Annotated in this window: 43 protein-coding genes (2 of these 43 only partly in view); 27 read left to right on the top strand and 16 right to left on the bottom strand. The window is 63.4% G+C overall.

Annotation, left to right across the window (positions count from 1 at the left end):
* The 4 genes in view from QRM95_RS17890 to QRM95_RS17905 are tightly spaced (each overlapping or abutting the next) and all read right to left on the bottom strand, a layout consistent with a single transcriptional unit that may run on beyond the window.
* A protein-coding gene (locus QRM95_RS17890; protein WP_285248803.1) for an AAA family ATPase crosses the window boundary here: on the bottom strand, positions 1-373 show its 5' portion. It extends 641 nt beyond the left edge of the window; the window shows 373 of its 1014 coding nt (coding positions 1-373); the start codon lies at positions 371-373; the stop codon falls past the left edge of the window.
* Complete coding sequence (locus QRM95_RS17895; RefSeq protein ID WP_285248804.1) at positions 370-1581, bottom strand: DUF4350 domain-containing protein; 1212 nt, start codon at positions 1579-1581, stop codon at positions 370-372. Before QRM95_RS17895 ends, QRM95_RS17890 begins: the two co-directional genes overlap by 4 nt.
* Entirely contained in the window at positions 1578-2222 is a 645-nt protein-coding gene (locus QRM95_RS17900) for a DUF4129 domain-containing protein (protein WP_285248805.1), read from the bottom strand. The genes QRM95_RS17895 and QRM95_RS17900 overlap by 4 nt, the downstream gene beginning before the upstream one ends.
* Positions 2212-3291: a DUF7847 domain-containing protein gene (locus QRM95_RS17905; protein WP_285248806.1), complete on the bottom strand. Its 1080-nt coding sequence runs from the start codon at positions 3289-3291 to the stop codon at positions 2212-2214. Before QRM95_RS17905 ends, QRM95_RS17900 begins: the two co-directional genes overlap by 11 nt.
* Before the next feature lie 537 nt (positions 3292-3828).
* Between QRM95_RS17905 and mtrA the strand changes: the two genes are divergently transcribed.
* From mtrA to secA, 7 genes are all read left to right on the top strand, one after another.
* On the top strand, positions 3829-4503 hold the full coding sequence (gene mtrA, locus QRM95_RS17910) for an MtrAB system response regulator MtrA (RefSeq protein ID WP_018760230.1): 675 nt from the start codon (positions 3829-3831) through the stop codon (positions 4501-4503).
* 139 nt (positions 4504-4642) lie between these two features.
* On the top strand, positions 4643-6415 hold the full coding sequence (gene mtrB / locus QRM95_RS17915; RefSeq protein WP_285248883.1) for an MtrAB system histidine kinase MtrB: 1773 nt from the start codon (positions 4643-4645) through the stop codon (positions 6413-6415).
* Positions 6412-8127, top strand: coding sequence for an LpqB family beta-propeller domain-containing protein (locus QRM95_RS17920; RefSeq protein ID WP_285248807.1), 1716 nt, complete (start codon positions 6412-6414; stop codon positions 8125-8127). Before mtrB ends, QRM95_RS17920 begins: the two co-directional genes overlap by 4 nt.
* A 384-nt stretch (positions 8128-8511) precedes the next feature.
* Entirely contained in the window at positions 8512-9129 is a 618-nt protein-coding gene (locus tag QRM95_RS17925; protein ID WP_285248808.1) for a ComF family protein, read from the top strand.
* Between the two features lie 178 nt (positions 9130-9307).
* Positions 9308-10033 carry a ribosome hibernation-promoting factor, HPF/YfiA family gene (gene hpf / locus QRM95_RS17930; protein WP_285248809.1) on the top strand — a complete coding sequence of 242 codons (726 nt, stop codon included), beginning with the start codon at positions 9308-9310 and terminating at the stop codon, positions 10031-10033.
* A gap of 31 nt (positions 10034-10064) precedes the next feature.
* Positions 10065-11306 carry a winged helix-turn-helix domain-containing protein gene (locus tag QRM95_RS17935; RefSeq protein WP_285248810.1) on the top strand — a complete coding sequence of 414 codons (1242 nt, stop codon included), beginning with the start codon at positions 10065-10067 and terminating at the stop codon, positions 11304-11306.
* A 69-nt stretch (positions 11307-11375) separates the two neighbouring features.
* Positions 11376-14114: a preprotein translocase subunit SecA gene (gene secA / locus QRM95_RS17940; RefSeq protein ID WP_285248811.1), complete on the top strand. Its 2739-nt coding sequence runs from the start codon at positions 11376-11378 to the stop codon at positions 14112-14114.
* Positions 14115-14203: 89 nt separating this feature from the next.
* Here the strand turns inward: secA and QRM95_RS17945 are convergent, their stop codons facing one another.
* On the bottom strand, positions 14204-14701 hold the full coding sequence (locus QRM95_RS17945; RefSeq protein ID WP_285248812.1) for an Rv3235 family protein: 498 nt from the start codon (positions 14699-14701) through the stop codon (positions 14204-14206).
* 55 nt (positions 14702-14756) lie between these two features.
* Positions 14757-15599, bottom strand: coding sequence for a LysM peptidoglycan-binding domain-containing protein (locus QRM95_RS17950; protein ID WP_285248813.1), 843 nt, complete (start codon positions 15597-15599; stop codon positions 14757-14759).
* A gap of 141 nt (positions 15600-15740) precedes the next feature.
* Here QRM95_RS17950 and QRM95_RS17955 point away from each other — a divergent pair, with 141 nt between their 5' ends.
* Positions 15741-16310, top strand: coding sequence for a hypothetical protein (locus QRM95_RS17955; protein ID WP_285248814.1), 570 nt, complete (start codon positions 15741-15743; stop codon positions 16308-16310).
* Positions 16311-16364: 54 nt separating this feature from the next.
* Here QRM95_RS17955 and QRM95_RS17960 read toward each other — a convergent pair whose 3' ends face one another.
* Positions 16365-16580, bottom strand: a complete 216-nt coding sequence (locus QRM95_RS17960) for a helix-turn-helix domain-containing protein (RefSeq protein ID WP_018760220.1) — start codon at positions 16578-16580, stop codon at positions 16365-16367.
* A gap of 153 nt (positions 16581-16733) precedes the next feature.
* Between QRM95_RS17960 and QRM95_RS17965 the strand changes: the two genes are divergently transcribed.
* Genes QRM95_RS17965 through QRM95_RS17980 form a run of 4 tightly spaced genes read left to right on the top strand, consistent with a single transcriptional unit; the run spans position 16734 to position 25079 of the window.
* A complete protein-coding gene (locus QRM95_RS17965) occupies positions 16734-17375 on the top strand; it encodes a hypothetical protein (RefSeq protein WP_285248815.1) in 642 nt (213 codons plus the stop codon).
* Complete coding sequence (locus QRM95_RS17970; RefSeq protein ID WP_285248816.1) at positions 17372-18676, top strand: CpaE/TadZ family protein; 1305 nt, start codon at positions 17372-17374, stop codon at positions 18674-18676. The genes QRM95_RS17965 and QRM95_RS17970 overlap by 4 nt, the downstream gene beginning before the upstream one ends.
* A 55-nt stretch (positions 18677-18731) precedes the next feature.
* The gene (locus QRM95_RS17975) at positions 18732-23585 is read left to right on the top strand and encodes an NAD-glutamate dehydrogenase (protein ID WP_285248817.1); all 4854 of its coding nucleotides are present in this window, start codon (positions 18732-18734) and stop codon (positions 23583-23585) included.
* Between the two features lie 27 nt (positions 23586-23612).
* Positions 23613-25079 carry a sensor histidine kinase gene (locus tag QRM95_RS17980; RefSeq protein WP_018760216.1) on the top strand — a complete coding sequence of 489 codons (1467 nt, stop codon included), beginning with the start codon at positions 23613-23615 and terminating at the stop codon, positions 25077-25079.
* Between the two features lie 147 nt (positions 25080-25226).
* Here the strand turns inward: QRM95_RS17980 and QRM95_RS17985 are convergent, their stop codons facing one another.
* Positions 25227-25475: a WhiB family transcriptional regulator gene (locus tag QRM95_RS17985; protein ID WP_003804966.1), complete on the bottom strand. Its 249-nt coding sequence runs from the start codon at positions 25473-25475 to the stop codon at positions 25227-25229.
* Positions 25476-25704: 229 nt separating this feature from the next.
* Here QRM95_RS17985 and QRM95_RS17990 point away from each other — a divergent pair, with 229 nt between their 5' ends.
* Entirely contained in the window at positions 25705-26193 is a 489-nt protein-coding gene (locus QRM95_RS17990) for a hypothetical protein (RefSeq protein ID WP_502934984.1), read from the top strand.
* A 97-nt stretch (positions 26194-26290) separates the two neighbouring features.
* Here QRM95_RS17990 and QRM95_RS17995 read toward each other — a convergent pair whose 3' ends face one another.
* On the bottom strand, positions 26291-30358 hold the full coding sequence (locus QRM95_RS17995; RefSeq protein ID WP_285248818.1) for an FtsK/SpoIIIE domain-containing protein: 4068 nt from the start codon (positions 30356-30358) through the stop codon (positions 26291-26293).
* 181 nt (positions 30359-30539) lie between these two features.
* On the opposite strand from QRM95_RS17995, the gene QRM95_RS18000 reads away from it, so the two are divergent.
* The 6 genes from QRM95_RS18000 (at position 30540) to QRM95_RS18025 (ending at position 38221) form a co-directional block, all read left to right on the top strand.
* Positions 30540-31124 carry an acyltransferase gene (locus tag QRM95_RS18000; protein WP_285248819.1) on the top strand — a complete coding sequence of 195 codons (585 nt, stop codon included), beginning with the start codon at positions 30540-30542 and terminating at the stop codon, positions 31122-31124.
* Between the two features lie 124 nt (positions 31125-31248).
* Complete coding sequence (gene glf / locus QRM95_RS18005; protein WP_285248820.1) at positions 31249-32436, top strand: UDP-galactopyranose mutase; 1188 nt, start codon at positions 31249-31251, stop codon at positions 32434-32436.
* Positions 32433-34454, top strand: coding sequence for a glycosyltransferase (locus QRM95_RS18010; RefSeq protein WP_285248821.1), 2022 nt, complete (start codon positions 32433-32435; stop codon positions 34452-34454). Before glf ends, QRM95_RS18010 begins: the two co-directional genes overlap by 4 nt.
* Positions 34451-35332 carry an ABC transporter permease gene (locus QRM95_RS18015; protein WP_109045117.1) on the top strand — a complete coding sequence of 294 codons (882 nt, stop codon included), beginning with the start codon at positions 34451-34453 and terminating at the stop codon, positions 35330-35332. Before QRM95_RS18010 ends, QRM95_RS18015 begins: the two co-directional genes overlap by 4 nt.
* Positions 35333-36058, top strand: a complete 726-nt coding sequence (locus QRM95_RS18020) for an ABC transporter ATP-binding protein (RefSeq protein ID WP_109045116.1) — start codon at positions 35333-35335, stop codon at positions 36056-36058.
* 54 nt (positions 36059-36112) lie between these two features.
* The gene (locus tag QRM95_RS18025) at positions 36113-38221 is read left to right on the top strand and encodes an acyltransferase family protein (protein WP_285248822.1); all 2109 of its coding nucleotides are present in this window, start codon (positions 36113-36115) and stop codon (positions 38219-38221) included.
* A gap of 102 nt (positions 38222-38323) precedes the next feature.
* Here QRM95_RS18025 and QRM95_RS18030 read toward each other — a convergent pair whose 3' ends face one another.
* The 6 genes from QRM95_RS18030 to QRM95_RS18055 all read right to left on the bottom strand — a co-directional run bounded on the left by QRM95_RS18030 (position 38324) and on the right by QRM95_RS18055 (position 44227).
* Entirely contained in the window at positions 38324-40297 is a 1974-nt protein-coding gene (locus QRM95_RS18030) for a DUF6541 family protein (protein ID WP_285248823.1), read from the bottom strand.
* A 62-nt stretch (positions 40298-40359) separates the two neighbouring features.
* Positions 40360-41223, bottom strand: a complete 864-nt coding sequence (gene rfbA, locus QRM95_RS18035; protein ID WP_285248824.1) for a glucose-1-phosphate thymidylyltransferase RfbA — start codon at positions 41221-41223, stop codon at positions 40360-40362.
* 43 nt (positions 41224-41266) lie between these two features.
* Positions 41267-42190, bottom strand: a complete 924-nt coding sequence (locus QRM95_RS18040; RefSeq protein WP_285248825.1) for a glycosyltransferase — start codon at positions 42188-42190, stop codon at positions 41267-41269.
* Positions 42190-43086 carry a glycosyltransferase family 2 protein gene (locus QRM95_RS18045; RefSeq protein WP_285248826.1) on the bottom strand — a complete coding sequence of 299 codons (897 nt, stop codon included), beginning with the start codon at positions 43084-43086 and terminating at the stop codon, positions 42190-42192. The genes QRM95_RS18040 and QRM95_RS18045 overlap by 1 nt, the downstream gene beginning before the upstream one ends.
* Positions 43086-43475 carry a DUF2304 domain-containing protein gene (locus tag QRM95_RS18050; protein WP_018760200.1) on the bottom strand — a complete coding sequence of 130 codons (390 nt, stop codon included), beginning with the start codon at positions 43473-43475 and terminating at the stop codon, positions 43086-43088. The genes QRM95_RS18045 and QRM95_RS18050 overlap by 1 nt, the downstream gene beginning before the upstream one ends.
* On the bottom strand, positions 43475-44227 hold the full coding sequence (locus QRM95_RS18055) for a glycosyltransferase family 2 protein (protein ID WP_285248827.1): 753 nt from the start codon (positions 44225-44227) through the stop codon (positions 43475-43477). The genes QRM95_RS18050 and QRM95_RS18055 overlap by 1 nt, the downstream gene beginning before the upstream one ends.
* Positions 44228-44445: 218 nt before the next feature.
* Between QRM95_RS18055 and QRM95_RS18060 the strand changes: the two genes are divergently transcribed.
* Genes QRM95_RS18060 through QRM95_RS18080 form a run of 5 tightly spaced genes read left to right on the top strand, consistent with a single transcriptional unit; the run spans position 44446 to position 51104 of the window.
* The gene (locus tag QRM95_RS18060; protein ID WP_285248828.1) at positions 44446-45198 is read left to right on the top strand and encodes a glycosyltransferase; all 753 of its coding nucleotides are present in this window, start codon (positions 44446-44448) and stop codon (positions 45196-45198) included.
* Between the two features lie 30 nt (positions 45199-45228).
* Positions 45229-46227 (top strand): dTDP-glucose 4,6-dehydratase, encoded by a 999-nt coding sequence (rfbB, locus tag QRM95_RS18065; RefSeq protein WP_285248829.1) that lies wholly within the window; start codon positions 45229-45231, stop codon positions 46225-46227.
* 3 nt (positions 46228-46230) lie between these two features.
* Positions 46231-47655 carry a sugar nucleotide-binding protein gene (locus QRM95_RS18070; RefSeq protein ID WP_285248830.1) on the top strand — a complete coding sequence of 475 codons (1425 nt, stop codon included), beginning with the start codon at positions 46231-46233 and terminating at the stop codon, positions 47653-47655.
* Between the two features lie 9 nt (positions 47656-47664).
* Complete coding sequence (locus QRM95_RS18075) at positions 47665-49845, top strand: glycosyltransferase (protein WP_285248831.1); 2181 nt, start codon at positions 47665-47667, stop codon at positions 49843-49845.
* Between the two features lie 23 nt (positions 49846-49868).
* A complete protein-coding gene (locus tag QRM95_RS18080; RefSeq protein WP_285248832.1) occupies positions 49869-51104 on the top strand; it encodes an oligosaccharide flippase family protein in 1236 nt (411 codons plus the stop codon).
* A 271-nt stretch (positions 51105-51375) separates the two neighbouring features.
* Here QRM95_RS18080 and QRM95_RS18085 read toward each other — a convergent pair whose 3' ends face one another.
* Positions 51376-53559, bottom strand: a complete 2184-nt coding sequence (locus tag QRM95_RS18085; protein WP_285248833.1) for a lysozyme — start codon at positions 53557-53559, stop codon at positions 51376-51378.
* Between the two features lie 589 nt (positions 53560-54148).
* Here QRM95_RS18085 and QRM95_RS18090 point away from each other — a divergent pair.
* The 3 genes from QRM95_RS18090 to QRM95_RS18100 all read left to right on the top strand — a co-directional run.
* Positions 54149-55450, top strand: a complete 1302-nt coding sequence (locus QRM95_RS18090) for a hypothetical protein (protein ID WP_285248834.1) — start codon at positions 54149-54151, stop codon at positions 55448-55450.
* Between the two features lie 41 nt (positions 55451-55491).
* Entirely contained in the window at positions 55492-56748 is a 1257-nt protein-coding gene (locus QRM95_RS18095) for an acyltransferase family protein (protein WP_285248835.1), read from the top strand.
* 144 nt (positions 56749-56892) lie between these two features.
* Positions 56893-57671: the 5' portion of a TadA family conjugal transfer-associated ATPase gene (locus QRM95_RS18100; protein ID WP_285248836.1), read on the top strand. Its footprint extends 304 nt past the window's final position; the window shows 779 of its 1083 coding nt (coding positions 1-779); the start codon lies at positions 56893-56895; its stop codon lies off the right edge, out of view.

The raw sequence follows: 57671 nt of genomic DNA on the forward strand, positions 1-57671 counted from the left end.
GCAGGAGGTTGGTGAACACCGGTCCCTCCCGGAAGCTGAATTCGGAGGTATGGGCGTCATAGACCAGCGAGCCGGTGACGTCGCCCGGCATCAGGTCCGGGGTGAACTGCACCCGCTTGGTGTCCAGGCTTAAGGCCGAGGACAGCGCCCGGACCAGCAGGGTCTTGGCCACGCCGGGGACGCCTTCCAGCAGCACATGCCCCTGCGCAAGCAGGGCGATCAGGAGGCCCGTGACAGTTGCGTCCTGGCCAACCACCGCTTTTGCCACTTCGTGGCGGACAGCAAGGAGCGACCGCCTCGCAGCGTCGTCGTCAACTGGAGTAACGCCGCCCACGGAATTAAGGACCTGCGGGCCGCTGCTGTGTTCGCTCATTGGGTCATGACCTCTTTCTCGAGTTTGTCCATGGCCTGCGACCAGGCCACCAGGCGGGCCTCAGTTGCGGGTCGTTCATTCACCAGCTCGCGCACGGCAGCGGGATCCCTGCCCAGGAGCCGGGCCGCGGCGTCAATGATGTCCTCGGCCCCGGCGCCGGGGCCGAGGCGGACCTTCCCGGAAATGCGCGCCAGCATGCCGGCCCGCAGGTTGTCCCGGGCCTGGTCCAGGGCACGTGAGTCCTGGTAGAGCCTGGCGCGTCCTTCCGCGGTCTCAACCGCCTTGACCACCACGGGCAGGGGCTCGAAGACCAGTGGCCCGTGCCGGCGGCCGCGCCACACGATTGCCGCCATCGCCACCAGGAGCAGCCAAGGCCCCAGGAACCGTGCCCAACCCGGTGCCAGGTCATCGAGGGTCTTCCCGTGGCCGGTCACCGTGACGTCTTCCAGCGAGGGGAGGTACCAGACGAGGTCCGGCGACGCTCCGAGCAGCCTGATTGCCAGTGCTGCGTTTCCCAGGTCGTCGAGCTTGTCGTTCCCCATGACGGCCGTGCTTCCCAGCACTGACGTGCGCCGGTCGCCACTGATGGCGAGCATCCCGGCGGTTCCCGCTGCCCGGTAACACGTGGTGCCGCCGTCGTACACGAATCCTCCCTGGCCGGTGACCTGGCCTGCGGCGTTGGCGTCCGCCTGGCTGCACCTCGGGTCCAGGACCGGAACGGCGTCAGGCACGACGCCGGCCTGGTGGATGCCGACGTCAAGGGCGTCGAGGGTGTCCAGCCTGGGGGAGATGACCACCACGTGGTCCGACGCCGCTGCCAGGGCCGCAAGCTGGGGCTTGCCAAGGATGCCGTTCCGGTCATAGAGCAGCAGCGTGGGCGAGGAGCTGGACCGGAGGTCCGCCAGCGCTGCATCGAAGCGGTTCGGGGTGTGGACGTTTACGCCATGGCGGCCAAGGATCTGCGCGAGCGCCCTGGCGCCGTTGGGTCCGGCATTGTGGACGGACAGGGGAACGGTGTCGCCCTTGGGCGCCAATTGCGTTCCGATGACCAGTGCCAGCGCCGCGACGGCGAGTGCAGCCGCGGCCGCCAGGCAACGGTGGTTTCGGATCCACGCGAAGGGCCCGCGGCTTTGCGGCGCCTGCCCGGCGGCAGCCCCTGACCTTGGGGTGTTCCCGTGTCCGGTGTTCGCTGTTGAAAGCCCGGTCATGGCACCGGCACCGTGCCTGTAGAGCCGGCGGAGGCGGGCTTCATGGCCTCCAGCCTGGTATCGAGTCCCACCATGTCCCGGTATTGCCCGTTGCCTGAAGGCCTGTTTCCGTAGCGGATACCGTCAAACGTGGCCGCCGCCCACCGCAAGGGCCCGGCTTCGGCAGCGAACTGGACCGACAGCGCTTGTGCCACTTCGTCTGCGGTCCTGCCGGGCTGGGGGTCTAGTATCGTCCGGTGTTCGGCGGTGCGGACCATGGCACGGAAGCGGTCGACGACGGCGTCCCCCCAGTTTCCTGCCGCGGCGGCGGCTTCCGCACGGGCGCGGTAGTCCTCGGCCGCCAGGGAGTTTTCGAGCTCAAAGACGTCCTTGGGCTGACGGGTGCGGGCGTTCAGGCGGGGCCGCGCCAGGATGATGGCGGCCGCGATGATCGCGGCAATGACAATGGCGATGGCAACTCCCGGGACCGATGGCGCGTCCCCCCGGGAGCCGTCCAGGGATTGCAGCCAATCCAGGAAATTCCGCCACAGGGTGTCAAGCCAGGACGGGGCGGCCTCCCGGTATTCCGGTCTGGCCAGTTCCTCAGCCGCCCAGCGCCTTGCCTCGTCGGCGCCCGGAAGTACCGGAGGCTCAGCGGCCATAGGGCCAGGCTCCCGGCGCCGCACCCTGCCCGGGGTACGGAGTGTTGGTGCCCGGGCGGGGCTCCCGGCCCGGGATACCGTCCGGATCCGCCCCGGTCTCCGCCTGGCGCAGCAACGTGATGTCAAGGCCGTCCTTGCGCATCCGCAAGTCCATATAGAGCAGGGCCATGACGGAGGTCTGGAAGGCGAACCCCACCCCGCCGACCAAGGCACCGACCACGGCGGTGACGATGCCCAGGATTACTGCCAGGGTGGCGTCTTGCCCGCTGCCGCCGTGCGGCGAGACGACGCCGGCCAGGACCGCGGGCAGGAAGCTCACCGGGATCAGGACCACCTGGCTGATCACGCCCACCAGGATGGATACCACCAACGTGATACCCAGGATCCGCCACCAGTTGGCCCGGGTCAGCTTCCACGACCGCCGAAGCCCGGCGAAGGCACCCAGTTCTTCAATAACGACGGCGGCCGGCGCCACCATGAGCTTGATGCCCACCCAGGCGAAGAGGGCCACGACGCCCAGGACCAGAGGGAAGGCGAAAAGGGACGCGGCGCCCCGAACGTTGGTGAAGAAGAGCGCAAGGATGACGGCCAGCAGGACCATGGCCGCAATTCCCGCCGCGACCAGCAGCGCAGCCAATCCCACCAGGGCGCCGATGCGGGGCCGCGCCAGCGACATCATCCGACGGAAGCCGGTGGGGCGGTTGAGGACAGACCGGGCCACGGGCACCACCATGGCGCCCTGGAGGACGGCGGAGAGGAACACGGACAGGACGGTCACGACGGCGGCGCCTGCCATCAGCCCGATGGCCATGGACGCCATATCGCCCCGGGTGGCAGTGCGCGCCCACCCTCCGAGCGATACAGCGGACGATGCACTGACGGCCGTGACGACCGCGGCCAAGGCCTGGGTCAGCAGGCCCGCGCCCACCATGGCCTTTGCATTGCGGCGCATCGCTTGGAAAGCACCGTCCAGGATCTCCCCGAACATCAGCGGCCGCAAGGGGATGATGCCGGGTTTGGGGGGAGCGACGTAGCGCGGTTGACCGTAGGGCGGGGCGCCATAGGGCATGCCCGGGTAGGGGGACCCGTTATACGGCTGGCCACCATATCCGGGCGCCCCATACGGCTGGCCGGCGTACGGTGGTTGGCCAGGGTATGGGCTGCTGGGGTTCGGCGGACCAGGCTGTTGCCCTTGGGGTTGCTGCCACTGGGGCGGTTGGTGCCATGGCGGCTGCTGCTCCCAGCCGGGCGGCTGTTGGCCGGCCGGCCCTGCCGGCTGTTGCGGGCCCGCAGGTGGTTCCCACCGCTGCTGCCAACCCGGCGGTACCGGACCGCTGCCGGTCCCGGCGCCCGATCCGCCGTCGTCTGCTTCATCGCCCGGCCGCCCCTCCCGGGGCCCGCCGGATTCCGACTCCTGTGGTGACACTGATTTCCCTCCCCCAATACCACTGCGCCTGATGCCCGGCGCTGCCCTGTGGAAAGGTGCCCGCCGGCAGCGCAGGGCATGACCCCAAGACTATAGTTCCGGCGTCGGACCGCCTAGTGTCCCGCCATGCCGGAAGCCGCTGAACAGGACAAAGCCATCCCGATAAGGGAATATATAACTATGAAGGCACGCATTCTGGTTGTAGATGATGACGAAGCGCTGGCCGAGATGATTGGAATTGTCCTCCGTAATGACGGCTTTGAGCCCGTCTTTTGCGCCGACGGCGCCCAGGCGCTGGACGTTTTCCGGTCTTCGCGGCCGGACCTGGTCCTGCTTGACCTCATGCTTCCCGGCATGGACGGTATCGAAGTCTGCCGCCAGGTCCGTGCCGAATCGGATGTCCCCATCGTCATGCTGACCGCCAAGTCCGATACCTCCGACGTCGTCCGGGGGCTCGAATCCGGCGCTGACGACTACGTGCCAAAACCTTTCAAACCTGCCGAACTGGTGGCACGCGTGCGCGCCCGGCTCCGCCCCGGGGACCAAAAGGCGCCCGAGACGCTCCGGATCGCGGACATCACCATCGACGTCGCCGGCCATACGGTCAGCAGGGGCAGCGACCGGATCTCCTTGACCCCGCTGGAATTCGACCTCCTTGTGGCACTGGCCCGCAAGCCGTGGCAGGTCTTCACCCGGGAACTCCTCCTGGAACAGGTTTGGGGTTACCGGCACGCCGCCGATACCCGCCTGGTCAACGTTCATGTCCAGCGGCTGCGGTCCAAGATCGAGCAGGACCCGGAAGCCCCGGAAGTTGTATTGACGGTGCGTGGTGTCGGCTACAAAGCAGGGGTCTGACCCCGCCGCGCAGGACGGGGGACCTGACCGGAGCCTCGCGGCCTCCGGGGAGGCGCCGGAAACCGGCGCCGCGCTGAACGGCAGCGACGAAGAGCGCGGACCGGGGCTTGCCGAGTCCACGCCTCCGGGCATGCCGCACATGGTGTTCCGCGCCAGGATCTGGCAGCGGCGCGCCCTGATCGTCGCGTTGCGCGTGGTCCGGTTGGTGCGGACGGGTGTGGTGCGGTTCCTTCCCGGCCTACGGTACCTCGGCCGGGCCCTGCAAAAACGTTGGCGCCGCTCCTTGCAGTTCCGGACGGTCCTGACCACGCTGATGCTGGCCATGACCTCCTTTGCGGTGGTTGGGGCCTACCTGTCCAACCAGATTGCCAACAATCTCTTCCAGGAGCGGCTGACCCAGGCGGAGTCGGAGACCCGCTACAACGTCAAGCAGGTACAGGACACGTTCGACGGCGCCCAGGTCACCGACCAGTCCAGCGTCATCACCTTGGTTTCGGACACCCTCAGCGCGGTCGAGGGCAGGGGATCGGTCATCCAGCGGCGCTACGTCTTCGAAGCGATGCCCAACCAGACCAAACCCCGCAACCGCTGGGTGGAGTCCCGCGCCTCTGACCAGCTCACTGTCAGCGTCATCCCGCCCGACCTGCGCAAGGCGGTGCAGGAATCGGGCAAGGAACAGTTCTGGGCGTCCACCGTTATTCCGGTGGGCACCGAGGACCGGCCGGGAATCGCCGTCGGAAACAAAGTGACCTTCAACGGCACCGTGTATGAGCTCTACCTTATTTACGACCTGAACACGGCACAGCAGACGCTCAATGAGATCCAAAGCGTCCTGTGGGCAGGCGGCGCCGTCCTGGTGCTCCTGATCGGCGCAGTTGCCTGGTACGTCACCCGCAACGTGGTCAGCCCGGTCAGCCACGCCGCGATGGTGTCGGAGAAGCTGGCCGCCGGACAACTGCAGGAACGCATGGTGGTCCGGGGCGAGGACGAGGTGGCCCGCCTGGGCGCCTCCTTCAACCACATGGCAGCCAGCCTGCAGGAACAAATCACCCAGCTCGCCACCCTTTCACAGATGCAGCAGCGCTTTGTATCGGACGTCTCGCACGAACTGCGCACACCCCTGACCACCGTGCGCATGGCGGCCGAAGTCCTGTACGACGCGCGTGACGACTTCGACCCCATCAACAAGCGCTCGGCCGAACTGCTCTACAACCAGGTGGAACGTTTCCAGTCCCTTCTTTCCGACCTGCTCGAGATCAGCCGCTTCGATGCAGGCGTCGCGGTGCTGGACGCCGAACCCGAGGACCTGCTCCAAGTGATTGCCCACGTCATCGAAGGCGCGGCCCCGGTGGCGGCCGAGTACGGCTCGGACATAGTCTTCGCGGCCCCGGAAGGCTCCATGGTGGTGGAAATGGATGCCCGCCGGATCGACAGGATCCTGCGCAACCTCATCCTGAACGCCGTGGAGCACGGCGAAGGCAAGCCGGTGACGGTGACGGTCGCGGCCAACGAGACGGCTGTTGGCGTTTCGGTGCGGGATCACGGCATCGGGATGGACCCGGCGGAAGCTGCCCGCGTCTTCGACAGGTTCTGGCGGGCGGATCCCGCCCGCGCCCGGACGACGGGAGGCAGCGGACTGGGCCTTTCCATCGCCATGGAGGACACCAAGCTGCACCACGGCTGGCTGCAGGCCTGGGGCCGGAAGGGCAGCGGGGCGAACTTCCGCCTGACCCTGCCGTTGCGCCAGGATGGCGGGATCACCGAGTCACCCGTGCAGCTCGAACCCAGGGACGTCACCATCCCGGGAGCGCCCGGGAGCATCCCCGCAGAACAGGACAACAAGAACATGCTGGTGCTGCAGACAGATGCCGGCAGGCCCGCTCCGTCCCGGGGCCCCGAGGAGACACCATGACCCGGCGCGGACGGCACGTGCAGTACCCTGCGGCACTCCTGGCGCTGCTGATCGTCCTGCTGTCCGGGTGTGCCCGGATCCCGACGTCGGGGCCGGTGGGGAAGAGCAGCGAAAGCAGCGCCGGCAATGTCAGTGCCCCGGTGTTCCTTCCGGCGGCGCCGCAACCGGGCGCCTCGCCGGAGACGATCATCGACTACTTCTACCGGGCAGGCAGCGGCTACGAGGACGATTACGCCGTGGCCCGCCAGTACCTCACCCAGGCATCGGCGGTGTCCTGGAAGCCCGACAAGCGGGCCCTGGTGTACAGGGAAGCGCGGGTGGTACCGACCGGCACGGAAAACGTCTACAACTATGAGCTCGATGTCGCCTACACGGTGGATACCGACGGCATTGCCACCCAGTCCCCGCCGGGAACGGTGGAACGGATTCCCGTCACCGTGACACAGGTGGACGGCGAATGGCGGATTTCCGCGATACCGGACGGGACCGCCATTGCGGAGGAAACCTTCAAGGTGATTTACGGCGCCTACCCGATCTACTTCTACGACCCCACGTTCACCTATGCGGTCCCGGACGTCCGCTGGTTCCTCAAGAACAAGACGGTCAAAGCCATGACCAGTGCCCTGCTGGCCGGGCCCGCACCCTACCTTCGCGGCGCCGTCGTCAGTGCCTTTCCCTCCGGGATCAAACTGGCCCGTGAATCGGTGCCGGTGGTCTCCGGAGCAGCCCAGGTTGATTTGACGGCAAAGGAGCTGACGGAAACGTCAGCCGAAGACCGGCTCCGCATGCAAATGCAGCTGACCCTGACGTTCCGGACCCAGCCTGATGTGGTCAATGTGGAGCTTCGTGCCAACCAGGACCTGGTGCGCGTAGAGGATAACGGTTCGGTTCTTCCACCGGTGCTGGACAAGACGGTGCCGTCCCGCCAGATTGCCATCAGCGGCGGTGAACTGGTGCGGTATGAAAACAACCGGGTTTCCCCGTTGCCCGACATGCAGCCGGTCTCGGCCCTCAACCCGCGGTTCCCCGCAGAATCACCGGTGTCCCAGGCCGCCGCGTTCCTGAACGAAGGACGCACCACGCTCTACAGCATCAGCCCGGGCCAGCCGGCCCGCGCCCTGACCACACGGAGCACCCTCAGCCGTCCGTCCTTCAGCATCTACGACTGGGTGTGGACCGCGGGCCCCGGCGCCACCGGGGCAACCGAGGTGGTGGCGTTCCGCCCCGGTGGAGTGGCGGAAGGTGCACCCGTCCCCTCCGTGACGCTGGCGCCGTCGTGGCTTGCCGGCCGTACGGTGAAGGAATTCCGGATCTCGCGTGACGGTGTGCGCGCCCTGGTGATCTCCGAACAGAACGGCAAATCCAAAGTGCAGGTGACGGGCGTGATCCGCGGCAGCGACGGCACCCCGCGCGAACTGACGGCGCCCATCACGCTGGTCACCGCCACCGATCCCGACCAGGGGGTCTGGGTCAACAGCACAACGGTCGCCGTGATGAAAGCGGCAGCGGGCTCAAATGTCACGCCGGAGCTGCTGTCCCTGACCTCCGGCCAGCCGCAGCAGCTTGCCCCCTGGCCCGGGGTGGTGTCCATCAGCGCCGGCAACGGTGCCGATGATATTTACGTGCAGTCCGGCGAAGGGATTTTCCAGCGCCTGGGCAATGGCTGGTCACCGCAAATCAAGGGCCCGGTCGATCCCTCGTTCCCCGGCTAGGACGGGCGGACCGCGGCCCACCGGATATCCACATAGGTGGGCCCGCGCCTTACCCCTCAGGTACCAACCGGCGATGGTGGAAAGGTGAACGGCACCAGACGACCCGCCGGAACATCATGGTCCCATGGCAGGGAACCTGCGTGTGACCCGGACCTTCATCCGCCGCCGCGATGGGCTGCAAAGCACCGCTCGGATCAAGCGAGCGCCCTTCTCCGGCTTTTCGACTGGGCGGCCGGGGCCGGAGGCGAACTCCTTTCCCTGGCCATCCCGGTGGACTGTGTGTGCTGTGGCGCGGAGGACAGTGACCTCTGCCCAGCCTGCAGCAGCCGCATCCGGTACCTGACCCGGGAGCCGTTCCGGGCTGAAGGCGGCGCCCCCGCGCTGATGGATGTGTCCGGAACCATCCTGCTCCCCGTCGTGGCGGCCGGCGTTTACCGGGACGAGCTGGCACAAGGCCTGCTCTCGTTCAAACGGCACGGCCAGCACCGGCTTGGTGAAAGCCTGGCGCGGGCTTTGGCCGGGGCCGTCCGGGCGGCAACAGCGGACGCTGACGGGTTCGTGCTGGTCCCGGTCCCCACCAGCACGGCGGCCTACGTCAACCGGGGCTTCAGTCCGGTCCACCTGCTCCTCAAGAAGGCGGCCTGGCACCTGCCGGGCGTTGCCGTCGTGAATGCCTTGCGAAAGGTCCCGCCGTCGGGAGCCCGCAGGCTCGGGTGGACAGGACTGGCCGGCGGCCAGAAGGGGCTGGGCAGGGGCGCCCGCTCCCAGCGGGTCAGGGGGTCCATGCGGGTCGGCGTCCGGGCCCGTCCACCGGTTGCGGGGAAGCCGTGCATCATCGTCGACGACGTCCTGACGACGGGCGCCACGATCGGTGAAGCGGCCCGTGCGTTGCACCAGGCCGGGGCCAAGGTGAGGGGCGCCGTCGTGCTTGCCGCGACACGCCCGCCCGACGCTGCGGAACCCGCGCCCGGCCCCCGCACGGAGCCACCGAAGCGACCATGACTTAGAAAAAAATAAACCGGGAAAGGATGAATAACAGGTGGCTATGAACTAACGTCGAAGGTGGGTACCAAGAACAGAATGTACCTTTCGATGGCGGCTCGGAGAGGGGCTCGACTGTCAGACAGCTGGGCCCAGGGAAGTGCCGCCGTCGTGTCACCGAAGTCATTTGGAGGGCACCATGGAGTTTATGATCAGCGGACGAAATCTGACCGTTTCAGACCGGTTCCGCGAATATGCCGGGGAAAAGATCGCAAAAATCGAATCGCTGGGTGACAAGGTCCAGCGTGTCGACGCGAAAGTCTCCAAGGAGACCAATGCCCGGCAAACCGGCGACCAGCTGACAGTAGAGGTGACAGTCCTGGGCCGCGGACCCGTAATCCGTGCCGAAGCGAGCGCCGCAGACAAATTTGCTGCTTTTGACCTCGCCTACAACAAACTGCTTGAACGGCTCCGCCGGGCCAAGGACCGCAAGAAGGTCCACCACGGGCGCCACACCCCCAAGGCCGTTCGCGAGGCGACCGCATCGCTTGAACCCGCCAGCGCGCACGAGCCGCTGTACCTTGAGGCAAACCACCGGGATGAAACCGTGCAGGCCGCCGACAACAAGTCCCCCTATGATGTCGACAACGACATCCCGGCCGGGAACTCACCGGTGCTGATCCGGCGCAAGGTCTTCCCCGCGGCTTCGCTCTCCCTCGATGACGCCGTGGACAACATGGAACTGGTGGGACACGACTTCTACCTCTTCGTGGACAAAGCCACCAACACGCCCTCCGTCGTGTACCGCCGTCGTGGCTGGACCTATGGTGTCATCACCCTGGACCACGAGTGCGAGCCCGGCGACACCATCGTGGAGGAAAAGATCCTCGCGTACCGCTCCGACGACGCACCCGCCAACGCCTAAAGTGGAGTACACCACCACGTGAGAGGACTGAATGTCAGCATCGCTGAGCCTTGACCAGGCACGGCGCATCGCGTTGGCAGCACAGGGACTCCATAAAGGACGGCCCGCCGGCCCCGTGACAGCACGGGCGGTGGGCCGTACCTTTGCCCGTCTCCAGCTCGTCCAAATCGATTCCGTCAATGTCCTGGTCCGCAGCCACTACCTGCCCTTCTTTTCGCGACTTGGCAATTACGACCGCGACATCCTGCACCGCATGTCCGGTCAGCGGCCACGCCGCATGGTGGAGTATTGGGCGCACGAGGCCAGCTACATCCGGCCCGAGCACTACCGGGACCTCCTGCTGTGGCAGAAGCGGTCATGGGTGGGTGCCTCACGCATGGACCCGGAACTCCGTACCGACATAGCCGGCAGGATCCTGTCCGTCCTCGCCACGTCCCGGCCGATGACGGCCTCGGAACTTACAGCCAGGATCGGCCACGTCGAGGAACGGCAGACGGATAATTGGGGGTGGAACTGGAACGCTGTCAAACGGGTGCTGGAACACCTCTTCGAGGAAGGGGCAGTGTCAGCCGCCGCCAGGACCGGGCAGTTCGAGCGCAAGTACACCCTCACGGCCAAGGTCCTGCCATCTTCTTCTGGCGAAGCCACAGAATCCGATCCGGCAGCCGCGCTTCAGCGGCTCACAGAGGCGGCGGCCATGGCCCACGGGATCGGAAGCGTCCGTTGCTTCGCCGACTACTTCCGGACCCCTGTGAAGGCAACCGCACTGGCAGTCGAAAACCTGGTGTCGGAAGGCAGGCTGGAACGCGTCAATGTGATCGGCTGGAACCGCGAAGTCTTCCGGCACGTGGAAGCCGCCTTGCCTCGGCGGGCCACCGGCCGGGCCCTCCTGAGCCCGTTCGACTCCCTGGTCTTCGAGCGTCGGCGCCTGTTGGAACTGTTCGGCTTCCATTACCGGATCGAGATCTACACCCCGGAGCCCAAACGGCGTTTCGGGTACTACGTGCTGCCCTTCCTGCTGCGGGACAGAATTGTGGCCCGGGTGGACGTGAAAGCGGACCGCGCCGGGGGCCGGCTGCTGGTGAGGTCCGCCTTCGCCGAGCCGGACGCCCCGGCGGACACCGCCGTCGAACTGGCCGCGGAGCTGCAGCTCATGGGTCAATGGCTTGGCCTGCCTGACGTGGAAGCGGGCCCGGCGGGGGATCTCGCCGCAAGGCTGGCACAGGAGCTTGGGCGGCTGCAGGACTATCCGCTCTCAGGGAAAAGGGAGTAACGGCGGGGTGTCTCTCCCGTAGACTGAACACGCCAGAATTCGGCGGCATGAGACTGGGAGCATCTTCACGTGGCATCACTTATCGAAAAAATCCTCCGCACGGGTGACAAAAAGACACTCCGGCAGTTGCGGAACTATGCCGACTCGATCAACGCCCTCGAAGACTCGTTCAAGACGTTCACCGATGCGGAACTGCGGGAGGAGACCGACCGCCTCCGCGAGCGGCACCAGGATGGCGAGAAGCTCGACGACCTGCTTCCGGAGGCCTTCGCCGCCGTACGCGAGGCCTCCTCGCGGACACTCGGAATGCGCCACTTCGACGTCCAGCTCATGGGCGGCGCTGCCCTGCACCTGGGCAACATCGCGGAAATGAAGACCGGTGAAGGCAAGACCCTGGTGGCGACCGCTCCCGCCTACCTGAACGCGCTCTCCGGCAAGGGTGTCCACGTGGTCACCGTGAATGACTACCTCGCCGAATACCAGTCCGAACTCATGGGCCGCGTCTACCGCTTCCTCGGTCTCACCAGTGGCGTCATCCTGGCCAACCAGGATCCCGCCGTGCGCCGCCAGCAGTACGCCGCGGACATCACCTACGGCACCAACAACGAATTCGGCTTCGACTACCTGCGCGACAACATGGCGTGGGACAGGAGCGAACTGGTCCAGCGCGGCCACAACTTCGCCATCGTCGACGAAGTGGACTCCATCCTTATCGACGAAGCCAGAACGCCACTGATCATCTCCGGCCCGGCTCAGGGTGACACCAACCGCTGGTACAGCGAATTCGCCAAGGTAGTGCTCCGGCTGCAGCCCGAAAAGGACTACGAGGTCGACGAAAAGAAGCGCACCGTGGGCGTCCTGGAGAGCGGCATCGAAAAAGTCGAGGACTACCTCGGCATCTCGAACCTGTACGAGTCCGCCAACACCCCGCTGATCGGGTTCCTGAACAACGCCATCAAGGCCAAGGAACTCTTCAAGCGGGACAAGGACTACGTCATCCTGGACGGCGAAGTGCTGATCGTCGACGAGCACACCGGACGCATCCTGGCTGGCCGGCGCTACAACGAAGGCATGCACCAGGCAATCGAGGCCAAGGAAGGCGTCGAGATCAAGGCGGAAAACCAGACCCTGGCTACCGTGACGCTCCAGAATTACTTCCGCATGTACGGCAAGCTGTCCGGCATGACCGGCACCGCCGAAACAGAAGCGGCCGAATTCATGAGCACCTACAAGCTCGGTGTCGTGGCGATTCCCACCAACCGGGACATGCAGCGGATCGACCAGCCGGACCTCGTGTTCAAGAACGAGGTCGTCAAGTTCGACGCCGTCGTGAAGGACATCGCCGAGCGGCACGAAAAAGGCCAGCCCGTCCTTGTGGGCACCACCAGCGTGGAGAAGAGCGAATACCTCTCCAAACTGCTCGCCAAGGAAGGGATCCGCCACGAGGTCCTGAACGCCAAGAACCACGCCCGTGAAGCGGCCATCGTTGCCCAGGCTGGCCGCAAGGGCGCCGTCACCGTGGCCACCAACATGGCCGGCCGCGGTACTGACATCATGCTGGGCGGCAATGCCGAATTCACGGCAGTGGCCGAGCTCGCCAAGCGCGGCCTGGACCCGGAGGAGAACTCCGAAGAGTACGAAGCCGCATGGCCGGCTGCTCTTGAGGCAGCCAAGCAGTCCGTGAAGGACGAACACGAGGAAGTCCTGGATCTTGGTGGCCTGTACGTGCTGGGCACCGAGCGCCACGAATCCCGGCGCATCGACAACCAGCTTCGCGGCCGGTCCGGCCGCCAGGGTGACCCCGGAGAATCCCGCTTCTACCTGTCCCTGACGGACGACCTGATGCGGCTTTTCAACTCGGGGGCCGCCGAACGACTGATGAACAGCTCCGTTCCGGACGACGTCGCGCTGGAATCCAAGCTTGTGTCGCGTGCCATCGCCTCGGCCCAGGGCCAGGTGGAAGGCCGGAACGCCGAACAGCGCAAGAACGTCCTCAAGTACGACGACGTCCTGAACCGCCAGCGTGAAGCCATCTACAGCGACCGCCGCCGAATCCTTGAGGGCGATGACCTGCACGAGAAGGTGCAGTTCTTCGTCGAGGACACCATTGTGGCCCTGATCGACGCCGCCACGGCCGAGGGCAACGGTGACGACTGGGACTTCCACCAGCTGTGGACCAACCTCAAGACGCTCTACCCCGTCAGTGTCACGGCGGAAGACATCATCGAAGAAGCCGGCGGCAAGCCACGGGTTACCGTCGAGCTGCTGAAGGAGGAAATCCTCTCTGACGCCCGCCTTGTGTACCAGGCGCGGGAGGAGGCGATTGGCTCCGAAAGCATGCGCGAACTTGAGCGCCGTGTGGTCCTGTCGGTCATCGGACGCAAGTGGCAGGAACACCTCTACGAGATGGACTACCTCAAGGAGGGCATCGGCCTGCGAGCCATGGCCCAGCGCGATCCACTCGTGGAATACCAGCGTGAAGGCTTCGCCATGTTCCAGACCATGATGGAAGCCATCCGGGAGGAAAGCGTCGGCTTCCTCTTCAACCTCGAGGTGGAAGTCACTCCCGCCCAGGACGTCGTGGTGGAGGATGCTTCCGGCGGCCACACCGAGCACGTGGACCCGCAACTGCGGGCTGCCGGCCTCGAAGCACCCGAGAAGCCTGCCCAGCTCCAGTACACGGCACCCAGCGAAGGCGGCGGAACCGAGACCCGCGTGGAAACCCGCTCAGGCGGACGTTCCGGCAACCCGGCCAAGGCAGCAGCCCAGGACGCAGCAAAGCGCCCCGCAAAGAAGAAGAAGCGCTAGCCCGCCGGGCTTACCAGGGGCGCCGGCATCCGCCGACAGGGCAGGGAACCACTTGTTCCCTGCCGTGTCGGCTTCTGGCGGGTGCTCCTTCACCCAATGACAAGTTCGACCACCCGCCACACCTGTTTGCTGCGTTCGAGCCGGACAGCAACGGCGCGGGCGCGCACATCATCCACAACGACGGCACTGGCCTCATAGATTCCAGCGGCAACCTCACAGACGCGTACCGAGCGGACCACCGAATTCCGGTGAAGCCGGGCCAGCGCCGGATTGCCAGTCCGGGTCAGTTCACGCCTGATCAACGCTGCCCGGTGTTGAAGGGCCGACAGGCACCGTGGATCCAGCCGACGCGCAAGCTGGTGCACGGGCCGGATTCCGGCCAGGACCTCCATGGACGCCTGGACCGTCCCGCGGGTGATGGCCCGGACTTCCGCGGCCTCGTCGACCGGCCGCAGCGGTGCCGGAAGTGCTCCCCGGGAACGCCCTGCGGACGGGGTCCCGTTGGCGGCCATACCCGCGACCCCGGTATTGTTCTCGGGCTTCGCTGCCCGGTCCTGCTTGGCTCGAATTGGTGTCACAGCGATCATTGGATTCCCCTTAAGTTTGTTGGCTGGTTCCACTGCCCGGTAGCAAGGAGTGCAGTTACGACGCCTGTGGCGCCTGGAGGATTTGGCCTGGCAGCAGGACATCCGGGTTCCCGCCGATTTGCCCGCGGTTCGCTGAGTACCAGCGCGGCCATTCGAGGGCTATGTCCACATCCGAGGCTCCGGGGCCCATCTCGTTTGCCACGATGGCCCACAAAGTGTCCCCGGCCAGTACGGTCACGGTCGCAGCCTCGGTCCCGGGCGAAGCTCCACCTGCGGCCCTGCTCCCCGGTGTGGCGAGCAGGCCCGGGTCCACCACCTGGGGAGCAGGACGCCATCCGGGCGCCGGCACCGCAACGGGCAGTTGGGGCCCGCGTAGTCCCGTCGTTGCGGGGATGCTCCCTGCCGGTTCCACTGCGGACTGTTCCTTCACGGCTCCTCCTTCAGTCTCTGGAATGCTGCCCGTGGGTTGTGGGCTGAGCCGGGCCGATGACGAATGGCCGGGTGTGGGGGCCCATGCAGGCCCCGGATCGGTTCCGGCGGCTTGTGCGGCCGTTCCTGCGAGCAGCTGGATCGAAAGGGCGGCAACCACCGCCCGCTGCATGAACGCAGGTGAGAACCGGCGCATGGCTGCCGCGGACCGGCGTCGGCCAAGGCGCTCCAGCAGGAATGCTGAACCCGCGCACACGACCGCAAACGTCCACCACAGCAGAATGCCGGCACCGGCCGCTGATGCGGCGGCCGCCAACAGGACTTCCACGGATGTTTCCTGGTTGCGAGCGGCGGAGGCCTGCCATTGGCCGACAAGTCCGCAGCCCAGGAACCAAAGTCCGATGCCGAGCACGAGCAAGGCAACCGCCGACACGATGTCCGACCGATGCACTTCTTCCCTGCAATCCATTACCGATCCTTTGGATGCCATTTGGTGTCTTTTGATGTTGTATGACCAAGTTTGGACTGATCAGGAACATTTTGTCCATACGTTGGAGAGAAAATCCTGGCTGCGTTGACCGGCGGGGGAAGCGCAACTTACGCTGGCGGAATGCGCTGGGATGCACTCTTCAATGACATCGAAAGCCAACTTGCCGAAGTTGAGCGGCTGTCATTGGAAGCCGAAATCAATGAGCGAACCCGCGCTGAGTTGGTAGGCCTGCCCCTGGAGGACAGGCTGCGGGCATCGGTGGGCTACCGGATTGGCGTCCATCTTCTCTGCGGGGAATCCGTGCACGGTGAGCTCACGCATGCCGGGGCCGATGCGCTGGTCCTGGACGATGAACAGTGCCAGGTGCTTGTTCCCTATGCGGCCGTGGCGCGCTACGTCGGGCTCGGACGGCATGCGCAAGCAGAAGATTCCGTGGTTCGCCGAGCGATTGGGCTCGCCCATTCCCTGCGTGGCCTTGCGCGCGACAGGGCGGAGCTGTCGGTGACCATTGGCGGTGCTGCAGGATCCGTCCGCCTGGCAGGAGTGATTGACCGTGTGGGCAGGGATTACATCGACCTTGCCGTGGTCACGCCCGGCGAGGTCCGGAGGAGCCAGGGCGTCAGCCAGGTCTCTTCCATACCCTTTGCCGGGCTTGCCATGATCAGGTCACGCAAGATGGGTGGACTGTAGCGGCGGCGGAGTCGGTCCGGTGACTTTTGCGGCCTGGAACGAGCGCAAAACCCGTCACATCGACTTGGCGCGGGACTCCTGGATCATGCGGCTGGCCTCGGCATAGCGCTCCTGGATGTACTGCTCCAGCATCTTTTCTTCAACCCGCCACTGGCCCCGGCCACCCACCTGGATGGCCTTCAGCTCGCCGCTGCGCACCAAGGCATACGCGGCGGGAGAATTGATCTGGAGCTGCTCAGCGACGTCTGCGAGCGTGAGAAACCTTGGCATGGACCCATTTTGCCATCAATTGGCGCTGTTTGTGCCCGTTATCCACATATTGGCGGTTTTTAGCCAAATGACTTTTGTTCCATGGGCCTTGCGGTAACAATGAGGAGTCCGGCCCCCGTGGGGAGGGTCCGGGATACCAAGGGGGAGGACGGTATGGTTCCTGATTCAAGCGTCCGTGCTGCACGGCTCAAGCGTCCGTCGTGGAAAGACCCCCGGCTGTTGGTTGGTGTCCTCCTGGTCCTGGTATCCATCGTCGGGGTCGTCTTTCTCGTAGGCAGCGCGGACCGGACAACCGAGGTCTATGCCGCCAGGGACGGCATTGCGGTTGGCGAACGCCTCACGCCTGAGAACGTGGTGCGCGCCAAGGTCAGGCTGGGAGATACCGAGCAGCATTACATCACCGTGGAGGACGGGCTGCCGCAGGACGTGGTTGCAATGCAGCGGATCGGGAAAGACCAGCTCGTTCCGCGGGCCAGCCTCGGCGAAATGGACCGGCTCGACCGGAAGCCTGTGGCGCTCACCATTGATCAGACGTTGCCCGCACAAGCGGTGGCCGGCGCCCGCGTGGATGTTTGGGTGGCGCAGCCGGATGCCAAGAACGGCTTCAGTGAGCCGAAGCTCCTCCTGCCCGGCGCGGAGATCACGGAGGTGGCAACGGGGTCCACGGCCCTTGGATCGTCTAAGACGACGGTTTTGATGGTCTTGGTGGAGGACAAGCAGATGCCAGCGTTGCTGGGCGCCCAGGCCAATGAAGCAAAGATCTCCGTCGTCTGGAACCCCGGCGGCGCCCGATGAGCATACCGGTTGTCACTGTGGGCCAAAGCCGGGAGGATGTGGTGGGTGGCCTGGAACGGCTGCACGGCCCCGTCACGGTGGTTCGGCGATGCGCTGAACTTCCGGAATTGCTGGCAGCCTGCCAGAGTGGCCTGGCCAGGGCTGCCGTCGTGGCCGAAGGTTCGGAAGGGCTGACTGCGTCCCTGGTTGACCGCCTTGGCGCCGTGGGGGTGGCAATCATTGCCCTGACGGACAACGCCGATGAGGCGGACAGGCTCCGCAAGATCGGGGTGGCCTCGGCGCTGACAGGGGTTCATTCCGAGGAGCTTTCGGACAGGATTGCGGACGCAGTTGCCCGCCTGACCGGTTTGGATCGTCCCGCGGCGCTGAGCGCGGAAGCTGACACCGGAGCCGCGCTCGCCGCTGCTCCGGTCGAACCCAAGCCTGGGCCGGAGAGTGCCGGGACCGGAAAGATCATCGCTGTGTGGGGTCCGGCGGGGTCGCCCGGAAGGACCATGGTGGCTGCCAACATCGCGGGAGAGATGGCTGCTGACGGCCGGGAGGTCCTCCTTGTCGACGCCGACACCTACGGCGCAAGCGTAGCGGCAGTCCTGGGATTGCTGGATGAGTCGGCCGGCCTGGCCCAGGCGTGCAGGCTCGCCGACCAGGGGACACTGGACGCTGATGCGCTCCGGAAAGTGGCCTCAACCGTTGCCACGGCGTCAGGGACGTTCAAGGTCCTGACGGGGATAACCCGCGCGGACCGGTGGACCGAACTCAGGGCTGCAGCGCTGGCCCTGGTCCTTGAGCGGGCCAGGCACATGGCGGATGTTGTGGTGGTCGATACCGGCTTCTGCCTTGAGGCTGATGAAGAGCTCAGCTTCGACACGATGGCGCCGCGGCGGAATGCGGCGACGCTTTGCCCCCTTGAGGTGGCTGACACGGTCTACGCGGTCGGGGCGGCGGACCCGGTGGGCGTACCCAGGCTGGTGCGGGCGCTCGCCGAACTGGAAACAGCGGTCCCACAGGCCGCACCCATCGTCGTCATGAACAAGGTGCGGGCCTCCTCCGTTGGCAGAAGTCCCGAGCGCCAGCTGAGGGATGCCTGGGAACGATACGGCCCGGCTTCCGGGCTCACCGCGTTTCTGCCGTACGACCCCGCTGCGGCGGACGCGGCGCTCCTGGCTGGATCCTTGTTGCACGAAGCTGCGCCGGAGTCGAACCTGCGAAGCGCGATCAGGGAATTGGTTTGTGCACCCGTCCAGCGAAAAGCGAAATCCTCTGTGTTTTCTTCCACACCACGGCGCAAGGCAAAGGACTAGGCTCGCCATAAGAGCTGCAAAGGTGCGGCGAATTTCTCTAGTGGAGGCGTTGTCGATGTCGTCTGGATCCGGTGTGGAGGATCAGCCCCTCTCCATTGAAGGCCTTGAAGGTTTCATGGGGGACTACTACCAGCACTTGGCCGAGGAGGATGCCCGGAGCTACCCTCGCGAGGTACTCGAGTCCCGGGCACGGGAGCATCACAAGGCGGCGTCGGTCCGGCAGCCCGGACAGGCAAAGATCTCAATTGCCGACGAGGAGGACAGCACCGTCATCTTCGTCGTCACTGACGACATGCCCTTCCTTGTCGATTCCGTGAACGCGGAACTGGTCCGGCAGCACGCAGCCATCAAACTGGTTGTCCACCCGCTGTTTGTCGCCACCAGGAATCGGGAAACCGGCGAGCTGGTAAAGGTCAACAGGGTCCCCGCCCACCTGGGCATTTCCAGTGGGGACACGGCCGCCATGCCGAACCTGTCCCACCTCATCGCCCAAGGTGAAAACGCCTCCCATATGGAGTCGTGGATCGCCGTCGAAATCCAGCGTATTTCCGACGACGCGAAGTCGTCCCTGCTTGCCGGACTTACCCGGGTCCTCAAGGACGTCCGGGCCGCTGTCGAAGACTGGCCGAAGATGCGCCAAAAGGCGCTGGAGATCGCCAGGAGCCTGGACCAGGTGGCCCATCCCGCACAGATCGCCGAGTTGCGCCAGGCCAAGGACCTGCTCCGCTGGCTGGACGACGGTAACTTCACGTTCCTCGGCTACCGCGAGTACGACCTCTTGAACGTTGACGGGGAAGATGTCCTCGAACTGCGCGAAGACAGCGGGCTCGGACTGTTGCGGGCAGCCGCCGATTCCCCCCACATCCAGCACCTCACTGACACCGGCCGGAAGAAGGCACGGGAAAAACGCGCCCTGGTCATCACCAAAGCCAATTCCCGCTCGACCGTGCACCGCTCGGCTTACCTCGACTACATCGGAATCAAAAGTTTCGATGCCGCAGGCAACGTCAACGGCGAGCGCCGCTTCATCGGACTTTTCGCCACCAGCGCCTACGCCGGGTCCGTCCGGGACATTCCGATCGTCCGCGAAAAGGTCGACGCTGTGCTGCAAACCGCGGGCTTCCCGCCGGACTCCCACTCCGGCAAGGATTTGCTGGGGATCCTTGAGACCTATCCCCGCGACGAGCTGTTCCAGATCGAAATTCCCGACCTCGCCGCAACCGCCCTGGGTATCCAGAAGCTTCAGGAACGGCGCCGCACCCGGTTGTTCCTCAGGCCCGATATCTACGGCCGGTTCATGTCCGCCGTCGTCTACCTGCCCCGTGACCGGTATACCACCAATGTCAGGCTGCGCATCGAGCAGGAACTGCGGGAAACGTTCCAGGCGGTCTCGATCGACTACGAAGCACGCATGACGGAATCGGCCCTTGCCCGCCTGTTCTTCCGCATCCGGTTGCCCAAGAACGCCGATGTCAGCCACGTCAACAGCGACGAACTGGAAACGCGGCTGGTTCGGGCCGCGAGGTCCTGGAGTGAGGGCATCACCGAGGTCCTGCGCGAAGGGCGGGACCCGGCCGAGGCCAAGGAACTCGCCGCCATCTGGGCCGAGGCGTTTCCCGCCAGCTACCGGGTGGATTACGAGGTAGAGGACGCGCTTGAGGATATTGCGCGTTTTGAAAAGTACGGGGCCGCCGCCGAGCGGAGCACGGGCGCGCGGCAGGACCGTCCCGGCGTCCACGTCTACCTGCCCGAGGGGGCGGGCGCGACCCTGGAAGAGGACGCCAGGGTCAAGCTCTACATGCTGGAGCCCAAGAGCCTGAGCCAGATCCTTCCCTACTTCCACAACCTGGGACTGGAAGTCCTGGACGAGCGCCCGTTCGAGATCGAAACCGCCGACCACAGGGACTTCTTCCTTTACGACCTTGGGCTGAAATACCCGGCCGGGGTGGATCCGGTCAGCACCGGGGAACTCCTGGCTGAATCCTTTGGCGCCGCCGTCACCGGCGCGGCAGAGTCGGACAGCTTCGACCGTTTGGTGCTGCGGGAGGGCCTGCACTGGCGGCAGATCACGGTGCTGCGTGCTTACGCCCGCTACATGCGCCAGATGGGTAGCAGCAGTTCCTTCGGTTTCATGGCCGACACACTCCTGGCCAACGCCGACGTGACCAAGGCCTTGATCGCACTTTTCGCTGCCCGCTTCGACCCGTCCATGGACGACGCCGGGCGCGCCGGCGCCCAGGCGTCCGTGCGCCATGACCTGGCAGCTGCCATCGAGAAGGTTGCCACGCTGGACGCCGACCGTGTGCTGCGCACATTCGGCAACCTCATTGAGGCCACGCTGCGCACCAACTTCTTCCAGGACAAGCCGCACCTGAGCTTCAAGCTGGATCCGGCGCAGATCGAGGGGCTGCCGTTCCCGCGGCCGATGTTCGAAATCTGGGTCTATTCGCCCCGGGTGGAGGGCGTGCACCTGCGGTTCGGCAAGGTCGCCCGCGGTGGCCTTCGCTGGTCTGACCGGCGGGAGGACTTCCGTACCGAAGTCCTGGGCCTGGTGAAAGCGCAGGCGGTCAAGAACGCCGTCATCGTTCCCACCGGAGCCAAGGGCGGCTTCTTCGCCAAGCAGCTTCCGGATCCGGCCGCCGACCGCGCGGCCTGGATGGCCGAAGGCGTCGAAAGCTACAAGACCTTCATCCGTGGCCTGTTGGACCTCACCGACAACCTGCTCACTGAAGGTAGCGGCGAGCGGCTTGTGCCGCCGTCGAACGTTGTCAGGCATGACGACGACGACTCCTACCTTGTCGTCGCGGCGGACAAGGGGACGGCTACTTTCTCGGACATCGCCAACGGGCTGTCGGCAGAGTACGGATTCTGGCTGGGGGACGCGTTCGCTTCCGGCGGCTCCGTAGGGTACGACCACAAGGCCATGGGGATCACCGCCCGGGGCGCCTGGGAGTCGGTCAAGCGGCACTTCAGCGAGCTCGACCTCGACACCCAGACCGAGCCGTTCACCGTGGTGGGTGTGGGGGACATGTCCGGTGACGTATTTGGAAACGGGATGCTCCTGTCCCGCCACATCCGGTTGCTTGCGGCATTCGACCACCGGCACATCTTCCTCGATCCCGCACCGGACGAGGCATCCTCGTTCGCTGAGCGGCAGAGACTGTTCGAGCTGCCCAGGTCTTCCTGGGACGACTACGACAAGTCGCTGATCAGTGAAGGCGGCGGCGTCTTCGCCCGGCAGGCCAAATCCATTCCCGTGTCCCCGCAGGTGCGCGCGGCGCTCGGGCTGTCGGCCGAAACCGCCGAACTCAGCCCGCCGGAGCTGCTGAGGGCCATCCTGCTAGCCCCGGCCGACCTGCTGTACAACGGGGGTATCGGCACCTACGTCAAGGCCAGTTCCGAATCCAACGCAACGGTGGGGGACAAGGCCAACGACGCCATCCGCGTCAACGGCCGTGACTTGCGCGTGAAGGTGGTGGGTGAAGGCGGAAACCTCGGTATGACCCAGCGCGGCCGCATCGAGGCGGCGTTGCAGGGGGTCATCCTCAACACGGATGCGATCGACAACTCTGCCGGCGTGGACTGCTCCGACCACGAAGTCAACATCAAGATCTTCGTGGACCGGATGGTCGCCGCGGGCAAGCTGCCGGCGGCCGAACGCGCCGACTTCCTGGCCTCCATGACCGACGAGGTGGGCCGGCTGGTCCTGGAAGACAACATCGACCAGAACATCCTGCTCCTGAACGACCGCAGCCGGGTGGCCGAGTGGAGCCCGAGCTACGAGCGGCTCATGGACTGGCTGGAGAAGAGCGCGGACCTGAAGCGCGACCTGGAAGCATTGCCGACGACCGAATCCCTGCGTGACCGGCTGCAGCAGGGGCAGGGCCTGACATCCCCTGAGCTGTCGGTTCTGGCCGCCTATGCAAAGATCGAGCTGGCGTCGGCGCTTCGGGACAGCGACCTTGCCGACGATCCCTGGTTCAGGGACACGCTGCGCTCCTACTTCCCGCACCAGCTGCGCGAACGCTTCGACGCGGAGCTGGACACGCATCCGCTTCGACGCGAAATCATCGCCACGGTGGTGGCCAACGACATGATCAACCTGGGCGGAATCACCTTCGCATTCCGGGTCATGGAAGAAACGTCTGCCAGCGAAGTGGCCGTCGCGAAGGCGTTCGTGGCGCTGCGGGAGGTGTACGAACTGGATGCGATGGTGGCCGAGTTGAACAATCTGCCGGCTTCGTTCCCGACGGAGCACTGGAGCACCGTCCACCTGGACATCCGCCGGCTCCTGGACCGTGCGGTCCGTTGGCTGCTGGGCCAGGAAAGCGTCTCCCGCCCGATCGCAGAGGTAGTGGCTGAGTTCAAGCCGCTCATGGATCCGATGCGGGCACGCCTGCTGGACTACCTGCGTGGCGATGACCGCGACCGGGTGGCCGAGTGGCTGGCGAAGGGCCGCGAATGGGAACTCCCGGAAAGCCTGGCATTGCGTTGGGCCGAGCTGTTCGAGAGCTTCGTGCTGCTCGATATCGCCAAGATCGCGCGATCCCGCAAGGACCCGGTAGAGGACATTGCGGCCACGTATTACACCGTGTTCAACCGGTTCCACGCTGATTCCTTGCTGGAACGGATCAGCAGCTTGCCCCGCCAGGACCGGTGGCAGGCGCTGGCGCGGGCCGCCTTGCGCGACGATCTGTACTCGACGGTGTCGGACATGACGACGGCGGTGCTGGACGCAACGTCCACGGCCGACTCGCCGGAGGCGCGGCTCAAGGACTGGGAGGCGCAGAATGCCGAACAGCTGGGCAGGGCAAAGAGCATGTTCGACGAAGTGAACGCCCTTGAGGCCGACGACATGGCCTCACTGTCGGTAGCATTGAGGCTCTTGAGGTCAATCGTCCGACGCTAGCCATGCGGCGTCGCAACTGGAGGTGCAGTGGCAATCTTTACGGACCCCATCAGGGAACACGCTGATTTCGGGCCGGGCGATGCCGAATGGCTGCACCTCCTGGTGGGGGACTGGCAGATGGTCGCGGACCTGGCGTTCGCCGACCTGGCACTGTGGTTCCCCCACCCGGAGCTTGGCTATGTCGCACTGGCCCACGTGCGCCCTTCCACCACGCATACCGCGTTCCACAGCGACTTCGTGGGGGAAGGGATCCGCTCGGACCTGCAGCCGCTGGTGGACAAAGCTTGGAACAGCCGCTCCATTGAGCGGTCCAGCGAAACCAACTGGAACAGCGAGATGGCGCTTCGGGTGGAGGCAGTCCCGATGGTCCGGAACGGGCGGACGCTTGCGGTGGTCACTACGCACATGGACCTGTCCAGTTCGCGGATGCCGTCACGGCTGGAGCTGACCTACCGGCAGTGCGCGTATGACCTGTTGCGGATGGGCACCCTGGGATTGTGGCCGGACTTTGCCTCGCCTACGGGGTCGCGCCGGGGTGCACCCCGCGTGGGGGACGGCCTGATCCGGCTGGATGCCGATGGCGTGGTGCAGTACGCCAGCCCCAACGGTGTCTCCGCGTTCCGCCGCCTTGGCGACGGGGAATCCCTGGAAGGGCGTTCCCTTGCCGAGGTCACGGCCGGCCTCCTCAAGGACCGGCGGATGGTTGACGAGACCCTGCCGCTCGTGGTGACCGGGCGGATGCCGTGGCGCAGCGAGATCGAATCCCGCGGTGTCAGCCTGTCCCTGCGTGCCATCCCCCTGCGCGATGAACAGCAGCGCTTCGGTGCGCTGGTGCTCTGCCGGGACGTCTCGGAACTGAGGCGGCGGGAGATGGAGTTGGTGACCAAAGACGCCACCATCCGCGAGATCCACCACAGGGTCAAGAACAATCTCCAGACAGTGGCTGCGCTGCTGCGGATGCAATCCAGGCGGATGGTGAGCGACGAGGCCAAGCAGGGACTGGAGCAAGCGATGCGCCGTGTGGCCACCATCGCCCTCGTGCATGAGACCCTGTCGCAGGGCTTGACCCAGAGCGTGGATTTCGACGAGCTGATTGGCCGCCAGTTCAGGCTGTCCGCCGAGGTTGCGTCGCCCTCACAGCAGGTGCGGACCGAACGCTCCGGCACGTTCGGTGAACTGCCCAGCGATTTGGCCACACCGCTTGCCCTGGTGATCAACGAACTGGTGACCAATGCCGTTGAGCACGGTCTTGAGGGAAGGGCCGGGACAGTGTGGCTCCTGGCCGACAGGTCCGAGGGGGAGGACGGCGAAGAGCTGACGGTAACCATCGCCGACGACGGCGTGGGGCTCCCGGAGACCCCCCACGTCGAGGGGCTTGGATTGCAGATCGTGCGGACATTGGTCACCAGTGAACTCGGCGGAACCATCACGTGGGAACGCCGGGAGGGCGGCGGAACCGAGGTCAAGATCAGGCTCAGCCTGCACGGGAAGTAGGCCATTGACCACACCGGGACCGTAGGCGCGGATATGGCGCCCGGTGTTGAGTAAAACCAAACGACAGAGGCCCCGGGCCGATCCTTGGGATCGATCCGGGGCCTCTGGTTGTAACGGTCCGTTTTGACGGTGCGGGCTGCCTGCCTTCTAGGACGCCCGGCGTGCGCGGGCGGCACGCCGCTTCAGGGCACGGCGCTCATCTTCGCTCATGCCGCCCCAGACACCGGCATCCTGGCCGGATTCCAGGGCCCACTGGAGGCATGTGTCCACTACAGGGCACCGGCGGCAGACGCTCTTGGCTTCCTCGATCTGCAGGAGGGCCGGGCCTGTGTTTCCGACGGGGAAGAACAGTTCCGGGTCCTTGTCGAGGCACGCTGCGCGGTTACGCCAATCCATGCTGATCAGTTGCTCCATTTCTGGGAAGTGCCTTTGTGAAATTATTCACTAGTGGCTACAAAGGAAAGGGGCCCTCTGGGCCCCCTTGGTCATCTGCATCAAGCCTGTCATGTTAACGCTGTGTAAACAAGGGGTAATAACGCCTGATATCAGTGGAAACCTGAGCGATGCATCACAGTGGCGGCTCCTGCCCTCACCAGTGTCCGACTATGTCCGGTAGGGTGCCAGTGTGTCAAGACCCCCGGTAAACCCAGTAGGTGTCCCAGCGACCCCGGACGAGCCCGGCAACGGACCCGTCCGTCCGTCCGATGAGCATTCCACTGCCGCTCCCGTCGCTGCCATCGTGGTGGCGCTGATTGCCGGCGCCGAAGCCCTTGCCCTGCTGGCTGCTGCAGCCTGGTACGGGTACGAGCTGTTGACCGGCAGCCCCGTGCTCTCCTTCTGGGGAGCGGTCTTCACCCTGGGCCTCCTGCTGGCCTTTTCCGCCTGGCTCTTTGCGGTATCCGTCTTCCTCTACCGCGGGTACCGGTGGACCCGGGCAGCGGCGCTGGTGGCCCAACTGTTCGTCCTGACCATTGGTGTCCCAACCCTGACCAGTGGCCTGGTCCTTGCGGGGGTGGCAATGGTGGTACCGGCCGCAGCCGCCATAGTTCTCCTGTTCTCCAACAGGGTGATCAGCCACGCGTCCCGAACCGGCAGTCCACCCCCTGCTCTCTGACGTCCCTGCATCAGACGCCACTGGTTCGTTCCCTGTAAACGTCCGGACTGGGTAACGAACGCCCGGATTTGGGGCAACGGCGGGGAAGGCCGACAGTTCAGGGTGCGGCGCCTGCCCACCCAACCTGCAGGGCACACGACCGGCCCTCGGAAATCAGGATGCCACGGCCCGACGGTGGATTCGCCTCCACCTCAAACCGGACCCCGAACAGGTCACCATCGGCTATCGTCCGTGGGCACATCAGAAGTCCGAGGCCGGCCGCCCGGGCGTTCATGATCAAAGGAATGCGTTGCGGCAGCAAGGGGCTGTACCGTGCGGTGACCACCAGCGAATAGCCCAAACCGTTCAAGCGGCCCAGGTCCTTCGCTGCCGGCGGGTCCAGAAGGTCAACATCGTCGACGAGCAGCAGCGTGTCGGGGGAAAGGTCGCCGGCCTCGGCCTCCTCCAGCACGCCTCGCCAAGGGTTTCCGGCTTTCATGTGCAGCACGGGGCTTGAGTAACCTCCCTTGCTGGAATTGAGTTTCTTCATAGCGTGCAACACGTTGCTTTTGCCACTTTCGGGACCGCCGAGGACTGCCATCACGCCGCCGGCTGGAATCCGGACGGCGAATGCATCGAGCTCGTTGCCCGCCACGCCCAGCAGGACGGCCCGGGCCTGAGCGGTTCCTGCGGAGGCCTCTGCAGCGCCTGTTTGCCCGTTCCCGGCACCAGTCCGGAACGCTGTTGTGCGCTCGGCACGTGCCGTGACTTCGCCGGTCGTGATCATAGCCGGGAGGGGTTCGACCCTGAAAGGCGGTGATGCGGCAGGCACGCCGTCCCCGGAGGGAGAGGGATGCCCATGGCCAGCGAGGGATTGCCGGTAGAACTGGCAGACCGTCGGGCCGCCAGCGGCTGCCGGGCCAAATGCCACAGCCCTTCCCGACACGGGGGAAACGGAGGGCATCCGTGGCCATGCGGCGCGGCTCTCTTCGGTGGAGCCGAACGGAAAATAGAAGCGGTTGGGGATGGATGCGTAGAACCTGGCTGCGGTCAGTTCGCGTTCACCGGAAACCAACAGTGTTATTCCAGCCCTGCCCCCGTCGCGGGCGAGGTCCTGGACCAGGTCTTCGGCCCAGGCCAATGGGCCGGACCGGAACGCTGAAACCCAGGAGCCCCAGCCAGACACAATGAGAACCAGGGGTACGTCTCCCACAGCCGGCCGGCTTAGTCGCCTCCCGAGTTCGAGGGTAAGGCGTTCCAGGATCCGGGCGCCCCGGCGCAACTCGTGGATACCGGCGTGGGCCCCGGTCCGGCCGGCGTGCGCGAAGGGCCAAAGGCTTCCCGTACCGTCCAGGAAATAGAAGTGGGCTTCGGACGGGCTGGCCATCAATCTCCCGGCCGTCAGTTCCAGGGCTTCCGGCGCGCCGGAGGTGGAACTGCCCAGGAAGGCGGCATGCCCGTGTTTGGCGCGGTTCCAGGTGAGAGTCACCACCTTCTGCTTCTGGGGCAGATCCATCAGCCCCAGGTGCACACTGCCTTCGTCGCCGCCAGGTCCAGCGGACATCGACCTGGCCGCCGGGTATCCGTCGGGTGAATAATCCTGCCCCGGTTCTTCCAGGTCTGCAGGCAGGGGAGGAGCTACCGGTCTCCGGGGGACCCGTTTTCCATACGCCGCGCAAAGTGATTCCACGAGTGACACCAGGGGAGCCGCCGCCGTGGCCGGGGTTGGCGCCGGGTCCGGCGGGGATGGGTCCGTTGCTTTCCGGGGAGCCAGGTACGCCGTTGTCGGCTGGATGACGACCGGACCGTGCAGCTGATCCTCGGATATGGGCGACAAGGACGCGGCCTGGAACTCTTCGGCAGGTTCCGCGCCGCGTGCGAGGAACGCACGGCCCGGGGTGTCCACTCCGATGGCCGCCGCGGCCTTCGAATTGACGATGTCTACTGACTCCATGTCCGACTGCACGCGGAGGGCAATGCTGGAGGTGACGTTTGCCCGGATGTCGGCCGTCAATGCACCTTGGGGCCGTTGCGTGGCCATCACAAGATGGATACCCAGCGACCGCCCTATGGAAGCGATCCGCAGCAGCTCACGGAGCACTTCCGGAGCATCGTCAACAAGCATCCTGAACTCGTCGATGATGATCACAAGGTGGGGGAGGTCGAAGTCCTTCGCCGCGTGCGAGGACCGGTACGCTGCGAGGTCCGGTACGGCGGCTGCCGAGAGGTGCTCCTCACGGAGCCTGACTTCTGCCCGCAGCGACACCAGGGTGCGTTCCATTTCGGCGCTGGTCAGGTCGGTTTGAAGTCCGACACAGTGAACCAAGCCGTGGAGTGGACCCAAGCCGGAGCCACCTTTGAAATCGACGAAGAAGAAGTTGATTCGCTCAGGAGGGTAGCTCAGGGCGAGCGCCAGGGTAAAGGTCCGGAGCAATTCCGATTTTCCTGATCCTGTGGTGCCTGCAACGAGCACATGGGGACCGTCGGCCTGGAGATCCAGGGTCCTTGGGCCGGCCTTACCCAGGCCCAGCGGCACCGCGAGCCCCGGCCTTTGCGCAGCGGCTTCCCAGCGTCTCGCGGTCTCGGCCGCCGACATGGGCAGGATCTCGCTGAGTCCGACGGTGGCCGGAAGCGAGCAGACGTGCCCGTCATCCCGTTTGGGCGCCTTCGCCAGGCGTCGGCAGAGCGTGGTGAATACTGCCTCCGGTATAAGGTCCGGAACAAAGACCGGCTTGTCGTGGTCAAGGAGCATGACCGACCTGCGCTCGGACAAAAACACGTCAGCTGACGGGGATTCGGTGTGTTCCGGAAGGAAATGAAGAACCTGCCAACCTCGTTCCACAGCGGCTTCACGGACTTTGACGTCGCCCTCGTCCGCCGGCGCCGTACTGCGGATCAACAGGACATTTCGCTCTGAACCTGAGGGCCCACCTCCTTCGATGACCCGGAGGGCGGCATCAGTTGTTCCGGTGAGGGTTGCCCTGGGAAGATACCGGGCGGCCAACGGCAGATTTTCCGGCCGCCCGTGGACGACCACCTTCGTCGTGTCAGCCAAGGGATAGCCCGCAAGCTGCATGATGAGGGACCTGATGGCTCCGTCGATGCCCGCCGATGAGCCCGCGATGATGGTGAGCGGCCGGCGCGGGTCAAGGACGACGGGGACTCGCCCAACCGGGTGAACGGGCTGGACGGCGCGTGCCGGCTCAATTCGCACATTGGCGGACTGCTCCATTTCGCCCAACCTCAGCCACACGCCGTCGGACGCCGAATGCGGAACCTTCGCCTGAGTGCTCCGGTGCGCTGCCAAGGCAACGAGGGCAAGGGACGGGGCGCACCGGCGTCGGCGTTCCCTGTCTTCCCGCACTGCCGCTTGAACGGCAGCCGCCAATTCCTGTCTCTGGCGCCGTCCGCCGATGACGGGCACCAGAACAGAAAGCGCTGACGCCGCCGAGAAGGCAAGGAACATCCACATCCCGGTGAACACTGCAAGCCCCACGCCAATCGCCAGCGGGAGAACTGCGGCCACCAGCAGCAGTGCGCGGTTGCCGCCCTCAGCCCCACCGGAGACCACGATGGGTTCGGCCACAGATTTTCCGGCATCGGCCAGGACCCTCTCCGACTGGTCAGAAAACACCAGCGACATGGTGGACTGCCCGCACCTGATACCGGAATCCGTGGAGATGACGGTATTGCGGATCCTCTCACCATCGACGTAGGTGCCATTTGCGCTGTCCAGGTCGATCAGGATGATATTCGTGTCCGTGACCACAAGGCGTGCGTGCTCGCGCGACAACTCCGGGTCCGGGATTACAACACGCGCGCCGCTCCGACCTATGGTGTAGCTGCCTCGCCGGATCGGTATGACTGTTCCCGCGGCAGCGCCGCTGTGAATGGCGAGTGCCAGTGGGGCCGCGGTATCGGCGGCCCGGGGACGACGCGGCCGTTGACCTGATGGCGAGGTGCCGCCGTCGACGAGAATTGCCGCGCTTACCAGCGGCGGAATACCGGCAACCAACGAACGGAGGTCCTGTCCGTCCACAGTGACCGGGCCGGTGCCGAATTTCGTCGACAACTGTTCGTTGATGTCCGCTCCTGGCGTGCCGGGCGGAGCCTCGATGGAAAGTTCGAGAGGAGCCCGGAGGCGTGGGGAGCCCGGACCACCAACCAAGGTGCAATGCAGGGTCATGGGTGCTAATCCTTCGTGCGTATTGCGTCACGCTATCCGTGAAGGAAAAGCCTTGGGAGCCGTTTCGGGCTCTATGTGGAAAACCCGGCCGGGGAGTCCTGCTTGCACGGCGGGAGCTCGGCTAGGATCGCTACACCCGGTCCCCTTGAAAAGCGGGCCATGAGCAGCAAGGGAGAATCCTTTGGGCACCATCGCGGACAGTGCTGACGTTGATGCAGGCGCAAGTATCGGGGTGGGCACCAAAGTGTGGCATCTCGCGCAGGTCCGTGAGGGGGCGCGCCTGGGGGAGAACTGTGTCGTGGGTCGTGGCGCCTACATCGGCCCCGGCGTGGTTTTGGGGGATAACTGCAAGGTTCAGAACTACGCCCTGGTGTACGAACCCGCGATTCTTGGGGCGGGGGTCTTTATTGGTCCCGCAGTGGTCCTGACCAATGATGTTTTCCCCCGCGCTGTAACTCCTGAAGGGACCCTCAAGACAGAGGAGGACTGGGAAAAAGTGGGTGTGACGATCCTGGAGGGAGCTGCTGTTGGTGCCCGTGCAGTTTGCATAGCGCCCGTAACCATCGGCGCGTGGGCGATGGTGGCGGCAGGCGCTGTGGTCACAAAGGATGTGCCGGACTTCGCGCTCGTGGCGGGTGTCCCCGCGCGGCGCATCGGCTGGGTGGGCAAGGCCGGCCAACCATTGATCAACGACGGCAGCAATTGGGTTTGTCCCGGCACGCGGGATGCGTACGTCGAGCGGGATGGGGTTCTGCGGCCTGCTTGAGGTCGGATGTGCGACGGATCACAGGAGGTGTGCGGATTCGACGGACGTTGCGGTCCCTCGGGTAGGCTAGAGCAGCAGACGATGCACCCTCATTGTGCTGCCCGTATTCAAACCAGGAGATTTTGTGACCGCTGACCTCGTCATTGTAGGGTCCGGCTTTTTTGGCCTGACAATCGCAGAACAGGCCGCTAGCGAGCTCGGCCTGAAGGTCGTCGTCCTCGACCGCCGCCACCACATCGGCGGCAACGCCTACAGCGAAAAGGAAGAGCAGACCGGTATTGAGATCCACCGGTACGGCGCCCACCTGTTCCACACATCCAACGAGCGCGTGTGGGAATACGTCAACAGGTTCACCACCTTTACCAACTACGTGCACAAGGTCTACGGCGTCCACAAAGGCGAGGTGTACTCCCTTCCCATCAACCTGGCCACCATCAACCAGTTCTTCCGCGCCAACCTGACTCCCGGCCAGGCGCGGGACCTCATCCAGGAACAGGCCGGCGAGCTGGCGGGCACCGATCCCCAGAACCTCAACGACAAGGGCATCCAGCTGATCGGCCGTCCCCTGTACGAGGCCTTTATTAAGCACTACACCGGGAAACAGTGGCAGACGGACCCCAAGGACCTGCCGGCGGGCATCATTTCGAGGCTGCCCGTGCGCTACAACTACGACAACCGGTACTTCAACGACAAGTACGAGGGGCTGCCCACCAACGGCTACACCGCGTGGATCGAGAAGATGGCCGAGCACCCGAACATCGAGGTGCGTCTGAATACCGATTTCTTCGACGAATTCCACGAATACAGCAAGAACAAGGTTGTCGGCAAGATCCCCGTGGTCTACACCGGCCCGGTGGACCGCTACTTCGACTACGCTGAGGGCGACCTCTCGTGGCGCACTATCGACTTCGAAGAGGAAGTCCTCGATGTTGGTGACTTCCAGGGCACGTCCGTCGTCAACTACAACGACGACGACGTCTCCTACACCCGCGTGATCGAACCGCGCCACTTCCACCCTGAGCGCGACTACCAGACCGAAAAGACGGTCATCATGCGGGAGTTCTCGCGATTTGCCGAGAAGGGCGATGAGCCGTACTACCCCGTGAACACCTCTGCAGACCGTGAGCGGCTGCTTAAGTACCGCGACCTGGCAGCTGCTGAAACGGACGTCTTGTTTGGCGGCCGGCTGGGCACGTACAAGTATCTTGACATGCACATGGCCATTGGATCCGCGCTGAGCATGTTCGACAACAAGATCCGGCCGCACTTCGAAAGCGGCGTCAGGCTGGAAAGTGGAGGCGTGGACGCATGAGCGTATCAACTGCGAACCAGAAGAAAGCCGCCGTTGCGGCCGCTGACCAGTCGTCGGCGAACTGGAACACCCTGCAGCGGGTCATCCTGCCCAGCGCCAGCCAGATGGATACGGCCCCCCTGTACATGGACATGGGAACGGCCACCGGGATCCAGCTCCCCACCATCGGCGACGGGGACGGGAAAGACTCCAAGCCCCGGACTATCAGCAGCCCCTCGAAGGAGGCGCACGTAGAGGACTTCCTCTCGCGGCATTCCACCTCCGTGAGGTCGGGGGAGCGCGTTTCCTTCGGCACCTACTTCAATGCGTTCCCGGCCAGCTACTGGCGTCGGTGGACCACGGTGGACAAGATCCGGTTGCAGGTCCGCACCCAAGGCGCCGGTTCGGTCATCGTCTACAAATCGAACGCCCGCGGGTCGCTGCAGCGGGTGGACACCCGCAGGGTCGAAGGGATCTCGGAAAGCCACTTTGAGCTGTCGCTGGCCCCCTTCGGAGACGGCGGATGGTACTGGTTCGACCTGCTGGCCGGAACCGAGCCCCTGATCATGCTCGATGCTGAGTGGCAAGGGCCTGCCGTCGAGAGCACACCGGGATCGGTCACCCTCCAGATCACGACGCTCAACAAGACCGACTTCTGCTTGAACAACCTCAGCCTCCTGGCCGAGAGCGCCGAAGCTTTGGAGCACGTGCAGGAGATCCTGATCGTCGACCAGGGCACGCAGAAACTCTCCGATGCCCCCGGCTTCGAAACAGTCAAAGAGTCCCTGAACGGCAAACTCAGGATCATCAACCAGTCCAACCTGGGCGGCTCCGGCGGATTCGCCCGAGGAATGTTCGAGGCGGTCGAAAACGGCAGCGACTACGTGCTCCTGATGGACGATGACATTGTTGTCGAGCCCGAGAGCATTATCCGGCTCCTCACCTTCGCGGACCGATGCAAGACGCCGACGCTGGTGGGCGGACACATGTTCGACCTGTACAACCGGACTGTCCTGCACACGTTTGGCGAAGTGGTCAACCCTTACCGGTTCCAGCCGGCCCTTCCCAGCGAGGACATGATCCTCGGGCACGACTTCCTGTCGTCCAACCTGCGCCAGACCTCGTGGCTGCACCGGCGCTGCGACGTTGACTACAACGGCTGGTGGATGTGCCTGATCCCCACCAAAGTCATCCGCGACATTGGACTTTCGCTTCCCCTGTTTATCAAGTGGGACGACGCCGAGTATGGCCTGCGGGCAAAGGAACACGGCTACCCCACGGTCTCCCTTCCCGGCTCTGCCGTGTGGCACGTCTCCTGGATCGACAAGGATGACCTGGTCGGTTGGCAGGCGTACTTCCACTCGCGGAATCGGGTCGTAACGGCGCTGTTGCACAGTCCGTACGAATACGGCGGCGAAGTGGTCAAGGCGTCACAGTACGGGGACGTCAAGCACATGGTCTCCATGCAGTACGCCACAGCCCAAGGCCGGCAGTGGGCGCTGGAGGATGTCCTGAAGGGGCCGGAAGCCCTCCCCGACCTGTTGTCGACCAAGCTGCCGGAAATCCGGGAGATGATGTCCGGGCACTCCGACGCCGTCTTCCGCCCGGACCCGGAGGACTTCCCGGCTCCGAAGATGGACAAGCCGCCCCGCCGCGGCCACGGACCGTCCCAGCCCTCCAGGATCACCCTCCTGCCGTGGGCTGCCAAGACCATTGCCCGGCAACTGGTTAAGCCGGTTACAGGAACCAGTGCCGAACGTCCGCAGACGACTGTGGCGCACCAGGACAACCGGTGGTGGCGCATGGCGCAGTACGACAGCGCCGTGGTCTCGAACGCTGAGGGAACCGGCGCCTCATGGTACCGGCGCGATCCGAAGCGGCTGCGGACGATGCTGGCCGAAAGCGGTCGGCTCCACGCTGCGCTGCTCCGGGAGTGGCCGGCGCTCAGCAGGAAGTACAAGTCGGCCATGAACGATCTGACATCGATCGAATCGTGGCGGAAGACGTTTGAGCAGCACACGCAGAATGAGATCAAGTGAGCGTTATCTCGACCGGTGAGTTGACGACGCCCGGGTTGGGCGGGGGACTGCGGGACATCAAGCAGTCGAGCTTCCTTCTCAAGCTGCTGGTGCGGAAAGAACTCAAGGTCCGCTACCGGGGCTCGGTTCTCGGACTGCTGTGGTCCTACGTGAAACCGGGCGTCCAATTCATCGTCTTTTACGTGGCGCTGGGAATCTTTCTCGGACTGGAGCGGAGTCCCAGGAACCCGGACGGGTTGGCGAACTACGCCGTTTACCTGTTCTCCGGCATCGTCCTGATCAACTTCTTTTCCGAGGCCCTGGGCAACGCGGCACGGTCCATCGTGATGAACGGAAACCTGATCAAGAAGATCTACCTTCCGCGCGAACTGTTCCCCGTCGCTTCCGTCTGGGTGTCTGCGGTGCATTTCTTTCCGCAGCTCGTGGTGCTGGTGGTGGGGTGTGTCTTCGCCGGCTGGCACCCCAACGTCATCCAGCTGCTTGCTGCCGTGGCGGGTTTCATCATCGTCGGAATGCTCGCCACCGGCCTGGGCTTGCTGTTTGGCGCTGCCAACGTCTACTTCCGCGACTCGGAAAACCTCGTGGACATGCTCCTGATGGTTGCCACTTGGGCTTCGCCCGTGATGTACGCGTGGTCCATGGTTGAGCAGAAGCTTGGAAGCACAGCATTTGCCATTTACCAGGCGAACCCGATCACCATCGGGGTGGAACTGTTCCACTACGCGTTCTGGTACCCCACCACCGACGGTTCGGCAGCGATGCCACCCAACCTTTTCGGTCTGTGGCTTCCGGTGGGCCTGGTGGTCGCGGTGGTCATTGTTGTTCTGGGTCAGTACACCTTCCGGCGCCTTGAGGGCCGTTTCGCACAGGAGCTCTAAGTGGTCACGGCAATCGAAGTTTCGAACATCAGCAAACAATTCGTGTTGCGCCACACCCGGTCCCTGAAAGAGGCCGTGGTGTGGTTGGCGAAAGGGCGCAAGGGCGATCTCTCCGAGAAGTTCCATGCGTTGAAGAACGTCTCCGTAGAAGTCCAGGCGGGCGAAACGGTTGCACTCCTGGGGCTGAACGGGTCAGGAAAGTCGACACTGCTGAAGCACATCTCGGGCGTCATGCTGCCTGACACCGGCACCGTCAAGACGCGGGGACGCGTCGCGGGCCTCATCGAGGTCGGCGCCGGCTTCCACCCCGACCTCTCTGGCAGGGACAACGTCTTCCTGAATGGGGCCATCCTCGGGATGACCGAGCAGCAGGTCAAGGACCGATTCGACGAGATCGTCGAATTCTCGGAGATCGGCCAATTCATCGATACCGAGGTGAAGTTCTACTCGTCCGGTATGTACTTGCGGCTCGCTTTTTCCGTCGCGGTCCACACCGACCCCGAGGTCTTCCTGATTGACGAGATTCTCGCCGTTGGCGATGAGCCCTTCCAACGGAAGTGCATCGACAAGATCCAGGAGCTCGCCCGCGACGGCAAGACCTTGGTGGTCGTGAGCCACGACCTGGACCTGGTGTCCAGGATCTGTGAACGGGGCATCCTGCTCGAACACGGGAACGTGAAGTTCGACGGTTCCATCCACGACGCGGTTGCGATCCTGCGGTCCTGACCCCGCGCACCCGGCCCGACCTGTGATGACTACGCGCGTGGGATGGCGGCGCTGATGCCCCGAACAGTAGAGATGTTGGTTGGCCGCCATGTGCGGGCAACGCCAAACAGTCGAAAATCCGGATCTGCCCGCTCTGACATCCAGGGCCTCCGTGCACTTGCTGTGGGCCTGGTCATCGTCTACCACATCTGGCCGGCGATTCTTCCTGGCGGCTTTGTTGGTGTTGACGTCTTCTTCGTGATCTCCGGATTCCTGATCATAGGCTCACTCGTCCGTGAGATTGCGACGTCCAACAGCCTCGACCTGCTGTCCTTTTACGAACGAAGGATTGTGCGGCTGCTTCCGGCAGCGACCCTCGTGCTTCTGGTCATCGTCCTGGGGACAGTGACGCTCCTTCCGCAAAGCCGATGGCAGTCGATCAGCCTGGACGTGATCGCGTCCGGGCTCCAGGTCCAAAACTGGAACCAGGCGTTCAGTGCCAACACCTACGCGCACGCCACAGCCTTGGTTTCCCCGGTCCAGCATTATTGGTCCCTGGCCGTCGAGGAGCAGTTCTACATCTTCGTGCCCATCGTGCTTCTTGGCGGCGTCTTTCTCGCCCGGAAGTTCAAATGGGCCGCCGCATCCGTTTGCGTTGCCGTCATCGGTGGCCTCACGGTCTGCTCGTTCGTCCACAGCATCTTCTTGTCCATCTCCGATCACGACGTTGCCTACTTCGCCACGAGCACCCGGATCTGGGAGCTGGGCGCAGGAGGCCTGGTTGCCGTGCTCCTCAAGGGCGGCCTGCCGGGACGCAAACCCAAGCTGGTGGCCGGTTGGGCCGGCGTGGCCGGCATCGTTTTCGCAGCCCTGACGTTCTCCACGTCCATGGCGTTTCCCGGCTACGTGGCCCTTATCCCGGTCGCAGCCACGATACTGATTCTGTGTGCGGGAGGCCAGGATGCGGCGCCGGGATTCCTCTCCGTGCCTGCGCTGCTAAGTTGGAGGCCGGTCACCTTCATTGGCGATGTCTCGTATTCGCTATACCTGTGGCACTGGCCGATTGTCGTCTTTTACGTCTACTTCCTGGGCCGCGAACCCGGGTTCTTCCATGGTGCCGCGATCCTGCTGCTCAGCACCCTGTGCGCAACGCTCTCATACCAGGTTGTCGAGCAGCGCTTCAGGCATGTACGTCACAGCCGTACGAGGAACCAGGCCAGGACCATAAAGGTCCGTTTTCGTTCGGCTGCCACCTTCCTCGTGGCAGCAGGTGTGGTGGTCGCAACCTCGGGTTCCGCCCTGGTTCCGTGGGGCATCGTGGAAGCCAAAGCCCAAGAGCTCCAAAGTTTGCTCAACACCCGTGAATACCCGGGTGCCATGGCCTTTGATCCCGGCCACGAAAAATCTGTTCCCGCGGGACTGCCTGTACGTCCGGAAGCCGCCTTGGCGCTGAAAGACGTTCCAATGACGGCGGGAGATGGCTGCGGGGTTTACGATCCGGCGGCCATGGGGCCCGAAAAGTGCGTCTACGGGGCTCCGGACTCCACCAGGAGCATGGTGGTCGTGGGTGACTCCCACGCTGCCCAGTACGTGGACCCCATGGTGCTCGCCGGGAAACAGGCCGGCTGGCAGATCCATGCCATGGTCCGAAACGGGTGTCCGTTCAGTGCTGTGCCTCCGGCCGATGAGACAACGGTCTACTCAAACTGTTCGGCGCAGAACCAGGTCTCGCTGCGAAGGATCCTGGACCTCCGTCCGGACCTGGTGGTTATCGCCGGAATGGTGCCCCGTGGTTATGAGGAGGCACTCCATTGGAGGTGGGACACGCCGGATGCGTTGGTGAAAGGCTACGTCGACCTCATGAAGCCGCTCAGGAACGAGGGCCTGAGGGTGGCGGTCATCCTCGACAATCCGTATCCGGCCTTCTCGGTTCCCGACTGCGTGCAGCGGAGAAGCCCGTCGGCTCCGGAGTGCCAGGTGGCCAGGGCAACGGGGGACGATCCGCTGCAACGCGCAGCCGACCAGGTGCCGGGCGTTGAGGTGCTGGACATGTCCGACTACCTTTGCCGCCAGGAAACCTGCCCGGCCATCATCGGAAACGTGCTCGTGTACCGCGACAACCACCTGACAAACACGTTCGCCAAGTCATTGGCTCCGGTCCTTTCGAGGAAGCTTAGGCTCTAGGCAGGAAGCAGTGTTCCCGGTCAGCGACCCCTCGGCAACCATAACAATCCCGAACGCACAGGACCGCTGGTTGCAAGCGGGGTTAGCGGCCGCAGGCGGGTGTCACTGGCAGGCAGTGACTTGGAACAGTTTCGCCTCGCCCTTTTGGTCCAGGAGCTTGAAACCAGGGGTCGCGTCCGGAATTTGCAGGCCCTGGAAGCCGTGATTCCCGCCGTGGACCTCGCGGGTGCCGAAGTCAAGGACATAGCTGACATTCCCGGCCCGCGCGGCATCGCACACCGCGGGGTCGGTGGCTGCATCCCGGAACTTGTCGTTTAGCAGCTCCGTGGCCTTCGTGTAGGTGGTGAGGGTGTGCTTCGACGTGGTGTTGCGGTCCGCTATGGCGAAGGCCATGGCGCCACCGGTCCAGGGGTTGACGGCGACGGTTGCATCCGCTGGCACGTAGTTATCCAGTTCCTGGATGATGGCCATCTCATCGGAACTGACCAAGGGGGAATCCGGCGTCGTGGAGTAGTTTGCCCGGGCCGACGCCACGGGCGTCACCATGGGCGGTGCCTGCAGCAGGCCCACGGCCACCAGGGCAATGATCGGTGCTGCGGTGTGCAGGAATGCCGGAGTGGCCGCGGCGCCCGCTGTGGCGCGGAACCGGATGGTCTGTTCCTGCATGCGTTCGATCAGCCAGGCGGCTCCGAGCGCTGCCAAGGGCACCCCAACGACAGGCAGGAGGGCTGCGAGACGGTAGCTGTCGTTGTACCAGACCCCCGTCAGCAGATCCCTGTAGCGGCCAGCGGGGCCAGCTGACACAACGACGAACAGCAGGGCAACGATGATGAATGATCCAGCGAACCATGCCGTGGCGCGACGCCGGAACACGATGGCCAGCCCCACGATGGCCAGGGCGCTCACTGCCCAGGCAATAGGCCGTTGCATGGCTGAGTTGGTAAGTACTTCGCCCAGGGCCTGCCCTTGGGTCTGGATCGGGGGCCAGAACGCGGCCACGGCGGGAGGCCTGATGATCTTCCACAGGACAGCCATGATGCCGAAGGTGACCAGCAGGCCCAGTCCTGCCGCCAAGGTGAGCCTGACCGGCTGGCCCGCCCTGCGCCGGTCGATGGCAAAGAAGGCCCAGGCCGCAAGCAGGACCGGCACGGACAGCGCAAAAAGTGACATAACGCCATTGGGGTGGGCTATCGCCACGCCGAGGGCCGCCATGGGAGCCAACAGGAACCGGGCTGCGGGACCGACGTTCAAGAACTGCCGGTTGCCAAAGAAGATGCTCACGCAGGCCAGCGCAGCTGGCAGCATGCTGACCGAAAGGAAGTTGGGGTACAGGACGCCGAAGTCAAGCAGCAGGATCGGGAAGGAGCCGAATCCCGCCGCCAGGACGCCGGCCGCCGCCACGGCGTATGCGTTCGGGCCGACGAGGCTGCGCACCAACAGCATGCAGCCCAGCGTCCAGACGCCCGCGGCGATACAAAGGTTCAGGACGTTGACTGCAGCCGGCAGCGGGGAACCAGTCAGTTGGATGAGGAGCGAGGCCAGCCCATGCCATGCGGCCGGGTAAAAGTACGGCGGATTGTCTCCGTTGGTCATGGCGGTCAGCGTCATTGATGACGCATTGCCGGTGTCCAGGACATAGCGGATGGCATTGAGGTGGAAGACGTTGTCAAACGTCTGGGAGATGTTGTCCGGCCTGCCGAAGGCGGCAAGGAGTTGAATCGCGATGGACAGTGCCCCGATGACGAAGCCCACACCTGCCAGCACCGGCATCCGCGGCGATCCCGCCAGGGCTGTACGCCAGGGCAGCACAGGGTGGCGGAGTGCCGGGATCCTCCGGATGGCGAAGAGGACCGCCGCAAGAAGGACGGTGGCTGCCGCTACGGGCAGTATCGACCACGCGATGCCAAAGTAGGGGGCAACGATGGCAGTGGCCGAGACGACGCTGACGGTCAGGACGGGCGCCACGGCCAGGAAGGCAGGATTTCGCAATCCCAGGGCCAACAGCAGGAGCGTGCCGGGAACAAAGAGAAGCAGCAGGCACGCTATGGCGGTTGGCAGGACGGAAAACCAGCTCATGAAGACTCCAGGAACGACGACGGGAATGCGGCCAGGGACGGCGCGTTGGCCATCACTGCTGCCTAGTCCTCCAGGAGTCCAAGCAAGTAGCTGCCGTAGCCGCTCTTCACCAGGGGCTCGGCACGCTGGCGGAGGTCGTCGTCGGTCAGGAAGCCCTGGCGCCATGCGATCTCCTCGGGCGCGCCGATCTTCAGGCCCTGGCGGTTCTCGACCGTACGGATGAAGTTCGATGCATCGCTGAGGTCATTGAAGGTTCCGGTGTCCAGCCAGGCGGTCCCGCGGGGGAGTATCTCCACCTGCAGCTTGCCCCGCTCAAGGTAGGTCCGGTTGACGTCCGTGATCTCGAGTTCGCCGCGGGGAGAAGGCTTGAGCTCCCGCGCGATCTCCACGACATCATTGTCGTAGAAGTAGAGGCCGGGCACCGCATAGTGGCTGCGGGGCTTCTCGGGCTTTTCTTCCAGGGACAGTGCCTTGCCTTCGTTGTCGAACTCGACAACACCGTACGCTTTGGGGTCCTTCACCCAGTAGCCGAACACGGCTCCACCGTCGATGTCTGCGTGCTTCCGAAGCTGGGTTCCCATGCCTTGGCCGTAGAAGATGTTGTCGCCAAGGACCAGCGCCACCGTCTCGTCGCCGATGTGGTCAGCACCAAGGATGAAGGCCTGAGCGAGTCCATCAGGCGAGGGCTGCTGGACGTAGGACAGGTTGATGCCGAACTGCGATCCGTCACCCAGCAGGCGCTGGAACTGTTCGGCGTCATGCGGAGTGGTGATGATCAGGATGTCCCGTATTCCAGCAAGGATCAGCGTGGAGAGGGGGTAGTAGATCATTGGCTTGTCGTACACCGGGACGAGCTGCTTGCTGATGCCAAGAGTAATGGGGTGCAGCCGCGATCCAGTTCCGCCGGCCAGAATAATTCCACGCATGGGATCAATCATTCCCCACGACGCAGCCACGGCCAAAACGGGATCAGGTGCCGGGCTGCCGTGCGGGCCCCGGGCCTGACTTCCGCCGGAGTCCGTCGGCGAGGCCTTTTCGGGCGGCCGCGAGGCGCTGGCGCCTGCCAGGAGCAAGAATACTGACGATGGTCAGGTGCCGCAGGTCCGTCAGCAGTCCCCGCGCGGTCCAGTAAGGTTCCTGGCGCGCAAACCTGGTCGCCAGCAGGAGGCGGTTGCGGACAATGAAGTAGTAGCGCCAGGTGGACGCTGTCCTCACCTGCAGCGGCTGTCCGCGCCATCTGACCGGCCACGGTCCGAGACGCGCCGGCACCATTGTGCCGAGGGAGTGGTTTAGTGAGCTGTCCAGGGCGATCACGCAGTGCAGCTGCCGGGCCTTTGCGCGAAGGTAGAACTCACTGTCCACGCCGTCAATGAACAGCTGTTCATTGAAGGGCCCCACGGCGTCCAGGCAGGCCGTTGGAATGAGGAGGCCGGACTGGACGGGTTCGTCCCCGATCGTCACGCCGTGGTGGGTTCGTACCACCCGCCGCGGCAGTCCGCTGACTTTCCCCGGGGCTACCATGCCCACCCCGAGCCCGGCGCCGGTTGCGGCATCAGCAGCGTCTTCAAGGCCCCGGACGAATCCAGGCTGGACCAGAGAGTCCTGGTCCATGGTGAGAATGAAAGCAAGCGACTGGTTGCGGGACCTGGCGAGGGCGATGCCGCTGTTCAGGGCCGCGGCAATTCCGGAGTTCTGCCGCAGGCGCACAACCGTGCAGCCGAGGACCTCCAGCTCCACGTAGACGGTTTCGTCGGCGGCGGTGCTGCCGTCGTCGACGACAACGACGTCCGAGCACTGCTCCAGGAGTGCCGCGCAGTTCTCCAGGACGGCGCGGTGGGGATTGAAGGTGCTGACGACGGCGGCCGTCCGTGCGCTTCGGGAGGTGCCGGCCATCAGGCGCCCAACCCGTGCTTGGCCATGATCCGGATTGCCCCGAGATTCCGGGCTTTGAGCAGTCCGGGCATGAGGGACAAGGCATGAAGCCTCGACGTAAGGCGAAGACGGGCGGCCCGTTCCGCTCGGCGCCAGCCCCGTGACCGGGTAAGCGTGGCGGCGAGGCTGAAGTATTCCCGTTCGCCGTCGAAGCGGGAGCCGTCCTGGAGCAGGAGCGAAGAGGCGCTTTCGGTATGCCGCCGGTAAGCGAAGGCAACGGTGGGCACTACCAGCAGCGAGCGGTCCTGGAGGATCATGTCGATGATGAGGGCGAGGTCCTGGATGATGCGGAACTCATTGCGGAAATCGACGGTCCGGACGGACGAGGTCTTGAAGGTGAGCGACGGCCAGTACAGCCAGTCGCCGTGCAGGAGGCTCGTGGCAAGCGTCTCGCCGGACAGCAGCAGGGGAGCCTCGGCCGATGGCCTGAGGAGCCGCTGTTTAACGGTGTCCACGAGCGTGCGTGCCGGGTTGCCTGCAGCATCGATGACCTGAACCCCGGGCTGGATGATGTCCGCCTCCGGGTTGTCGCGGTAGGCCTTCAGCACGGTCTCCACATAATTGGGCAGGAGGATGTCGTCGCAGCCAACCACGGCCACCAGATCCTGCCTGGCCATCTGGATGGAGGTCCTGAAACTCTCGGTGATGCCTTCGTTTACGGCTTTCTTGACGTACGTGATTCTCGGGTCATCGATCTTCCGCACGTAATTCTCCACAGTGGGATCCGGGTAGGCGTCATCCACCACCGTCAGGAACCAGCGCGGATCAGTTTGCGCAAGGACGCTGTCCACAGTGATCTTCATGTAGTCGGGATCGCCCCAGTACGGCACGAAGATTTCCAGCGAGGGTTCCACCACTAGGGCTCAACCTCCGGGTCGTTGCTGCCTGCGGGCCTGCCGGCGACCATCACCTCGTTGATCCGTTCAATCTGGATCCGCAGGATGGCCACCTCTTCGGCCAAGGCCCGGGTCTCCTCTTCAACGACCGAAATCTCCCAGGACAGGTGGAGGCAGACGCCCAGGAGCATGAGGATGCTGAGGATGAACAGCAGGTTGGAGGGCAGTTGGACGCCGACGGCCTGGGCCACATAGTCCAGGAGTTGCGGGAAGGCGGCAAGGATCAGGGTCGCAATTCCGACGACGAGCCACCAGATGGCGTACTTTTCGCGCAGCTTCTTGCGTCGGAGCATCTCCCCGACCAGCCCGACGATGGCCAGGGCCAGGAAGAATGCGGCAATATTCGGCATCAGTTCGTTCCTGACATCAAGGGGAGGGGCAAAACGACGTTGGACCGCTTGCGCGTGAGGGCGAAGGCGAGTGCGAAAAAGGAGCGGCCGAGGTAGACGGCGGCTTTGATCGGGTGATGGCTTGGCGTTCCGCCCTGGCGGGGCCGCATCTCGACGGGAACCTGCGTGACCTTAAGGCCGGACCGGATGGCAACCACCAGCGAATCGATCGTGTCTCCAAGGTATTCAGCCGGATAGTGGTCCAAGTACTGCGCAATCGCACGGCTGTTTCCGGCGCGGAACCCGGAGGTCACGTCCGTAAGTGGCGTCCTGGCAAGTTTGGTCAGGACAGTTGCCAGGAGCTTCATGGCCCACTTACGGGGCCCCTTCACCGTGTAGTCGCCGCGGTCGGCAAACCGGGCGCCGATGGAGATGTCTGCTGAGTCCAGGCCGTTGAGCACCTCACGGATATTCCGCGGGTCATGCTGTCCGTCTGCGTCAACCTGGATGACCTGGCGGTAGCCCAGGCGCTGGGCATACTTGAATCCAGCCCGCATGGCGCCCCCGACACCGAGGTTGAAAGGCAGGTTCAGGACTGTCGCGCCCGCCGCCGCTGCAAGGTGCGGCGTGCCGTCGGTCGAGCCGTCATTCACTACCAGGACGTCGTAAGGCTCGTCGAGGCTCAGCACTTCGGCCACGGTTGCCCCTACGCAATCAGCCTCATTCCACGCCGGCATGATGACCAACACACGGTTGTTTTCCAAATTGCGCATAATGTCCCAACTATATCAACGCGGCGATTGCGCACTGTCCGTACCCGGCGGGGGCAGCCGGCAGGCCGCGGCTGCCCCCGCCGGCCCCTTGGCCAATGGTTCGCATCCTAGCGCGTGCCGGCCGGGGCGGCCGAGTCAACGGCGGCGGGAACAGGGCACCGCGTGCTCCCGACCCTGCCGCGCCCGGAGGCATGGGTGAATCAGTTAGTGTCGGTTGCATGACCAGCGTCCCGCCCAGTGTTCCTTCCGCCACCCGTGTCAGCGTCTGCATGGCGAGCTACCGGGGTGCGTCCTTTATCGCAGACCAGATCCGTTCGATCCTCGACCAGCTGGATGCCGCGGATGAACTTGTCATCTACGACGATGCCTCCCCGGACAACACCGTTGAGGTTATTGACGGTTTCAACGACCCGAGGATCCGGCTGATTCGGGGAGCCAGCAACGTGGGGTACGTCCGCGCGTTCGAGGCCGCCATTGGTGCGAGCACGGGCGAAACCATCTTCCTCTCCGACCAGGACGACGTGTGGGTCCCCGGCCGGGTAGCCCTCATGCTGGAAGCCCTCCGGGATTCAGCAGTGGTGGCCACGAACTTTGCCATGCTCGGTGGCGGCCCACGGCCGTGGATCCCGCCATTGACGGCGAAAATGAACGGCCGGCGCCTTGCGAACCTCTTCGGAATCATGGTTGGCTACCGCGCCTATTACGGGTGCGGCATGGCGTTCCGGCGTGATTTTGTTGACATCGTCACCCCTATCCCGTCCTACGTCCGTGAATCGCACGACCTTTGGATCGCCATCTGCGGCAACCTTGCCCAGTCCATTACCCACCTTGAAGCGCCGAGCTTGCTGCGCCGCCTGCATGAACAAAACGAGACACCGGCGGGCTTCCGTTCGCTCCGGCGGATAGCGGCCGCACGGTTCATGCTGGCCCGGCTGGTCATTGAGGCGTTGCGCAGACTCCGCGGTCGGTGAGGGGGAGGGCCGAGACGCTAAGCTGGGCTAATGCAGAATCTCCTTGTCACCGGCGGCGCCGGCTTCATTGGTTCCAATTTCGTCCACTACGTTCTTGAGAACACGGATGACCGTGTAACCGTCCTGGACAAGCTGACCTACGCAGGCAACATGGAATCCCTGAGGGGGCTGCCCGAGGACAGGTTCGAATTCGTCCACGGTGACATCGCCGACGCGGAGCTGGTGGACCGGCTGGTGGCTGCCGCCGACGTCGTGGTCCACTATGCCGCCGAGTCCCACAACGACAACTCCCTGCACGACCCCCGTCCGTTCCTGGACACCAACATCATCGGCACCTACACGCTCATCGAAGCCGCCCGGAAGCACAACAAGCGCTTCCACCACATTTCCACGGACGAGGTCTACGGAGACCTTGAGCTCGATGACCCGGAACGTTTCACCGAGCAGACGCCGTACAACCCGTCCAGTCCCTACTCCTCAACGAAGGCGGGCTCTGACCTGCTGGTGCGGGCGTGGGTGCGGTCCTTTGGCCTGCAGGCGACCATCAGCAACTGCTCCAACAACTACGGTCCCTACCAGCACGTGGAGAAGTTCATCCCGCGCCAGATCACGAACATCCTCGATGGCGTGCGGCCCAAGCTCTACGGCAAGGGCGAGAACGTTCGGGACTGGATCCACGCCAACGACCACTCATCTGCCGTCTTGGCGATCATCGCCAAGGGCAGGATCGGAGAGACCTACCTCATCGGTGCTGACGGCGAGAAGAACAACAAAGACGTTGTCGAGCTGATCCTCAAGCACATGGGCGAGTCCCCGGACGCGTATGACCATGTGGTGGACCGTCCGGGCCACGACCTGCGTTACGCCATCGATTCCACCAAGCTGCGCGACGAGCTCGGCTGGTCGCCGCAGTTCTCGAACTTTGACGCCGGCATCGAGGACACCATTGCGTGGTACCGGGCCAACCAGGACTGGTGGCGTCCCCAGAAAGCCCAGACCGAGGCGAAATACAAGGAACAGGGCCAGTAGACGATGACCATCGAGTTCTCCAAGAAGCTCGCCGCCCACCCCACTGCCATTCCCGGCGTCGTTGTTTATGACCTCCCTGTCCATGGAGACAACAGGGGATGGTTCAAGGAAAACTGGCAGCGCGAGAAGATGCTGGCCCTTGGGCTGCCCGACTTCGGTCCCGTACAGAACAACATTTCGTTCAACGAAAAGGCCGGCACCACGCGTGGCATCCATGCAGAGCCGTGGGACAAGTTCATATCCGTTGCCACCGGCCGCATCTTCGGTGCCTGGGTCGATCTCCGCGAAGGGCCGTCCTTTGGCAGCGTGTTCACGGCCGAACTCGACCCCAGCCAGGCAATCTTCATTCCCCGTGGGGTGGGGAACGCCTTCCAGACCCTGGAAGACAACACGGCGTACACGTACTTGGTAAATGACCACTGGTCGGCCGATGCGCAGGGACAGTACACATTCCTGAACCTGGCCGATGAGTCGGCAGCCATCCAATGGCCCATCCCGCTTGAACAGGCGGAACTGTCCGACAAGGACAAAGCCCATCCACGGTTGGCAGACGTCGTACCCATGCCGGCGAAGAAGACGCTGGTGGTGGGGGCGAACGGCCAGCTGGGTAAGGCCCTGCGGGCGCTGTATGCCGAGAACGCGTCCGTGGAGTTCGCCGGGCGCGCGGAGTTCGACGTCACCAATCCCGAAGCGTTCACAGCCAGGAACTGGAAGAACTACTCGACTGTCATCAACGCGGCCGCGTACACGGCCGTGGATGCGGCCGAGACTCCCGAAGGCCGGATCGCCGCCTGGTCCAACAACGTGACCGCGGTGGCGCACCTGGCAAAGACCGCCGTCGAGCACGACCTGACCCTGGTCCACGTCTCATCGGATTACGTCTTCGACGGTTCCCTCGCCATCCATTCGGAGGACGAGCCTCTCAGTCCGCTGGGGGTTTACGGGCAGACCAAGGCCGCAGGGGACGCAGTTGTCAGCACGGTTCCGCGCCACTACATCCTCCGCACCAGCTGGGTTATCGGCGAGGGCAACAACTTTGTCAGGACGATGGCGTCCCTCGCCGCCCGCGGGATTGAGCCGTCAGTGGTCAACGACCAAATCGGCCGACTGACATTTACCGATGACATTGCTGCGGGAATCCGGCACCTCCTCGATACCGGAGCGGACTACGGAACGTACAACCTGACGAACGACGGGGAGCCGCAGTCCTGGGCCGACATCGCCAAAGACGTCTACGCGCTGGCCGGTGGATCCCGTGATGCAGTCACCGGAGTGAGCACGGCAGAGTACTTCAAGGGCAAGGAGGCTGCCCCGCGGCCGCTGAACAGCGTGTTGGATCTTTCCAAGATTAAGGCATCCGGCTTCGCTCCCAGGGCTGCGCGTGACGGACTTGAAGCCTACCTTGCTCAGCAGTCGGCGACTGTCTAGACGTTCACCATGCCTTTTGACTCCTCTTCCTTTGGAATCATCGCCCTGGCGGCGTACAAACCCGACTGGGACCTTTTCAGGGCTCAGTTGCTCTCGATACAGGCGCAGACGCATGCCAACTTCGAGTGCCTTATTTCCGCCGACGGCGGCCACGCTGAGGTCCAGGAATTTGTCACCCGGGAGACGAACGGGGACCAGCGCTTCAAGGTCCTCGGTTTCCCGGACCGCCTGGGGTTCTACGGAAATTTCGAACGGGTTCTCGAGCATGTCCCAGGGAACGCCGAGTGGGTTGCGCTGTCGGACCAAGACGACTCGTGGTATCCGTCGAAGATCGAAACGCTTCTTCCACACCTAAATGACGTCAGCCTCGTAGCTGGGCAAGCCCGCGTGGTCAGGCGTCCCGGGAACCACATTGTGGCCGACTCAACGTATCGAAAAGACGTCAGTCTCGGATCGTTGATCGCTCAGAACCAAGTGACGGGAAGTCTCTGCCTTTTCCGTCGTGACCTCTTGGACCTGGCACTGCCGTTTCCCCGGTTCGCGGCGATTACCCAGGTCCACGACCACTGGCTCGCCGTGTGTGCGAAGGCCACAGGGGGAGCGCTGGTCGTCGACGACATCCTCCAGGATTACGTGCAGCATGCCGCCAACGTCCTGGGCGAGGCTGAGGCGCGGAAAAGTCTATTCAAATCCTTTGAGCATCTAATAGCGCTTTCTCGCAAATATCAGGGAAGCGCCAGCCCGTTAGCGGTCCTGAAGACAGCCAATGGCATGAGCTTTGGATGGCGTCGGGTAATGGCAGACTCTCTCCGTCAGCGCGTCAAGGTTACCTCTCCAGAATTTGAGGCAGGGATATCGCCGTTCCAAAGTTCTCACGGGTGGGTCCAGGCGTCGAAGGCCCTGATACTGGGCTTGAGACGCGGAGATATCGCCTTTTCTTGTTTTTTGGAATTCTTGGCCGGTTTTCCAATGGAACTTGTCCGATGCGGCAGGAGCCCTTGGCCTTCAACCTGGAAATCTGAAAGCACGCTGTTGAACAAGTTCCGTCTGAAGTTCTCAGGGAAAACCGTGTCAAACGATAGGAAACAGGGGCTGTCCGTGGACACATCGTCGAAAGCGCCGGCGGGTGGCAGTATTACGATTGTTCTGCCCGGGTTTAGCAAGTACCCCATTGGTGGTTACAAGGTCGTTTATACCTATGCGAATCATCTCGCAGAGCGGGGCTATCAAGTTACGCTTATACATGCTCTCCTTCTTTGGGGTGCCAAGCGTCGCGACGTTGACGTCAGGAGACCAATAGCTTCACTTGTATCCAGTTTTCGACCTCGTCAAAAACCCAATTGGTTCCAGCTGGACGGAAGGATTAGCGTCTACACCTTGCCGTACCTGATGCCGATGATGTTGCCCAAGACGGATTTCTTGGTAGCCACAGAAGTTCAGACCGCGCACGTTGTGAATTCTGCAGCCCGGCGCCGGAAGATTCCGGCATCATATTTCATCCAGCACTACGAGGACTGGTCAGCTGCGCCCGAATTTATTGATAAGACATGGAAGCTTCCCCTGCGAAAGGTCGTAATCGCCCCATGGTTACAGGAACACATGCATTCCTTGGGCGAGGAATGTGACTTGGTTCCCAACGGTATTGACCCTGAAGAATTTCCTGCAGGTCCGCCTTTAAGTGAACGTCGCTTCGATATTTGTGCAATGATTTCTGATGTTCCTTGGAAAAGGGCAGACCTGGTCGTTGAAGTAATAAATTCGTTCATGGAGCGAGATTCTCGAGTTCGAGCCATCACTTTCGGGACAGGTACAAGGCCCAGTGGTCTGCACCCAGACGTGGTGTTTATAAAAAATCCCTCCAAAGAGGATATTCGGTATGCTTACCAATCCTCGAAGTTGTATCTATGCGCCAGTGACGGCGAAGGCTGGCACCTGCCTCCCGCTGAGGCCATGTCAAGCGGATGTGCTGTCGTGTCAACCGATATCGGCGGCGTAAGGGCCTATGCCGAAAACGGGGCTCTGTTTTCGGCAGTAGGGGATGCCGAGGGATTACGGAATAATGTAGATCGGCTTTTGAATGATCTTCATTTTGCTCAAACATTAGCTTCCAGAGGGCTGGCTGACATGCGCGAAAATAGCCCATCGAAAGCAGCTCAAAAATTTGAGGCAGTGATAACGAATGTGCGATAGGGCACTTCTGCCAAATGAATAGGATGCTGCTCGCTAGGAGATTTGCGGGTTTCACGTTTGTGCCCCTTATTGGAACACTTGCGCCTCTACTGCTTCTCCCTATCGCGGCGCGTGTCGGCGGATTGGACGGCTGGTACAGCTTGGCGGTGGGGCAATCTGTAGGCACTTTCGGTAGCATAGCGATTACTTATGGCTGGAATGTTTTGGGGCCTGCGCTGATTGCAAAATCAAAAGATGAGTGCGTCCGCCGCAGCCTGTGGGTTGAATCGCTTGGTGAGCGCCTCCTGATCTCCTGTGCCGTTGTGCCGGTTGCCACATGTCTGTCCTGGTCGCTTGGTGCCGAAGAATACAGGCTCTTCACTGTGGCCATGGCAGTGGCGTTCTGCCTCAACGGGCTGACACCTAATTGGTATTTCATCGGGGCCGGTGAGCCTAGGGGTATGGCTGTCTACGATATGATTCCACGTCTAGTCGCAACCTTACTTGCCGCATTACTCGTTTTCCTTACGCAGTCTCTCTGGTCCTACCCGCTTTTGTGGATCCTTTCGTCTATAGCTGGGCCACTTGCGATTCAGTACAAATTTGGATGGCCCCCACTTTTTAGGGGGCGGAGTATTTCTGATATTCGTGAAGGACTAGGAAAAAGGCTTGGCGTTGCCAGCGTTGATGCTTTGGGCGGAGTGTATGTATCTGCGCCCGTTCCTCTGGCAGGGGCCACCGGAAGTACATCGGTCGCCGGAAGCATAGCCTCGTCCGACAAGCTGTACAGGTTCGGGCTCATAGCTGTTACTACTCTTGGCAATACTTTGCAGGCTTGGACTCTAGATCCCCACGCAGATAGTCCCCGGCGGCGTCAGGTTGCCGCAATCTTCGCTCACTGCGCTCTTGGACTGCTCGGACTACTGGCGTTAGGCCTTGTCGGTGAATTTGGGACCGCCTTGCTTTTTGGTGATGAGGTTAAGGCCGCTAGTTCTACCATGTGGTTCTACGGCGTCGCCTTCTTCGCGGTCTCTGTGTCCACCCCCTTGATCCGCAACCTGCTCATACCTTCGCTGAAGACTCGTTTCGTCCTTGCCGGAACGGCAATTGGAGCGCTGGTAGGCGTGATAGCTATGTTTACGCTGGGACGAACCTTTGGTGCCAACGGTGTGGCCGCCGGTTTCATGCTGAGCGAGGTAATGCTCGTCGTCGTTATACTGCCCCCGGCCCTGCAGCACCTGTCCCGCATTCCACGTTTTTCGGCCGGTGTGAAACAGTAGTCTTGGCCTGTCCAGTAGGTAAGTTCGACTTCATCACCGAATGTCCGTTGTTGTCTGGGTAATTTTGGGATCAAAAACAGACTTCGCGACTTTCTTGGAATCCCATATAGCCCCAGCGTCTCTCGACTCTATGGGAAGTGCGCGGCATGCCGCATATGCAATGAGCCCTTTTGATCAGCGACTATGCTGTGGACCTTCGGGCCGCATAGAACGCTCCTTTTATCCAATGAGTCGTGCTTTGCCATACCTTTGAATTACAACCTGTTCGGTCCTAGTAGGTCAAGCTTCGGCATCCAAGCTGGGAATTGTTAGTGCTGAATGGGGATACTGCGACGCCATATGTGCAAACGCTGTATTTGCCTCGCGCCGTGATGGCTACGGTAGTTGAATACCCGTGGTCTCCGATGGTCTGCAGAACGGCGTTGACGTCTGACCGCTTGAGGTTGGCGGTGAACGGATACCCCTTCGTGGTGCCGTCAGGATACGTGATGTAGACGTGTACGGGGTTTGAGAAGCCAGGCATGGCCGGATCCAAGGTCCACCCCTGGGTTGTCAGCAAGGCCTGGCCGTTGGAGACCTGGATGCCTGCCGTGTCGAGGCTTCCCATGGTTGGCGGAGTCGGCCGCACGGTGATGTCGCGGCAGCCCAGCGCGGTAGGTCCCGCTGCGAGGGGGGCAACCCCTACGGCCTTGGCACACACGGTGTAGTTGCCAGGGGCGCTGATCGCGATCTGGGCTTGGTAGCCGTGGTTGCCGATCGTGTTCAAGGCGGCATTCACATCAGGCCTGGCAAGGTTCGCCGTTGCCGTTGCCATTACTGGATTGGCTACGGGTGTGCCGTCTTTAGCGGACACGTAGACGCTTACTGTGTTGATCTTTCCCGGGTAGCTGGGATCCAGGGTCCAGCCGGTCAATTGGAGGTTTGCGGTGTTGGGTGCCTGCACGAGGGAAAGAGCATCATACGAACCGATGGGTGCCGGGCTGGCACCGATACTGATGTTCTTGCATCCAAGCGATAGATTCGAGTTTTGGCCTATGGCGTATGTGCACGCTTGGTAATTTCCGGGCGCTGTTAGGGTCACCTGGTAGTCAAAGCCGTGGTTGGATCCCAGGCCGGTAACAGTCTGAACATCCGGCCGGGAAGTATTTGCGGTCATCCGGTAGCCGGTGGTTGTCCCGTCTGGGCCGGTTACGTAGGTGTCCGCGTACGTGCTGGCGGCAGGGTTTGCCAGATCTACAGCCCACCCTTTGAGCTGGAGACTGACTTTGTCAGCAGTTCTTACTTCGCTGAGGCTCTCAAAATTTCCAATCGGGGCTTCGACGCCGGAAGCGGTGATGGACTTGCAGCCAAGAGAGGTGTTATCGAAGGTACCGATGGAGTAGGCGCAGGCCTTGTAATTTCCCGACTTGGTGATAGGTATCGTCCCGTCAAAGCCATGGGACGAACCGTAGCCGAAGACATTGTTGACGTCGGGTCGGTAGGCATCCGCTGTCCAGGGATAGCCTGTCGTGGTTCCGTCCGGGCCGGTGACGTAGACATGCGTTTGGTTCGACGCCGGAATGTTGGCCAGATCTACCGACCATCCACGGGCTCTAAGGCTGACGTCGCTCCCGTTCTTGACCACGGAGAGGTCGTCGAAGCTGCCGGTGGGCAGGGCGACTCCGGCGAACCGTTGCAGCGATGCGTAATCGCCGTTCCACACGTTGGAGTCTCCGGCCATCGGCCCCGTGCTGCTGTACTGCCAGACGCTGTAGGTTGCCCAGCTTGCTGGAACTGCGCCGGCGTCGTTCGTCGGTGAACCGGGGTAAGCGGCAACCCACAGCGGGTAGTCACCGAAGCCTGTCTGATTGCCGAGGCATTGATTCCACCAACTCGTGTTGGTGTAGATCATGGGCAGCCTGCCGGTCATCGACCTGACCGTGTTTCCAAAGTCCTGAACCCAGGCAGCCAGCTGTCCCGGGGACATGTTGTAGCAGGTGTTGCCGAAGTAGAAGCCGTTGATGGTCCTGCCCTCGTACGGGTTAAATTCAAAGTCGAGGACTGGTGGCAACGTATATCCGTCCGGGGACCACCCCCCGCCGTTGTTGACGAAGTATGTGGCTTGGTCCGCTCCAGACGACCAGTTCGGAATTGCGAAGTGGTACGCCCCGCGAATCATCCCAACGTTCCGGGATCCCTGGTACTGGGAGCTGTAGGCAGGGTTTGTGTAGTAGTTGCCCTCAGATGCTTTCACATAGGCAAAGCGCGCTCCCATGTTCCATTGCTGCTGCCAGTCAACGGATGATTGGTAATAGCTGACGTCCAGCCCCTGGACACCGAAGGTGGGCATCCACGAGCCCTGCGCGGACAGAGTTTCGATGCTGTTGGGCTTGGCAGCAGCCGCAGAAGCGGCGGACGTTACCCGAGCTGAACGCTGGCCCATTTGTGCGCCGCCGGGTCCGATGGCCTCGGCCATTGACTGGGGCTGTGGTGACGGTGTGGCCACGGGGCTCTGGGTCGGACCGGGGGAGGGCTGTGCCGTGCTGGGCGCAGCCGTTGCCGTGGGCGCGGCCGACGGTGCGGCCTGTGCGGTGGGAGACGACGGGGAGGGGGTTGGGGTAGGGCTCGATTCGAGCCCTATGGCGGGGCCGCTGAGGCCCGGGCCTACTACGAGTGCAAGCGCAAGCGGAACCACCCCTAGGTACTTCAGGAATGGGGTACGGGACTGAGACAGGTTCCGCTTCATATTGGCTCCGGACGGCAATGCGCGCTCCCCCGAACGCCCATCTGGTTTACTGTGCCGTGGTCCCCCCAGGGACCAGCCGAACACAGTTACTGACACTTAACGCGCTCACCATAGCATCGTGTTGCGTGGGGGACCAGTGGTAGGCGTGTTTCTGCTGGGGCTCGTGTGAGGTTTCGGCGTCGGGTCCGCCCTGGGGCTTTGATTGAATCGCTGGCGTATCCGGTAGCATTCATGAGGCGCGTCCCGAGAGAGCATTCGTTGACCGCGCATCCATTACTAGCCGGCTTAGTACGCTCAACGCCGGGGGTCATAAGGGACGATGAACAGCAATCAGGGCTCTAACGCTTCCATGACGCTCGGCTGGAGGATGTCAGCGGCTCCTGTCGCTGTTTTAGGGGCCAGTCTCATTGCTTTTGCCCGCCTTAGCCCAACAGCTCAAGGCACCATCTGGGCAGAGGATGGAGCGGTATTCCTCCAGGATGCACTGGCCCGTCCTGGAATTCTCGGAGTTTTTGCCCCTTACCAAGGCTATCTGCACGTGGTGCCGCGATTTGCAGCCGCGTTCGTCGTCCGCCTGTTCCCCGTCGATGCTTATGCCTTGGCCATCTCACTTCTGAGCAGCCTGATCATTGGTCTCGTCGCCTTGATGGTCTTCCATTGTGCAAGCGCCATATCGACACGCCTTGTACCTAGACTGGCGTGGGCCTCGATCACCATCATGGTGGCACCAGCAGCGTTGGAGACGCAGGGAAATTTTGCCAACCTGCATTGGTATCTGCTCTGGCTCGCTCCTTGGCTGCTTATCAAACAGGCGCGGAACAAACCTGAGGGCATTCTCCTGTTCGCTGCGGCCGCGCTCTCATCATTGACCGAAATACTGACGCTGATGTTTGTTCCGATCTTCCTTTACCGGTTTCGAGACCAGTGGTTGTGGCCTGCCAGGGCCGGGTTGTTGCTGGGTATCGCTTGCCAGGTCTTCACGACCGTGAGTTATCCGCGTTCCGCTCCGTTTGAGCCGGCAAACATACTGTCCGTGGTGGTTGGGTGGTTCCTCAACAGCAGCTCGGCCGTAGTGTTCGGTACGTCCAACCAAATTGCGCTTATCACATTGAACTTTGGTGCGGTCCCGATCGTGTTGGCGGCGCTCCCTTTTTTCGCGGCTTTTCTCTTTCTCCTGTTTCGAGGCACAGCTGCCCATCGCGGCGTTGCCGTCGTCGCGGTTGTCGCTTCGGTGGGCGTTTGGGCTGCGGCCGTTCTTTTCAATTTCTCGAGAGAGTTCAACTACGCGGAATTCACGGCCGCCCAGTGGCATGAATTCCTTCTGGGCAGATACAGCGTAGTGCCGTCCATGTTTCTTCTTGTGCTCTTTCCTCTCCTGGCAGTTGCTTTGGAAAGAACATCCGCCAAGGCCGCAACTTCGGTGCTGACAGTCTTCGCCCTTTTGCAGTGCTTGTATTTCTTCCCCTCTTTTTCATTCCGCCAAGACGGTCCCGTCTGGGCTGTGGGAGTGGCGGACGCCCGCGCGGCCTGCGCGGCGAACCAGGCGATGGTTGCGCACGTGGTCGCAACGGCGCCGGGAAACTGGAAGGTCGATGTGCCGTGCGCCATTCTGCGAAGGTGAAACGCCTGTCACTCATGCCGTCCGCGAGGAAAGGACACATCTTGGACAACAATGTCGCACCTGCCCCGAGCTGGGGCCGGCGGCTCGCCGGCATTGAAGGCCTCCGGGCCGCCGCGGCTTTATCTGTGCTGGCCTACCATGTTGGCTTGATGGCCTCCGATGAAGTGCACGCCGGACCTGTCGGCCAAGTCATCCTCCCAGTCCTGGGGCAGGGGTTGCCCTTGTTCTTTGTCCTCTCAGGGTTCCTGCTGTTCAGGCCGTTTGCTTCGTCGCTTCTCCGCGGCAGCGAGCTGCCGTCATTCCGGCGATATGCAAGAAACAGGGTCCTCCGCATCTATCCGGCCTACCTGCTCATCTTCTGTGTGGCGTCGCTCGCCATGGGATGCGTCTACCTGGTGGGCAGTACGCACGGTTTTGGTCCGGAGAACGTCGGGCGCTTAACAGATCCGGCGAAATTCGTCGCCAATGCACTGCTGGTACACATGTTCATTCCCCAGTTCGTGATGAGTGGTCTGCCGGTGGCGTGGTCGTTGACGGCTGAAATCACTTTCTACGTGGCCGTCCCCGTCATGGCTTTGCTCGCCGCTGGGCTCATCAGGCGGGGGATGCCGAAGGCGACGGCGCTGGCGGTCCCGGCGGCCGCGCTGATTGTCATTGGCCTGGGCGTTTCCTTCTGGGGTCACCTAGTAGCTGACAACCTTGGTTATGCACAGCTCATTGACTTCGCATTTGGTCAGACGTGGACCGCCGTCCTGCTTCGAAGCTTTCTTGGGCAGGCTGACCTGTTTGGGTACGGAATGGCCGCCGCACTCATTGTTGTCCTGTTGAACGAGCGCGGCGTTCGGCGCGTGGGCATCCCTGCCAAGCTGTTCCTTGTGGCCGGAGCCGCCGCATCTCTGGTGGCCGGCGCGGGCGGAACAATGCCGTTTCTGTCCAACTTCGCGGGCGTGGCTTCGGCGTTGCTTCTCCTGGCGGTTGTTCTTCCCTCGTCCAGGAACGACGGGCCGAACCGGCTCGCGGCCGTGCTGGAGTGGTCTCCGATCCGGTTTGTCGGCCTCATTAGCTACAGCATCTACCTGTGGCATCTGCCGATCATCTTCTGGCTCATGAGACGGCAATTGACTGTCGGGTCGTCTGCCCTTGCGCTGCCGTTCAATGTGGTCTTGGTGCTTGGCATCGTTTTGCCGTTGTCGGCAGTAACCTACTTTGCCGTCGAACGCCCCGCGATGAGGTTGAAGAAGCGGCCTGCCAAGCGATCCGACCCGGCAATTGAAGACCGTGTTCCCAGCGCCAGCTAGCCCATACACCGGCACTTTCCGCTGAAGCACGGGCGACTTTGTCCACAGGGGCCGCCCATATGACTTGGCAGCGTGGTGTACTCTCCCTAGGCTGTAAGCCAGTCGCAGTGCCTCCGACGGAGGCGGCATTTGTATGGGGGACATATGGACGCGCTGGGAATAGTCGAGGACGAGGTCCGTGAACTGATCCGCCGCCGTGGGTTGGATCCGCTCAAGCAAGCGGGTGAGGTCCGGCGCCTGGTGGAGGCTGCGGTCACGGATTACGACGAACGGGCACTGATGGGCCCGCTCCCGCCCATCGGCCCCCTGGACGCAGCGCGCAGATTCCTGTTCGACGCCGTGGCAGGGTTCGGTGTGCTCCAGCCGCTGCTCGACGATCCTTCGATAGAAGAGATTTGGCTCAACGCGCCAAACGAGATCTTTGTAGCGCGCAACGGCGAGTCCGAACTGACGTCACTGAGCCTGACGGAGCAGCAGGTGCGTGATCTCGTCGAGCGCATGCTGAAAAGCTCCGGCAGACGGCTGGACATGTCCTCGCCTTTCGTTGACGCCGCCCTGCCTGACGGGTCCAGGCTCCACGTGGTCATCCCGGACGTCACCCGTCGCCACTGGGCGGTCAACATTCGAAAATTCGTGGTGAAGGCGAGCCGGCTCGAGCACCTTGTTGAGCTCGGAACACTGACACGGCAATCTGCGCGGTTCCTCGGGGCGGCAGTTGCCAGCGGCCTGAACATCTTGGTCTCCGGCGCAACACAGGCCGGCAAGACGACCATGCTGAACTGCCTGGCGGCCAGTATTGGAAGCCGGGAACGCGTGATCACGGTTGAAGAAATCTTCGAACTCCAGTTCCCGCTGCGTGACGTCGTAGGCCTCCAGTGCCGGCAACCCAACCTGGAGGGCGAAGGCGCGATCCCGCTCCGGCG

It is taken from the genome of Pseudarthrobacter sp. efr-133-R2A-89 (assembly GCF_030209315.1).
GTDB lineage: Bacteria > Actinomycetota > Actinomycetes > Actinomycetales > Micrococcaceae > Arthrobacter.

Coding starts and splice junctions, on each gene's coding strand:
- QRM95_RS18025 (WP_285248822.1), top strand. CDS start 36,113: ATGCCCCGAACAGTAGAGATGTTGGTTGGCCGCCATGTGCGGGCAACG.
- QRM95_RS18080 (WP_285248832.1), top strand. CDS start 49,869: ATGCTGCTCGCTAGGAGATTTGCGGGTTTCACGTTTGTGCCCCTTATT.
- QRM95_RS17900 (WP_285248805.1), bottom strand. CDS start 2,222: ATGGCCGCTGAGCCTCCGGTACTTCCGGGCGCCGACGAGGCAAGGCGC.
- QRM95_RS17925 (WP_285248808.1), top strand. CDS start 8,512: ATGGATGTGTCCGGAACCATCCTGCTCCCCGTCGTGGCGGCCGGCGTT.
- QRM95_RS17905 (WP_285248806.1), bottom strand. CDS start 3,291: ATGCCCTATGGCGCCCCGCCCTACGGTCAACCGCGCTACGTCGCTCCC.
- QRM95_RS18075 (WP_285248831.1), top strand. CDS start 47,665: ATGCCTTTTGACTCCTCTTCCTTTGGAATCATCGCCCTGGCGGCGTAC.
- QRM95_RS18085 (WP_285248833.1), bottom strand. CDS start 53,559: ATGGCCGAGGCCATCGGACCCGGCGGCGCACAAATGGGCCAGCGTTCA.
- QRM95_RS18090 (WP_285248834.1), top strand. CDS start 54,149: ATGAACAGCAATCAGGGCTCTAACGCTTCCATGACGCTCGGCTGGAGG.
- QRM95_RS18070 (WP_285248830.1), top strand. CDS start 46,231: ATGACCATCGAGTTCTCCAAGAAGCTCGCCGCCCACCCCACTGCCATT.
- QRM95_RS18055 (WP_285248827.1), bottom strand. CDS start 44,227: ATGCGCAATTTGGAAAACAACCGTGTGTTGGTCATCATGCCGGCGTGG.
- QRM95_RS18030 (WP_285248823.1), bottom strand. CDS start 40,297: ATGAGCTGGTTTTCCGTCCTGCCAACCGCCATAGCGTGCCTGCTGCTT.
- mtrB (WP_285248883.1), top strand. CDS start 4,643: ATGGTGTTCCGCGCCAGGATCTGGCAGCGGCGCGCCCTGATCGTCGCG.
- QRM95_RS17895 (WP_285248804.1), bottom strand. CDS start 1,581: ATGACCGGGCTTTCAACAGCGAACACCGGACACGGGAACACCCCAAGG.
- mtrA (WP_018760230.1), top strand. CDS start 3,829: ATGAAGGCACGCATTCTGGTTGTAGATGATGACGAAGCGCTGGCCGAG.
- QRM95_RS17945 (WP_285248812.1), bottom strand. CDS start 14,701: ATGATCGCTGTGACACCAATTCGAGCCAAGCAGGACCGGGCAGCGAAG.
- QRM95_RS17995 (WP_285248818.1), bottom strand. CDS start 30,358: ATGACCCTGCATTGCACCTTGGTTGGTGGTCCGGGCTCCCCACGCCTC.
- rfbA (WP_285248824.1), bottom strand. CDS start 41,223: ATGCGTGGAATTATTCTGGCCGGCGGAACTGGATCGCGGCTGCACCCC.
- QRM95_RS17965 (WP_285248815.1), top strand. CDS start 16,734: ATGGTTCCTGATTCAAGCGTCCGTGCTGCACGGCTCAAGCGTCCGTCG.
- QRM95_RS17975 (WP_285248817.1), top strand. CDS start 18,732: ATGTCGTCTGGATCCGGTGTGGAGGATCAGCCCCTCTCCATTGAAGGC.
- hpf (WP_285248809.1), top strand. CDS start 9,308: ATGGAGTTTATGATCAGCGGACGAAATCTGACCGTTTCAGACCGGTTC.
- QRM95_RS18040 (WP_285248825.1), bottom strand. CDS start 42,190: ATGGCCGGCACCTCCCGAAGCGCACGGACGGCCGCCGTCGTCAGCACC.
- QRM95_RS17960 (WP_018760220.1), bottom strand. CDS start 16,580: ATGCCAAGGTTTCTCACGCTCGCAGACGTCGCTGAGCAGCTCCAGATC.
- QRM95_RS17950 (WP_285248813.1), bottom strand. CDS start 15,599: ATGGATTGCAGGGAAGAAGTGCATCGGTCGGACATCGTGTCGGCGGTT.
- QRM95_RS18050 (WP_018760200.1), bottom strand. CDS start 43,475: ATGCCGAATATTGCCGCATTCTTCCTGGCCCTGGCCATCGTCGGGCTG.
- QRM95_RS17920 (WP_285248807.1), top strand. CDS start 6,412: ATGACCCGGCGCGGACGGCACGTGCAGTACCCTGCGGCACTCCTGGCG.
- QRM95_RS18060 (WP_285248828.1), top strand. CDS start 44,446: ATGACCAGCGTCCCGCCCAGTGTTCCTTCCGCCACCCGTGTCAGCGTC.
- QRM95_RS17955 (WP_285248814.1), top strand. CDS start 15,741: ATGCGCTGGGATGCACTCTTCAATGACATCGAAAGCCAACTTGCCGAA.
- QRM95_RS17935 (WP_285248810.1), top strand. CDS start 10,065: ATGTCAGCATCGCTGAGCCTTGACCAGGCACGGCGCATCGCGTTGGCA.
- QRM95_RS17970 (WP_285248816.1), top strand. CDS start 17,372: ATGAGCATACCGGTTGTCACTGTGGGCCAAAGCCGGGAGGATGTGGTG.
- QRM95_RS17985 (WP_003804966.1), bottom strand. CDS start 25,475: ATGGATTGGCGTAACCGCGCAGCGTGCCTCGACAAGGACCCGGAACTG.
- QRM95_RS18010 (WP_285248821.1), top strand. CDS start 32,433: ATGAGCGTATCAACTGCGAACCAGAAGAAAGCCGCCGTTGCGGCCGCT.
- rfbB (WP_285248829.1), top strand. CDS start 45,229: ATGCAGAATCTCCTTGTCACCGGCGGCGCCGGCTTCATTGGTTCCAAT.